At 34.3% G+C, this 51,326-nt stretch carries 44 protein-coding genes and 1 pseudogene (1 of these 45 cut by a window edge); 29 read left to right on the top strand and 16 right to left on the bottom strand.

Annotation, left to right across the window (positions count from 1 at the left end):
- The 15 genes from tnpC to ACECE_RS0212890 form a co-directional block, all read left to right on the top strand.
- The coding region (gene tnpC / locus ACECE_RS27500) for an IS66 family transposase (RefSeq protein ID WP_010247756.1) at positions 1 to 931 on the top strand (931 nt) is incomplete at its 5' end.
- Positions 876 to 1,142, top strand: a complete 267-nt coding sequence (locus ACECE_RS32335) for a DUF4268 domain-containing protein (protein ID WP_117385820.1) — start codon at positions 876 to 878, stop codon at positions 1,140 to 1,142. The genes tnpC and ACECE_RS32335, both read left to right, overlap by 56 nt.
- A gap of 16 nt (positions 1,143 to 1,158) precedes the next feature.
- Positions 1,159 to 2,199 (top strand): hypothetical protein, encoded by a 1,041-nt coding sequence (locus tag ACECE_RS31485; protein WP_010247753.1) that lies wholly within the window; start codon positions 1,159 to 1,161, stop codon positions 2,197 to 2,199.
- Positions 2,196 to 3,437, top strand: coding sequence for a DUF429 domain-containing protein (locus ACECE_RS32170; protein ID WP_010247751.1), 1,242 nt, complete (start codon positions 2,196 to 2,198; stop codon positions 3,435 to 3,437). The genes ACECE_RS31485 and ACECE_RS32170 overlap by 4 nt, the downstream gene beginning before the upstream one ends.
- A gap of 208 nt (positions 3,438 to 3,645) precedes the next feature.
- Positions 3,646 to 3,888 carry a TIGR04540 family protein gene (locus ACECE_RS0212940; protein WP_010247748.1) on the top strand — a complete coding sequence of 81 codons (243 nt, stop codon included), beginning with the start codon at positions 3,646 to 3,648 and terminating at the stop codon, positions 3,886 to 3,888.
- A gap of 13 nt (positions 3,889 to 3,901) precedes the next feature.
- A complete protein-coding gene (locus tag ACECE_RS0212935; RefSeq protein WP_010247745.1) occupies positions 3,902 to 4,498 on the top strand; it encodes a DUF1819 family protein in 597 nt (198 codons plus the stop codon).
- A gap of 8 nt (positions 4,499 to 4,506) precedes the next feature.
- Complete coding sequence (locus ACECE_RS0212930) at positions 4,507 to 5,079, top strand: DUF1788 domain-containing protein (protein WP_010247742.1); 573 nt, start codon at positions 4,507 to 4,509, stop codon at positions 5,077 to 5,079.
- Positions 5,080 to 5,094: 15 nt separating this feature from the next.
- Complete coding sequence (gene brxC / locus ACECE_RS0212925; RefSeq protein WP_010247739.1) at positions 5,095 to 8,646, top strand: BREX system P-loop protein BrxC; 3,552 nt, start codon at positions 5,095 to 5,097, stop codon at positions 8,644 to 8,646.
- Between the two features lie 89 nt (positions 8,647 to 8,735).
- Entirely contained in the window at positions 8,736 to 12,362 is a 3,627-nt protein-coding gene (pglX, locus tag ACECE_RS0212920) for a BREX-1 system adenine-specific DNA-methyltransferase PglX (RefSeq protein ID WP_010247736.1), read from the top strand.
- 17 nt (positions 12,363 to 12,379) lie between these two features.
- A complete protein-coding gene (locus ACECE_RS0212915; RefSeq protein ID WP_010247733.1) occupies positions 12,380 to 13,396 on the top strand; it encodes an AAA family ATPase in 1,017 nt (338 codons plus the stop codon).
- A 1-nt stretch (position 13,397) separates the two neighbouring features.
- Positions 13,398 to 13,919, top strand: coding sequence for a hypothetical protein (locus tag ACECE_RS0212910; protein ID WP_010247731.1), 522 nt, complete (start codon positions 13,398 to 13,400; stop codon positions 13,917 to 13,919).
- A 28-nt stretch (positions 13,920 to 13,947) separates the two neighbouring features.
- Positions 13,948 to 16,509 (top strand): BREX-1 system phosphatase PglZ type A, encoded by a 2,562-nt coding sequence (gene pglZ, locus ACECE_RS0212905; protein WP_010247729.1) that lies wholly within the window; start codon positions 13,948 to 13,950, stop codon positions 16,507 to 16,509.
- Between the two features lie 12 nt (positions 16,510 to 16,521).
- Positions 16,522 to 18,573: a protease Lon-related BREX system protein BrxL gene (brxL, locus tag ACECE_RS0212900; RefSeq protein ID WP_010247727.1), complete on the top strand. Its 2,052-nt coding sequence runs from the start codon at positions 16,522 to 16,524 to the stop codon at positions 18,571 to 18,573.
- A 128-nt stretch (positions 18,574 to 18,701) separates the two neighbouring features.
- Entirely contained in the window at positions 18,702 to 20,366 is a 1,665-nt protein-coding gene (locus ACECE_RS0212895) for a hypothetical protein (RefSeq protein WP_010247726.1), read from the top strand.
- Between the two features lie 2 nt (positions 20,367 to 20,368).
- Entirely contained in the window at positions 20,369 to 20,707 is a 339-nt protein-coding gene (locus ACECE_RS0212890) for a hypothetical protein (RefSeq protein ID WP_010247724.1), read from the top strand.
- Between the two features lie 447 nt (positions 20,708 to 21,154).
- On the opposite strand, the gene ACECE_RS0212885 is transcribed toward ACECE_RS0212890, so the two are convergent.
- The 7 genes from ACECE_RS0212885 to ACECE_RS0212850 all read right to left on the bottom strand — a co-directional run bounded on the left by ACECE_RS0212885 (position 21,155) and on the right by ACECE_RS0212850 (position 26,455).
- Positions 21,155 to 22,027 carry a hypothetical protein gene (locus ACECE_RS0212885; RefSeq protein WP_010247722.1) on the bottom strand — a complete coding sequence of 291 codons (873 nt, stop codon included), beginning with the start codon at positions 22,025 to 22,027 and terminating at the stop codon, positions 21,155 to 21,157.
- Between the two features lie 74 nt (positions 22,028 to 22,101).
- Positions 22,102 to 22,674: a hypothetical protein gene (locus ACECE_RS0212880; protein WP_010247720.1), complete on the bottom strand. Its 573-nt coding sequence runs from the start codon at positions 22,672 to 22,674 to the stop codon at positions 22,102 to 22,104.
- A 38-nt stretch (positions 22,675 to 22,712) separates the two neighbouring features.
- Positions 22,713 to 22,928 (bottom strand): hypothetical protein, encoded by a 216-nt coding sequence (locus tag ACECE_RS0212875; protein ID WP_010247718.1) that lies wholly within the window; start codon positions 22,926 to 22,928, stop codon positions 22,713 to 22,715.
- A gap of 159 nt (positions 22,929 to 23,087) precedes the next feature.
- Entirely contained in the window at positions 23,088 to 23,681 is a 594-nt protein-coding gene (locus ACECE_RS0212870; RefSeq protein ID WP_162862544.1) for a hypothetical protein, read from the bottom strand.
- Positions 23,682 to 24,235: 554 nt separating this feature from the next.
- Positions 24,236 to 24,529, bottom strand: coding sequence for a hypothetical protein (locus ACECE_RS0212860; protein WP_010247713.1), 294 nt, complete (start codon positions 24,527 to 24,529; stop codon positions 24,236 to 24,238).
- A gap of 69 nt (positions 24,530 to 24,598) precedes the next feature.
- Positions 24,599 to 25,063: a DUF6985 domain-containing protein gene (locus ACECE_RS0212855; protein ID WP_010247710.1), complete on the bottom strand. Its 465-nt coding sequence runs from the start codon at positions 25,061 to 25,063 to the stop codon at positions 24,599 to 24,601.
- Between the two features lie 561 nt (positions 25,064 to 25,624).
- Positions 25,625 to 26,455, bottom strand: a complete 831-nt coding sequence (locus tag ACECE_RS0212850) for a MerR family transcriptional regulator (RefSeq protein WP_010247707.1) — start codon at positions 26,453 to 26,455, stop codon at positions 25,625 to 25,627.
- 486 nt (positions 26,456 to 26,941) lie between these two features.
- Here ACECE_RS0212850 and ACECE_RS0212845 point away from each other — a divergent pair, with 486 nt between their 5' ends.
- The 8 genes from ACECE_RS0212845 to ACECE_RS0212800 all read left to right on the top strand — a co-directional run bounded on the left by ACECE_RS0212845 (position 26,942) and on the right by ACECE_RS0212800 (position 37,704).
- On the top strand, positions 26,942 to 28,618 hold the full coding sequence (locus ACECE_RS0212845; RefSeq protein WP_010247705.1) for a glycosyl hydrolase: 1,677 nt from the start codon (positions 26,942 to 26,944) through the stop codon (positions 28,616 to 28,618).
- Positions 28,619 to 28,974: 356 nt separating this feature from the next.
- A complete protein-coding gene (locus ACECE_RS0212840; RefSeq protein WP_010247701.1) occupies positions 28,975 to 29,715 on the top strand; it encodes a LytR/AlgR family response regulator transcription factor in 741 nt (246 codons plus the stop codon).
- Positions 29,712 to 31,001 (top strand): sensor histidine kinase, encoded by a 1,290-nt coding sequence (locus ACECE_RS0212835; RefSeq protein ID WP_010247698.1) that lies wholly within the window; start codon positions 29,712 to 29,714, stop codon positions 30,999 to 31,001. The genes ACECE_RS0212840 and ACECE_RS0212835 overlap by 4 nt, the downstream gene beginning before the upstream one ends.
- A 1,583-nt stretch (positions 31,002 to 32,584) precedes the next feature.
- The gene (locus ACECE_RS32625) at positions 32,585 to 32,776 is read left to right on the top strand and encodes a hypothetical protein (protein WP_162862543.1); all 192 of its coding nucleotides are present in this window, start codon (positions 32,585 to 32,587) and stop codon (positions 32,774 to 32,776) included.
- Between the two features lie 236 nt (positions 32,777 to 33,012).
- A complete protein-coding gene (locus tag ACECE_RS29415) occupies positions 33,013 to 34,074 on the top strand; it encodes a leucine-rich repeat domain-containing protein (RefSeq protein WP_010247690.1) in 1,062 nt (353 codons plus the stop codon).
- Between the two features lie 251 nt (positions 34,075 to 34,325).
- Positions 34,326 to 36,122, top strand: coding sequence for a hypothetical protein (locus ACECE_RS0212810; protein ID WP_010247688.1), 1,797 nt, complete (start codon positions 34,326 to 34,328; stop codon positions 36,120 to 36,122).
- Positions 36,123 to 36,152: 30 nt separating this feature from the next.
- Complete coding sequence (locus ACECE_RS0212805; RefSeq protein WP_010247686.1) at positions 36,153 to 37,103, top strand: alpha/beta hydrolase; 951 nt, start codon at positions 36,153 to 36,155, stop codon at positions 37,101 to 37,103.
- A 100-nt stretch (positions 37,104 to 37,203) separates the two neighbouring features.
- Positions 37,204 to 37,704, top strand: a complete 501-nt coding sequence (locus ACECE_RS0212800; RefSeq protein WP_010247684.1) for a DUF1648 domain-containing protein — start codon at positions 37,204 to 37,206, stop codon at positions 37,702 to 37,704.
- Between the two features lie 189 nt (positions 37,705 to 37,893).
- Here ACECE_RS0212800 and ACECE_RS29410 read toward each other — a convergent pair whose 3' ends face one another.
- Positions 37,894 to 39,234, bottom strand: coding sequence for a sensor histidine kinase (locus ACECE_RS29410; RefSeq protein ID WP_010247682.1), 1,341 nt, complete (start codon positions 39,232 to 39,234; stop codon positions 37,894 to 37,896).
- Positions 39,235 to 39,531: 297 nt separating this feature from the next.
- Between ACECE_RS29410 and ACECE_RS0212790 the strand changes: the two genes are divergently transcribed.
- The 3 genes from ACECE_RS0212790 (at position 39,532) to ACECE_RS27475 (ending at position 41,199) form a co-directional block, all read left to right on the top strand.
- Positions 39,532 to 40,011, top strand: a complete 480-nt coding sequence (locus ACECE_RS0212790; protein ID WP_010247680.1) for a DUF2975 domain-containing protein — start codon at positions 39,532 to 39,534, stop codon at positions 40,009 to 40,011.
- Positions 40,008 to 40,217: a helix-turn-helix domain-containing protein gene (locus ACECE_RS0212785; RefSeq protein WP_010247678.1), complete on the top strand. Its 210-nt coding sequence runs from the start codon at positions 40,008 to 40,010 to the stop codon at positions 40,215 to 40,217. The genes ACECE_RS0212790 and ACECE_RS0212785 overlap by 4 nt, the downstream gene beginning before the upstream one ends.
- Positions 40,218 to 40,536: 319 nt before the next feature.
- Positions 40,537 to 41,199 carry a protein kinase family protein gene (locus ACECE_RS27475; protein WP_010247676.1) on the top strand — a complete coding sequence of 221 codons (663 nt, stop codon included), beginning with the start codon at positions 40,537 to 40,539 and terminating at the stop codon, positions 41,197 to 41,199.
- Positions 41,200 to 41,242: 43 nt separating this feature from the next.
- Here ACECE_RS27475 and ACECE_RS0212775 read toward each other — a convergent pair whose 3' ends face one another.
- Positions 41,243 to 41,980, bottom strand: a complete 738-nt coding sequence (locus tag ACECE_RS0212775) for a dockerin type I domain-containing protein (protein WP_010247673.1) — start codon at positions 41,978 to 41,980, stop codon at positions 41,243 to 41,245.
- A gap of 198 nt (positions 41,981 to 42,178) precedes the next feature.
- On the opposite strand from ACECE_RS0212775, the gene ACECE_RS0212770 reads away from it, so the two are divergent.
- On the top strand, positions 42,179 to 42,778 hold the full coding sequence (locus tag ACECE_RS0212770) for a TetR/AcrR family transcriptional regulator (RefSeq protein ID WP_010247670.1): 600 nt from the start codon (positions 42,179 to 42,181) through the stop codon (positions 42,776 to 42,778).
- Positions 42,779 to 42,788: 10 nt separating this feature from the next.
- On the top strand, positions 42,789 to 43,304 hold the full coding sequence (locus ACECE_RS0212765; protein ID WP_010247667.1) for a hypothetical protein: 516 nt from the start codon (positions 42,789 to 42,791) through the stop codon (positions 43,302 to 43,304).
- Between the two features lie 52 nt (positions 43,305 to 43,356).
- Here the strand turns inward: ACECE_RS0212765 and ACECE_RS29405 are convergent, their stop codons facing one another.
- Entirely contained in the window at positions 43,357 to 43,779 is a 423-nt protein-coding gene (locus ACECE_RS29405; RefSeq protein ID WP_010247665.1) for a hypothetical protein, read from the bottom strand.
- Between the two features lie 402 nt (positions 43,780 to 44,181).
- Between ACECE_RS29405 and ACECE_RS0212755 the strand changes: the two genes are divergently transcribed.
- Positions 44,182 to 46,020, top strand: a complete 1,839-nt coding sequence (locus tag ACECE_RS0212755; RefSeq protein ID WP_010247662.1) for an AMP-dependent synthetase/ligase — start codon at positions 44,182 to 44,184, stop codon at positions 46,018 to 46,020.
- A 275-nt stretch (positions 46,021 to 46,295) separates the two neighbouring features.
- Here the strand turns inward: ACECE_RS0212755 and ACECE_RS0212750 are convergent, their stop codons facing one another.
- The 6 genes and pseudogenes from ACECE_RS0212750 to ACECE_RS29400 all read right to left on the bottom strand — a co-directional run.
- A complete protein-coding gene (locus ACECE_RS0212750) occupies positions 46,296 to 47,249 on the bottom strand; it encodes a hypothetical protein (RefSeq protein WP_010247660.1) in 954 nt (317 codons plus the stop codon).
- An 11-nt stretch (positions 47,250 to 47,260) separates the two neighbouring features.
- Positions 47,261 to 47,896: a Fe-only nitrogenase accessory AnfO family protein gene (locus tag ACECE_RS0212745; RefSeq protein ID WP_010247657.1), complete on the bottom strand. Its 636-nt coding sequence runs from the start codon at positions 47,894 to 47,896 to the stop codon at positions 47,261 to 47,263.
- A 237-nt stretch (positions 47,897 to 48,133) separates the two neighbouring features.
- Positions 48,134 to 48,469, bottom strand: coding sequence for a P-II family nitrogen regulator (locus ACECE_RS31765; RefSeq protein WP_328285608.1), 336 nt, complete (start codon positions 48,467 to 48,469; stop codon positions 48,134 to 48,136).
- A 135-nt stretch (positions 48,470 to 48,604) separates the two neighbouring features.
- Positions 48,605 to 50,098 (bottom strand): annotated as a pseudogene (locus ACECE_RS27465) (ammonium transporter); the annotation flags it as partial.
- A gap of 101 nt (positions 50,099 to 50,199) precedes the next feature.
- On the bottom strand, positions 50,200 to 50,490 hold the full coding sequence (locus ACECE_RS0212735; protein ID WP_010247651.1) for a hypothetical protein: 291 nt from the start codon (positions 50,488 to 50,490) through the stop codon (positions 50,200 to 50,202).
- An 805-nt stretch (positions 50,491 to 51,295) separates the two neighbouring features.
- Positions 51,296 to 51,326, bottom strand: partial view of a stalk domain-containing protein gene (locus ACECE_RS29400; protein ID WP_010247647.1) — the end only. 1,952 nt of this gene lie beyond the right edge of the window; only the last 31 of its 1,983 coding nucleotides appear in the window; its start codon lies beyond the right edge, outside the window — the gene reads right to left on this strand; it ends in the stop codon at positions 51,296 to 51,298.

Here is a 51,326-nt window from a genome sequence, read left to right as displayed (position 1 = left end):
TTGGCTGGTTTTAGCTTCAACCAGATGGCTGTCGATAATATTTGAACGAATGCACCAGCTTCTATTGCAGCGAGACATAATACATGCTGATGAAACTGGATTGCAAGTTTTGCATGAACCCGGAAGAGCTGCAAATTCAGAGTCATATATGTGGCTTTACCGAACAGGCAGGGATGGTCCTGCAATAGTACTATTTGAATATCAAACAACACGTGCCCGAAAGCACCCTCAAAAATTTTTGGAGGGTTTTAAAGGTTACCTTTGTACTGACGGTTACCAGTCTTATGAAGGGCTACAGGATATAATTAATGTAGCATGTCTTGCTCATTTTCGGAGAAAGTGGGACGAGGCTTTAAAGTCATTGCCAAAAGAGGTTAAAGATAAACCGTGTGTTGCAAAAGAAGGACTTCAATTTTGCAACAGACTTTATAGTATTGAGCATGAGCTTGAAGATGCGAGCCCAGACGAAAGATATGAAGGCAGACTCAAAAAAAGCAAGCCTATATTGGATGAGTTTTACAAATGGCTCAAGCAGCAAAGACCTCGAATTACACCTAAGAGTGCCACTGGTAAAGCTGTTAATTATTGTTTGAACCAATGGGATAAGCTTAATAATTACTTACTTGATGGTAGACTTTATTGCGATAATAACATTTCGGAACGGAGTATAAAAGGATTTGTTATATCACGTAAAAACTTCCTGTTTTGCAATACTCCAAGCGGAGCTACCTCAAGTGCAATGATTTACAGTATTATTGAAACTTCCAGAGCAAATAATCTTAAGCCTTTTGAATATCTGACTTATTTGCTGGAAACGCTTCCAAATGTAGATGTCAAAGATCAGAGTGTGCTGGATTCCTTAATGCCTTGGTCGGATGATTTGCCTGAATCCTGCAGACTTAATAATAAGATTTTACAACAGAAGGAGTAGTAATTGTAGACGGGTTGTATTTTACGCTTACATAGAAAGTATATTAGGCTTTCCTCTTGAATGGTATACCAGCCGTGAAAAAAGTGTAGCAAAAAGAATATTATATTCAGTTGAAGCAGATATTCATAACCCAGAATTGTATCAGAAACATTTTGAGTGGCTTGTCCAACATTTTGACAAGTTGAGTAATGTACTTGCTGCAGTAGAGTAAATTGGGGGTGTGATGTGTGGATTTAGAAAATGAAATTGTAATCCATAAGGTTTATGGAGAAGGTAGTGTCCTGAATGTTGATGGGGACAAATTAATAGTCGTATTTACTTCTGGTGAAAAGAAATTTATGTTCCCTGATGCATTCAATGGATTTCTAGTGGCTAAAAATCCGAATATTAATGAGCAAGTACTCGCTTGCATAAAGGAGGTTGAACGTGCGAAACAACAGGAACTCCAAGAAAAACAGAATAAAGTAGTTGCAGAACGGCAGTTTTATGATGAACAAAAAGAGTATAGAAAATCAAAAAAATCTGTTAAAACTATTCAACGTGCCAATATTGCCTTTAAATGCAATTTCTGTGATGGAGGGCAATCTGACAAGCAGATAGGTTTTAATGGGGTGTGCAGTGATGACCTGATTCAAAACAATATTTTAATTGAAAAGCGAACATGGTGTAATTCAGAGGATTGTCCATGCTTAAATTATATTAATGGTGATATTAAGAGGAAAGAACTAGATTCTATGTGCAAAGATGGCGGCTTTGTGTGCTATGAAAGCCAAATGCTTCGGGAGTGGAAGGCAATGGCTGGTATTGTACAACACGGAGAAAATAAGGGGAAACCCATGAAGCTAAATCAGGTTCAGACAAACAGCCTTTGTGTATTAACAACCAGAGATCCGCGTAGCAAAGAAGAGGATAGATATATATTTGCGGTTTTCTTGGTAGATGATACTTATGAAGGAGACGGCCGTGAAGAGGGTTATGTAAGTACGAAATCTGAATATAAAATCAAGCTTACTCCAAATGAGGCCCGTTTTTTATTGTTTTGGAATTACCATGCAAATGATAATCAACCGGAGGTTGCGGTATGGAGTTCAGGACTCCACCGATATTTTGATGATGAGCAAGCAGCTCAAATATTAAGAGATATAGTAAAAGTTAAAAAAGGTACTAAAGACGAAGAATTATCGGAAAGATTTTTGTGGCATTTTTGTAGAATTAATGGCGTTGATAATTCAAATGTTAAGGGACCGTCGGGGGCATTGAAAAAATGAGTTACATAACAACGAATTCAAAAATTCATTTTAAACCGCATAATCCTAATATGGATGATATAGACATTAACGATATTGCTCATGCATTAGCATATATGTGCAGGGCAAATGGTCATTTCAACAGTTTTTATTCTGTGGCACAGCATTCAATAAATTGTTCCTTAGAAGCAAGGGCAAAAGGCTATTCGAAAGACATACAGCTTGCTTGTCTGCTCCATGATGCAAGCGAAGCATACATGAGTGATATCACAAGACCAGTCAAGAAGCTGTTACCACAGTATCTAGATATTGAAGAAAGGCTTCGAAAAGCAATATACGAAAAATTTAATGTTACGGATGCAAGTTCTGAAATGATTGATGAAATTGATGACGCGTTGCTTTACTTTGAATTTATAAATTTGCTTGGAGAGAAAGTGTTTGATGATGAACCTGAGCTTTTAAGCCAACCGGATTTTACACAGAGAGATTTCATTAATGTGAAAAATGAGTTCCTTTATATATTTACTCAGCTTACTTCAAATACTAAAATATATAAATCGGTCGGGATTGATGGTTGCGATAAAGGTTGGATGGTAGCAATGCTCACTGGCAGCATACTATCGATTGAAAGATATAATAGTATTGCAGATGTGCTGTCTGCAAATAAAGCAGCTGACAAATTCATAATAGATATACCAATAGGCCTTGCAGATAGTAGAGAAGAGGCAGTGCATAGACCGGAAAATGCAGCACGAAAAATCCTCAAAGGGAAATCGTTCTCGATTTTTCCAGCTCCATTTAGGAGTGTTGCCAGGGCTAAAACGAAACTAGAGGCATGGGAAATAAGTAAAGCACTTGATGCAAGGGCAAGCCGAATGACTATGGGCATCCGTGAAGCAGTTAACGAAATAGATATCTTCTTACAGGAAAATGAAGGCTGGAAAAATGTTTTGTTAGAAAGCCATCCTGAGGTATGTTTTGCATTGCTAAATGGTGGCAATACAGTTATGGAGAAAAAGAAAAAGGAACAAGGAATTGAAAAGCGATTGGAGATTCTTGAAGAATATGGGATTGACAGAATATCTGTTTCAAGGCATCCTCTTTTTGCGAAATACAGTGATGATGTTGTGGATGCGGTCTGCTTGGCTCTTATAGGAAGATTAGCTAGCGAAGGGAAAAGTACAACAATACCGAGTAATGACGAGATTAAGGCTGATTCTACAGGACTAAAGATGCAAATGATAATTCCTAAATTATAATGATTTGTTATTAGATGTGCTACCTAAGTTGATTCCTTCGGGATATAGTTAATGAAGAAAAATTAAATTTAATATTACGACTTACGACTATATATAAAAACAAAAAAGTCTGAATCTAGAAGTATTTCTGCTTCCGCTCTTGTATTTTCCAAAAAGTAAGAATAAAATAAGAACAGAGTTTATTTAGAGTTTAAATCGAGGTGGATCGATGGAGATAAAAATGTTTTATAAAACTCAAAGAGAATTGGCAGATGTAATAAATAAACTAATTGATTCTTATTGGACTGGGGATATTAAAGAGGAGTTCTTAATAAACCAGATATCAGGATTATATAATAATAATCCCTCAAAATTTATGAAAAACAGTGATTTTACCACTATTATAAAGCAACAATGTGGGAAAAGACGATTAGAGGTAGTCGAAAGAATATTGAAAATTTCACAAAAGTAGAAGGAGGAGGACTGTGGATAATAAAACCTACAGTGCGAATTTAACGGGTGCGTGGTTTTTATTTTATGAAATAAAGCAAATTGCAAAGTTAATAGAGGCTGGTTTGCCTGTTGAGGATATAAAAAAGAAAGTGTTTGAAGAAAATCTATTTCAACACAAAACTAAATCAAGTATTATAAGGGCATATCCATCTGTGTTGAGAAGAGCAAAACTTTTAAGCACAGGGTTAAGAAAGCTTTTAATTGAAAGCTCTGTTGAAGATGGTAAACTGATAAACCTGTATGCTATTTCTGAGGATGACTTATTATTTAATGAGTTTCTTTTGGAAATATTAAAAGATAAGTATGAATCAAATCATCTGCTTTTGGAAAAAAGGGACGTCAATATGTATTTCACGCACAAAGCAGAGCAGAATGAAAAGGTTGCAGCATTTACTGATGCAACAGTGAATAAGTTAAGGCAAGTCTATCTAAGGATATTAACTGAAGTTGGGATTTTAGCAAATCCTAAGAGCGGAGAACTGAATCGGATATTTGTTGAAGCAGGTATAAGAGATGCAATTGTTAAAAATGGTGGTAGCAGCTTTGTAAAAATATTTGAATCAAAGTAGGTGAATAAATGGCTAGTATAAATGCTAGGCTGGATCAAATCATACCAAAAATCAAAGAGCAAAAGTTTATTGATGGCAGAGGTTTGGGGAATGAGATCAGTTTTTATATTTTCGACTATAACCCTGAAGATGAACTCTTAGTAAGGGATTATATAAAACACATAAAAAAGGAATTTGCTATTGAAGGTTCAACAAGAAGTATTGTTGAATTTGATTTATATAAAATGCTGTTAGAACTTGCAAAAGATATGGGGATTTTTGAGGAAATATTCAAAATGGAGCAGCAAGATGGAAAAGATGCGGTGTTGCAGGCATTGACAGAATTTGCTGAGCCTCAAATCTTTCTCGATAAAATGCAATCAGAAATAGGTGGACACAATCTGGTGTTTATAACTGGAATTGGAAAGGTGTTTCCTTTTGTGAGATCGCATAACATTCTCAACAGACTACAAGAGGTTATAGATAAGATTCCTGTAATTCTGTTTTTTCCGGGTGTATATGATGGTCAGTCACTTAGTTTGTTTCGAAAAATAAAAGACGATAATTACTATAGGGCATTTCCATTAATCGACAGAAAATAAGGGGGAGAAGCGATAATGTTTATCAAGCACATGTTTGCCAAAAGCATAGAACGGCCTATAAAAGGAGTTATCAAGGTTGCACAGACAGATGATGAAAATATACATCAGGAACTGGATGAGTATGTTGTCACCCGTGAGATTAATGAGAGACTTTCAAAATTCTACGATAATTATCAAAAAGGGATTGATGGTAAGACTGATAAAATGGGAGTTTGGATTTCTGGATTTTTTGGTTCAGGTAAATCCCACTTTCTAAAGATATTATCTTACTTATTGGATAACAAAGGCATTAAAGGGAAAAAGGCATTAGATTACTTTGATGGTAAGATTCAAGACCCCTTGCTGCTTGGTAACATGAAACGCATTGGAAATGTCGATACGGAAGTAATTCTTTTTAACATAGATTCAAAAAGTTCAATAGATGGAAAATCAAAAGAAGATGGCATCTTAAAGGTATTTACTAAAGTTTTTTATGAGCACAGGGGTTTTTATGGAGAAAATCCGGGCGTGGCGGAAATGGAAAAATACTTATCAAAGGAAGGTAAGTTTGACACCTTTAAAGCTTCATTTAAGAGAATAAAAGGTGATGAATGGGTAAATAGGAGAAGAACCTTCAGGTTTGATACGGATGCTGTTGTAGGTGCATTAACTGAGGCAACTGGAATGTCTCAGGAATCAGCAAGGGAATGGTTCAAAAATGGTGTCAATGATTATGTGATGAGCATTGAAAAGTTTGCTCAGGATGTTAAAGAATATATCGACAGTAAGGGACCGAAGTTCCATCTTGTTTTTCTTGTAGATGAAATTGGTCAGTATATTGGCGGAGAATCAAAACTGATGCTGAACTTGCAGACAATAACTGAGGATTTGGGTACATATTGTCAGGGAAGAGTCTGGATAATGGTTACATCACAGGAGAGCATAGATGATCTGTTCAAGGTAAAAGGCGATGATTTTTCCAAAATTACAGGAAGATTTGATACCAGACTTTCACTATCTTCTATTTCTGTTGATGAGGTAATAAAAAAGCGTATTTTAGAAAAGAACGAAACAGCAACAGATACTTTAAAAGTACTTTATCATGACAAAGCTGCAATACTAAAAAATCTTATAAGCTTTAAAGATGCTGCAACAGATCTTTTGGGCTTTGAATGTGAACGGGATTTTATTGACGTATATCCATTTATTCCATATCAGTTTAAATTGCTCCAGAATGTATTTGAACAGATCAGAAAGCATGGTAGTTCAGGAAAGCATTTATCAGAAGGAGAAAGGTCAATGCTTTCAGCTTTCAAAGAGTCGGCACTTAAATATAAGGAAGCTAAGGATGGTGCCTTAATTCCTTTTTATGCTTTTTATGAGACTATAAAAGAGTTCTTGAACCCTGCAGTTGTTAGGGTTATAGAAGGAGCATATAAAAATCCGGCACTAAAAGACGATGACTTTAACATGGAGCTACTAAAGGTGCTCTTTATGGTTAAACATATAAAAGAGTTGCCTAAGAATGTGGACAATATTGCAACACTGATGATTACACATATTGATGAAGACAAGCTTGCTTTAAGAGAAAAGATTAAAATTTCATTAGGAAAACTAACCCGCGAGACTCTTATTCAGAAAAATGCGGAGGAATATATCTTCCTGACTGACGATGAGCAGGATATAAACCGTGAAATTAAAATAATCAATATTGATGATGACATTATAAAAAAAGAACTTCGTACGTATGTGTTTGAAGAGTTTTATGAGGATAAGAAATTCAGATACTCCAAGCAATATAATTTTTCTTTCAATAAAAAGATGGATGAAAAGGAACACGGTAATCAGACAGCTCATATTGGAATTCATATACTTTCACCAAAGTCAGACCTTTATGATCAAGCTGATACAAACCTTATTATGAGAACCTCAGGTAGTGGAGAAATGATTGTCAAACTTGGTGGGAATGGTGTTTATCTTGAAGAGTTAGAAGAAGCACTAAAAATTAGTGAATACACAAGCAGAAAAAATATAAGCCAGCTACCGGAGAATATTCAAAATATAATTAACAACAAAAAGGCGGAAGAACGGGTACATAGGATAAGAGCAAAAGAATACCTTGAAACTGCGTTGAAGGATGCAACCTTCTTTATAAATGGGCAAAAGGAAGAGATTAAAGGAAGTTCGGTAAAGGAAAAGATCAATGCTGGGCTGAAAATACTTGTAGAAACTGTATATACCAAGCTGTCTTATGTGAAAGTGTTTTGCGAAGACACTCGGGAGCTGCTGAATCTAATCAATGGTGACTTCGAACAGACGAATATTGATGGATTTGAAAAAGTGGATAACAGCTTGGCAACGGGAGAAATTTTTGAATTTATTAAAATTCAGGATGATATCAATAAGCAGGTCAGAGTTAAAATACTTATTGATAGATTTTCTGATAAACCTTATGGCTGGAGAGAATTTGATATTTCGGCACTGATTGCTACTTTATTAAAGGAACAAAGAATCCGTTTGAAATTGAATAGTGAGTACCTGGAAATTGGTGATTCCAATTTAATTAACGGGTTGACAAAAGCTTCCGATATTGACCGTGTTATCGTTACAAAACGTGTTAAGGTAGATGAAGCTTTGATCCGTAGTGCAAAAAACGTTTGCAAGGAACTTTGGAACAGCACTAATATCGCTGATGATGAGGATGGATTGGCTAAAGACATAAAAGCATTGATTAAGTCACAGATGGAAGAAATAAATGCTTTGAAAAATAGGTATGAAGGTAGAAAGTATCCCGGCGAGAGTCTTTTAGACAAGGGCCTTGAATATTTCGAAGCTTTCAGACATCTGGGGGATAATGCAAGCTTGTTCTTCAAGCTTCAGGAGATGGAAGAAGACTTATTGACCTGGGAAGAAGACTTCTCTTACGTCAAGAATTTCTTCGACAACCAAAAGACAATATTTGATAAGGGTTTGGAAGCTGCAAAGAAGTTTGAGGATAACAAACTATATTTAAGTGAGGGCGATGTTAATGAAAATGCAACCAAGCTTAATGATATTCTCAATCACTATTTGCCTTATGGGAGAATAAAGGAAATCCCAGAATATGTGAAGGTAATAAATGAAGGAATTAGCAGGGTTGTAGAACAAAAGAAGGCTGAGGCTACAGATAAGATAAATGCTGATTTTGAAAACATGAAGCTAAAAATAAATCAATATGGCGTTAAGGAAGATACGAAAGAAAGGATTAATAAGTTTTATAATGACTTGCTATCAGGGCTTTCAGGATATAATGATATATATAAGGTAGATGCAACTATTACTCACAGCTCTAATTTTAGAACTAGAAATGAAACTATAATTGAGGACGAAATAAAGCAGTTTAATGATGAACTCCAAAAGGGAGATAATACTGTTACAAAGGAAAAACCTGAAGAAGCAGATTCCGTAGTAGAAGAGATTAAACTCAACAGATATATTTCTATAAGAACTATCAAGACAGAGGCTGAAGTAGATGTGTTTGTAAAAGAACTTTCAGAGAAGCTGAAAGCAGTAATTAGGAATAATAAGCAGATCAAGTTTAGTGAGTAGTGTATAGTACAATGTAAGGCATCGAAATATTTAAAAGCTCTCAGCACTGCTGATAGAATTGAACACACAGAATTAGAGGGGGAATTACTTTGAATAAAACCGCACTCAAGAAATTTGCCATTGAAGCAAGAAATGACTTAAGGGACAAGGTGAAAACAAAGGCTTTTCAGTACGGAATTACTGAAGAAAGCATTAATAATAAAAATACAGTACCCTCCAATGATTTTTTTAAAGACGGAAAGAATGCCTTAACAAGAGAGGAAAAAGACCAAAGGGATAAAGTAAAATCCTTGATGGAAACAAAAGGTTTTAATCAGGTTATAGAAGAAGTCGCCTATACTTGGTTCAACAGATTTACAGCCCTTAGATTTATGGAAATTCACAATTATCTTCCAAGTAAGGTGAGAGTTCTTTCATCAATTAATGAAGGCAGCGTTGAACCAGATATTATTCGGGAGGCATTGAACGTTGATTTGAATGTGGACAAGGAAATAGTATATAACCTGAAAATGAGTACTGAAAATGATGCAACAGATAAATTATACAAGTACCTTATTTTAGCTCAGTGCGATGTTCTTTCAGTAACACTGCCATTTTTGTTTGGAAAGACAGATGATTACACCAAGCTTTTGTTTCCTGATGGATTGTTGGCAGAAGGGTCTTTCTTAAGGAAAATGACTGACACAGAAGCTCTCCCAGAGTCTGATTGGAATCAGGTTGAGATTATTGGTTGGCTTTACCAGTATTACATTGCCGAGAAGAAGGACGAAGTTTTTAAGAACCTCAAAAAAAATGTTAAAATAAGCAAAGAGAATATTCCAGCAGCGACACAGCTTTTTACACCTCATTGGATTGTAAGGTACATGGTTGAAAATTCTCTGGGACGTATTTGGGTTGAAAGTTATCCTGAAACGACTTTAAAAGGTGAATGGAAGTATTATTTAGAAGAAGCTGAACAAGAGGAAGAAGTAAAAAAACAGCTTGAAGAAATAAGATACAAAAATGTAAACCCAGAAGAAATCACATTTCTTGATCCGTGCTGTGGTAGTGGGCATATACTTGTGTATGCTTTCGAGGTCTTTTATGCAATGTATCTAGAAAAAGGATATGTAGAAAGTGAAATACCAAAACTGATATTGGAAAAGAACTTGTACGGATTAGATATAGACGATAGGGCTGCACAGCTAGCATCATTTGCAGTGATGATGAAGGCGAGGGAGAAGTCAAGAAGGGTTTTTAGACAGGAAATAAAGCTGAATATTTGTGCCATTCAGGAAAGTAATTGGTTAACAGATAATGGTAAATGGTTAGTGATGAGTGGAAGGCGTGATACCAATAGTATTGATGCAATAGTAGAATTGTTGATAGATAAAAATGCAATTGAACTTGAGAAGCAACAGCAAAGGGCTACCATAGAATATTTAGCTGAAATATTTATGGATGCCAAGGAATTTGGATCGATTCTAGATGTAAAGCCAGTGGAATTGCACTTTTTAGAGAAACGGCTGAATCAATTGGAGACTGAACCAGGAGATTTATTTGAAATGTTGGCTAAACAAGAGATATTGGAGAAACTTCCGGGGATAATATGTCAGGCTAAGATTATGGGGAAAAAGTATGATGTGGTTTGTACTAATCCACCTTATATGTCTATTAGTGGTATGGGAGTTAGATTAAATAATTTTGTTAAAAAGAATTATCCAGATAGCAAGAGTGATTTGTTTGCAGTATTTATTGAGAAGTCTGTACGGTTGCTAAAGGCAAATGGCTTTCAAACGATGATTACACAACACTCTTGGATGTTTTTGTCAAGCTTTGAAAAGCTTCGTGAAAGGGTTTTTAGATATGAAATTTTAAATATGGCTCATTTGGGATCTAAAGCTTTTGAAGAAATTGGTGGGGAAGTAGTCCAAACAACTGCTTGGGTATTGAGGAATTGTAATATAGAAAAATATGAATCAAGTTACTTTAGACTTGTGGATTTTACAAGTCAAGGAGAAAAAGAGCAGGCATTTCTTACTGGGAGAAACAAATATTTAAGTAAAAAAAATCTTGCATTTAAAATTCCTGGAATGCCAATAGCTTATTGGGCTTCACTGAATTTTATAAGAAGTTTTGAAAAAGAAAAGTTGTCTGATAAATATAAAATATACTTGGGAATGAGAACTGGGAATAATGAAAAATTTCTAAGATATTGGCATGAAATTAATGATTACTTATTTGGAAAAAATTTTAAAAGTGCATTAGACGCAAGGACAAGTGGATTAAAGTGGTTCCCATATAGTAAAGGTGGGAGTTTTAGGAAGTGGTATGGCAACTATGAATATGTTGTTAATTGGAAAGAGAATGGAAAAGAGATCAAAGAAGAGACAAAAATTAAGTATCCATATTTAGGTGACAATCTTGGATGGAAAATAAGTGGTGAAGCATATTATTTTTTAGAAGCTATTACTTGGTCACGTATAGGAACGAATAATTTTGGAACAAGGTATTTACCTCATGGATTCTTATTTGATACTGCAAGTCCTTGCATATTTACCTCAAATAATGACAGGTTATATATATTAGCATTTTTTTGTACTAAGATATTTACCAAATATTTGGAGTTTTTAAACCCGACCATGGCTTTTCAGATTGGTGATATTGGGAATATTCCAATATCTTTCCCTGATAGTAGTGAGCAAAAAATTAGAATTGATGAATTGGTAAAAAACAGTATTTCCATTTCCCGAACTGATTGGGACTCCTTTGAATTATCATGGGACTTCAGTCAGCATCCTTTACTAATACAAAAAGGTGAGAATAAAACAATAGAATCAGCATTTGCGACTTGGTCAGAATTTGCTGAAAAGCAATTCAACCAGCTAAAAGCAAACGAGGACGAGCTAAATCGTATTTTCATAGAAATCTACGGTTTACAGGACGAACTTAGCCCTGAAGTTGACGAAAAGGATGTTACTGTAAGAAAAGTCGATCAAGTTAGAGATATAAAATCATTCATATCCTACTCAGTAGGCTGTATGTTTGGACGATATTCAATCGATGAGGAAGGACTAATCTTTGCAGGTGGTGAATTTGACACATCACGATATAAAACCTTCCCGGCAGATCAGGACAACGTACTTCCAGTAGTTTCAGACACATATTTTGAAGATGATATAGTATCAAGGTTTATTGAATTTGTGGAAGTAACCTTCAGCAAAGAAACTCTGGATGAGAATCTTAAGTTTATCGCTGAAACCCTTAGCAAAAAAGCTGGAGAAACAGACAAGGAAACTATAAGGAGATACTTCCTGAATGACTTCTACAAGGATCATGTTCAAACCTACAAAAAAAGGCCGATATACTGGATGATAACTTCCGGCAAGAGTAAAGCATTTAATGCCTTGATTTATATGCACCGATATGACAAGACAACTCTTTCAAGGGTAAGGACGGATTATCTCCATGTGCTGCAAACTAGGCTGAATGCACAAAGGGAGAAGTTACTGTCAATAATTAATGGTAATGAATCAGAAAAGGAAAAAAGCAAAGCAAAAAAAGAGCTTAAGACCATTGAAAAGCAAATTGAGGAGCTAAAGGACTTTGATGAAGTGCTCCATCATATGGCTGATAAACAGATTGAAATTGACTTGGATGATGGTGTGGCAGTAAATTACATGAAATTTAAAGATCTGTTGTTAGACATTAAGTTGAAGGATTCAGAGGAAGAATAAAAAGGGAGGTGCTGAGTATGTCATTAAAAAAATTAAAGCTATCAAATTTTACTGTATTCTCAAAGCTTGATATGGAGTTTTCGAAAGGTATAAACATATTTGTAGGAGAAAATGGGACAGGAAAAACTCATATTATGAAAACCTTATATGCTGCTTGTCAGGCTTCAAGGAAAACTGTTTCTTTTTCGCAAAAGCTAGTCAAAGTTTTTAGACCTGATGATTTAAACATTAACAGATTGGTTTCAAGAGGAAAAGGCGGGGATACAACACAAATTGAGGTTGTTTCAAATAAGAGTACAATGTCGACTAAATTTACAACAAGAACTAAAAAGTGGGAATCGGAAACTACTGGAGAAGAAAAATGGGAAAATGTTAATGCAGATCTTATAAGTACATTTATTCCTGCAAAGGAGATTCTAGCGAATGCATATCAGTTTGAGTCAGCGTATCATAAAGATGTTATTGATTTTGATGAGACGTATTTAGACATTATAGCTAGTGCAAAAATTGATATAAACCGTGGTCCTAATACTGTTGGTAAAAAGAAGTATTTGGATAGATTAAAGGATATTACTCTTGGTACAGTTACAATTAGTGATGAAAAGTTTTATCTGAAACCGGGAACACAGGCAAAAATAGAGTTTCATTTGGTTGCAGAAGGTTTGCGGAAGCTTGCCCTTTTGTGGCAGCTAATAAAAAATGGTACGCTTGAAAAGGGTACGATTTTATTCTGGGATGAACCAGAAGCAAATTTAAACCCCAAAGCAATACCTGCTCTGGTTGAAATACTCCTTGAGCTTCAAAGGGAAGGTGTACAAATATTTATTTCCACTCATGATTATGTGCTTTCAAAGTATTTTGAGATAAGGTCTACTGAGGCTGATGATATTAGATATTTTTCGCTTTATAAGAATGAGGATGGCTCCGTGTCCTTTGATCAGTGCAGTAATTTCAGGGAACTCAGGAAGAATCCTATAATATCTGCATATGACAAACTGTTAGATGAGGTTCTTGATAAGAATATGGGGGATTAACATGCCGGATAAAATATTTATAGAAGAAAACAAGTTTTTTAAAATTGACTGCAATAAGGCTATGGAAATTGTTGAGTTGCATGACTCATATAATAAGTTTAGTCTTTTGAGTGATGTAGATTTAATTATACTTACTGATAGTAATGTTATATTTATGGAATATAAAAATTCCACTATTCCGAATGCTAATAATCCAAGAGCATTTGAGGAAAAGATTTTTAAAGATGAAGAACATATTAAATATGCAAAAAAATACTACGAGAGTTTAGTTTATGTTAGTAATAAGATTGGAAATTCAAATAAATCAAGAGAATACTATTTTGTTGTAGAGTGTGCAAAAGCAGACACTGTTGTTAGAAAAATGCTTGCTGGGAAAATTAAGAGAAAATTGCCTTTTAGTCTTCAAGAAAACCTCAAAGATCTTTCTCAAAATCTGATTGATCATTTTGAAGTTTTGAATATGGAAGAGTGGAACAATAAATTTCCTGATTACAAATTTGAAGTCTGTGCAACTGAATCGTAAAAGTAGAAAAAGGTCTTGAGGTGAAAGCGTGAATATTGAAGAAATTGTTAAGTCTCTCCAAAATGTATTTAAGGAACCGTTGAAAGATGGACAAGTTCGTAAAATAGTATTTTGGCTGGACAGAGATAAAAAATTTATAAATACAATAGATGAAATAGAACTCGAAGGTGTAAAAAAACATAAGCTTGAAAACAACAACTATTTTTATATAAAGTATCTTCTTGAAGAGGAAGATACTTATTCTGATTTTTTGATTTATACCAATGAAGACCTCAAGGAGGATATCGACAACTGGCTTATTGATTGCTTGTTGTATTCAAAGAGATTTTTTGCTGATAATATTTCATTAATTATGAGGGATATGGGTATTGATCCTTCTCTTAGGGCTGTTGTAAAAGAAAATGAGAAATTTTTTGATAATAAAGAAAGATATAAGAAGTTTAAATCCTTTGCTATTGAGAATTATAATGAGGAAGTTATTGAAATAGCCATCATTAGTGCTTTATGCGGTTTGAAATCACCTGATTTTGAGGAAAGCCTCAGAGTTATTTTAATAGAAGGCTTAAACGATGAAGAAAACAAATACCTTGATCGAATAGATAGCTTTTTTAGCCTTAACAGATTTTGGGGCTATGTAGAGAAAAATTATGGGTATAAACTTGAAGAAAAAACACTTGAAAAGTTAATGATGCACCTTATGATTACAGCACTCAGCCATACCTTGGACGAGAATGATCTGGAAAATGTTAAGGTTTATATTGGAAAGGCTTCCAGATCCAATTGCCTGATTTTTATAGATAGGTGGATGAACCATGTTAAGGATTCTGCTGCCTTTGATGAATATGCCTTGATGATTGAAAAGGAAATTGGAATTGAATTCATCTGTAGTAAGGTAGAGATAACAGATATATTGGAAACTAATGTGTTCCCTTATGTAGATAGAGCAATAATTGTATACATAACCAACGCAATTGAACATAAATTAGAGGATTATGAGCTTTATATAAAGCTGATAGATGCAAGAAAAAGCAAGCATTTTTATAGCAAGTATGAAGCGATTTATGAAGCGTTATATTTTACTGTCAAGATGTTTGAATTCAAGAAGTTATATAATATGGGTATTCCTATGACAGGAGCGGAAGAAATCTATAAAGCTTACTGCAATGAATACTACAAAATGGATTTGTATTATCGCAAGTTTTATGTTGCCTATGATTCAGACAATGACAGTGAAATAATCAAGAAATTAAAAGATCTTGTTGAAAATATTTACACTAACTGGTTTGTCAGTGAGCTTAGCTATGCATGGTCAAAGTCTATAGATGATATGGACTTTGAGGAGGTTCAAATACAATCAGTAAAAAGACAGAGAAGCTTTTATGATCAGGTTATCAGGCATAAAGTAAATTCTGGGGATAGAGTATTTGTAATTGTATCCGACGCCCTAAGATATGAAGTGGCTACTGAAATTCTTGACAGGCTGAATACCGAAACGATGGGAAGTGCGGAAATCACTTCAATGACTGGAGTATTACCTTCTATTTCTAAGTTTGGTATGCCAGCATTACTGCCAAGCACCAGTATAGAACTTAAAGATAGCGGCCTTGTATATGTCGATGGCATTAATTCGAGCTCTTTGGAAGGAAGAAATAAAATATTAAACGAATATGTAAGTGATAGTGTTGCACTTGATGCTAAAGAGCTTTTTGCGATGAATAAGCCAAAAAGGCGTGATTTCTTCAAAGGGAAAAAACTTATATATATATACCACAACAGCATTGATGCATTTGGGGATAAGTATCCTACAGAGATTTATGCCTTTAAGGGTACGGAAGAAGCTATTAATGATATTTGTGATTTAATCAGAATTATCAGGGATGACTTAAGTGGAACCAATATATATGTTACAGCTGATCATGGCTTCATATATCAGAGAGATGCATTAGAGGAAAGTGATAAAATTGAAAAGGAAAAGCTTGATTTTATTGAAAGTGGAAGGAGATATGCACTTTCCACGAAAAAGCGAAGTATAGATGGACTGCTTGGCTTTTCGATGAAGCCTTTGCTTGGAAATGATTCAAATATATCTGTATATATACCGAAGGCAAATATAAGATTTAAAATCCAAGGGCCAGGATTAAACTTTGTACATGGAGGAGCAAGCCTTCAGGAAATTGTATTACCGCTTATAAGCTATAAAAATATACGGCGAGGACAAGTTGGCAGTAAAGATATTGAAAAGGTAGAAGTAAAGCTTACCAATGCAATAAGGAAAATAACAAATAGCATCTTTACACTCAATTTCTTTCAGTCTGAAAAGGTGGAAGGAAAGAGGGTTGAAGCAAGTTATAAAGTTTATATGGTGGATGAAGCCGACCAAATGATTAGTAATGAAGAAATAATTATTGCAAATAAAAAGACTGACACTCCTGAAAGCCGTAATATAAGTGTCAAATTTGTATTGAAATCTATGGATTATGATAAAAATAAAGATTACTATTTGATAATAAATGATGTAGACACTGGAATAACAAAAGAAAAAATACCTTTTAAAATAAGTCTTGGAATCGTAAGCGATTTTGATTTCTAGGGGGTGTCGGGTTTGGAAAACATAAATGAGCAAGCTGTTGATTTGGACAAAAAGCTAAATACTTATTTTGCTGGAAGAGTTGTCAGGAAAGACTTGACAAAGCTTATAAAAGAGGGTGCAAATGTACCTGTATATGTGCTCGAATATCTTTTGGGGATGTACTGTGCTACTGATGACGAGAAGAGCATAGAAGAGGGTGTTGAGCGGGTAAAGAAGATTCTGGCTGAAAATTTTGTAAGACCGGATGAAGCAGAAAAAGTGAAATCGAAGATTAAAGAGATGGGACATTATTCCATAATCGATAAAGTATCTGTGGCGTTGAATGAGAAAAAAGACCAGTACGAAGCTGAGTTTTCAAATCTTGGCTTAAAACGTGTGCCTATTTCAGCAAGCTATGTTAAGGAGTTTGACAAGCTGTTGGTAGGCGGTATATGGTGCATAATGAAAATGGATTACTATTTTGATGAAGAGGCAAAAGGACAAAGCCCCTTTAACATTAGCAGTCTAAAGCCGATACAGATGCCCAATATGGATATCAGTGAGATTTTTGAAGGGAGAAAGAATTTTTCAAAGGATGAATGGATAGATGTTTTAATAAGATCTACCGGTATGGAACCGACACAATTAGAGAACAGGGTTAAATGGCATCTTTTACTAAGGTTGGTGCCTTTAGTTGAGAATAATTATAATACTTGTGAATTAGGTCCAAGAGGAACAGGCAAATCGCATGTTTATAAAGAAATATCGCCAAACAGCATTCTTATTTCCGGAGGGCAGTCTACTGTTGCTAATCTTTTTTATAATATGTCCACAAGAAAAGTTGGTTTGGTTGGTATGTGGGATACCGTTGCATTTGACGAGGTTGCTGGTATCAACTTCAAAGACAAAGATGGTATTCAGATAATGAAGGATTTCATGGCTTCAGGTTCTTTTGCAAGGGGGAAAGAAGAAAAGAATGCTTCTGCCTCTATGGTTTTCGTTGGAAATATCAATCAGAGTCTGGATACTTTGATAAAAACATCACACCTTTTTGCACCATTCCCTGATGAGATGGCGAATGACAGTGCCTTCTTTGACCGAATGCACTATTATATTCCGGGTTGGGAAATTCCAAAAATGAGACCTGAATTTTTTACAGATCGTTACGGGTTTATTGTTGACTACATGGCGGAATTCTTTAGAGAAATGAGGAAAAGATCTTTTGCAGATTCTTTGGACAAGTTCTTTAAGCTTGGCAATAATTTAAATCAAAGGGATGTAATTGCTGTAAGAAAAACAGTTTCAGGTCTTGTAAAACTTCTCTATCCCAATGGAGAATATTCAAGTGAAGATATCGAAGAAATCCTTAAGTATGCACTAGAAGGCCGAAGAAGAGTTAAGGAGCAATTAAAGAAAATAGGAGGAATGGAATTTTATGATGTTCATTTTTCTTATATAAATAAGGAAACCTTAGCTGAAGAATATGTTTCGGTTCCAGAACAAGGTGGAGGTAAGCTCATCCCGGAAGGAATGGGGAAACCAGGCCATGTTTATACTGTTGGCCATGGAGATTCTGGAATGATTGGTGTCTATAAGCTTGAGAATCAAGTGGTCTCTGGTTCTGGCAAATTTGACAAATCAGGTGTAGGATCGCATAGGGGTGCTAAGGAAGCTCTTGACACTGCGTTTAGATATTTCACCGCAAACAGTAAAAGTATAAGTGCTTCGATAAGTACCAAGACAAAGGATTTTTTGATGCATATAAGTGACCTTCAGGGCATTGGATTAACGGAAGAGTTGGCTATTGCAGAATTGATTGGTTTGTGTTCTGGAGCCCTAGAAAGAGCAATACAGGAGAGCACAGTGGTGTTGGGAAATATGACAGTCGGAGGCACTATTTCGAAGGTTGAGGAGTTTGCAAATACATTGCAGGTGTGTGTGGATGCAGGTGCAAAGAAGGTACTGATTCCAGCAGCTTCGGTTGTTGATTTTCAGACTGTTCCTGCTGATCTATTGATTAAGGTTCAGCCAATTTTTTATTCTGATCCCATTGATGCTGTGTTTAAGGCTTTAGGGGCGATGTGAATAAATGGAGTTTACTAACAGATGCTTATTGCTTTGGGTTTCAAGTTGAATTCAGAAAGAGCAGTGCAGTTTCGAATTGATGAGGATAATTCATAAGGTGATAGTTATTGAATTAAGAGGTGGGTTAAATGAAAAACTGGGAATGCTGTGGGTCTGTAAGTGAAAACTTAAGGAAAACTAAGAATAACTATTTTGTATGTTCCGATGAGTGTGAGTTGAAGGTATTGCCGAAGTGTGAGTGCTGTAATAAAACAATGAAAGATTGGATAACTCATAATGGAGGAATGTACTGTTCTCAGCGTTGCATTGATACAGAGAAAAAATGTAGGGAGATTTTTAAAATCAAGGATGGTAAAACCTATAGCGATTCAGCTATAGGTGGAGCTAAAGGGGCAGAAAATGCGGCAGAAACTATGATTTTTAATGCACCTGGAGGTCATGGGTTTGCGGCGGAAAGAGCAAATGATCTTTATGATAAAGCAACAGGAAAAAAATCAAAAATAGTTGGGGACGATTATGCCAAAAATGGGCCTGATAGACTAGTAAATGGAGAATACATACAAACAAAATATTGTAAAACTGGCTCAAGTTGCATAGGAGATTGTTTTAAAGACGGAGAGTTTAGATATTATAATTCGGATGGGAACCCAATGAAAGTTGAAGTGCCGTCAGATTTATATAATGATGCAATTAGGTCAATGGAAAACCGAATTAAAAATGGTCAAGTAAAGGGCGTGACTGATCCTAAGGAAGCGAAAAATATCGTACAAAAAGGTAGATTTACATACGATCAAGCAAAGAATATTGCAAAGTTTGGGAAAATTGAATCTATAACATATGATGCAGTGAATGGTTCTATTATTGCTGCCAGTGCATTTGGAATTTCTGCAGCCATAATATTTGCTGCATGCTTATGGAATGGTGATGGTTTAAAAAAGGCAACTCAGAATGCCTGCTTAGAAGGTTTGAAAGTTGGAGGAATTACTTGGTTATCCACTATAGCAGCTTCACAACTTTCAAGAACAGGTTTGAACTCAGCCCTTAAGGGAACATCGGATGCTATTGTTAAAGTTATGGGGCCTAAAACATCTGCATTAATTACAAATGCAATGAGGGGGGCCGGGAGCAGAGCAATTTATGGTGTGGCTGCAAAAAATAGCTTATCTAAGATTTTAAGAGGAAATCTATTAACAGCATTTGTTACTTCAGCAATATTTATGGCCATAGATATCACTCAATGTGCCAGAGGCCGTCAGTCCAAAAAACAGGTAATTAAGAATTCAATTGTTACTGTTGCAGGAGTAGGAACCGGGACCGCGGGTTGGTTTGCAGGAGCTGCGGCAGGAGCTGTGGCTGGAAGTGTTGTGCCTGTAATAGGAAATGTAGCAGGTGGAATCATTGGTGGCGTAATTGGGGCTGTTAGTATTGGGACAGCAGGTTCAATGCTTTCAAAAAAGGGATTAGATTATATAATAGATGATGATGCAAAAGAAATGTCAGAAATATTGTGTAGAGTATTAAATGAGCTGTGTATTAATTTCCTTATTTCTGAGGATGAATTTAAAGAGATAGAGAAGAAACTAAAGGATATTAAGATGGCAAAAGAATTAGTAAATATGTATGCGTCTGATAATAGGGAATCGTATGCTACAAGCTTATTAAAACCAATAGTATGTGATGTTATTAGTAAGAGAAATAAAATTGCTTTGCCATCGGAAAAACAGATACTCACGGAAACAAAAGATTTCTTTGATAATTTACCAAGTAACATTGTATCAGATGGAGGGTTATAAAATTGAAAGAATTTTTCTTTAAAGCTAATAATAAAAACACGAAAGTAAAAATTGAGGGTGATAAAATTGTAATAGAAAGGGCTGGTATAGATTTTGCTGCCCAAAGAATAAAAGGTATATATGAGTTCAATTATTCTGATATTATTAAAATTAGATTTAAAGAGGCTGGATTGCTATCCTTTGGTTATTTACAACTAATAACTAAAGGTAATGAAAAAATTCAAGAAAAGAACTTGGGTGAAATATGCAGCGGTGATAGGAATTCTATCCTTTTTAAGAAATCTGAAAATAAAGATGCGTATGCGTTAAAAGAGATTATTGAGGAAAGGTTAATAAAATAATATAGGGAAGTACATCCAGCGGTTGTAAAAAAACAATATTTCCATATTTTTGTTGTCCGCACAGAATTCAGAGTGATTAATAATGTAACACTCTACATTGCTCATACGATGTGGACATACGACTTTACAGAGTATACAAAGAGTGAGCTGAGTTCTTGCAATGATTTTTTGGAGGTAGAAAAGCTTTGTAATAAGGAAGCAAGGTCTAGCAGTTGTATATAGTGTATGCCATAGCTTTTGTTCTTATATCATACTGTTTGGCAAACGTTATTTAATGACGGGGTTTTGCTGCTGTAACTGCAGTAGTAAACACTGCAATTATTTTAGCATACAATCTGGTGTTTTTTTGCTTCTCGGCAAAAGCTTATAAGAACTATTAGGAGATATTGGTTATATTGTTGTGGGAGTTATTGGTAATTGGATTGATTTGTAATATATATCACAAATTTATAACAATAGGTTAAATGATGTACCCAAATTATACTTATTGTAAATATTAAGTAATTGAACTGAATCAGGACATTGCGCTATTACTAAGTCAAGTTCTAAATGCTCCTGCGAATCAGTTGAATATTTTGTCAGTACAATATTTCTAAATCCATTCTTTTCAAAACAAGTAGATAAATTTCGATACTCCCCAAAATGTAATTTTTTATCTAACTCTATATAACCCTTTGATTTTAATGAATTAAATAACTCAATTGTTTTTGAACTTATATATTTAGATGCAATTTCTTTTACCAATAAAGAAAAACTTTTTAAATCTTGCTGGTTTGGTGCTTTTATAATAACCGTTTGATCTTCTTCAAAATATCCAATAGATTTTTTTACGACTTGTCTCGAGTTGCGAATGATTTCTCGAATTAGTAACATGTATTTACAATGATCAAATGTCTTTACAAGCCTACCTTTTTCAAAAATCAATTCAAATACATATTCATAACAGTGTGGTCGCCAAAATCCAAATGGGTTATATATCTCATCTACGACATTACGGCCAATAATTATTCCGCCTGAGTAATTAAGTGGTAAGTTCACTTTTTCAAACATCCAATTTGAACTATGTTCTTCAATATTTGTTGCACTGATACCTTGCAAAACTGGAGGATTTTCAGTCTCAAGACCAATATTTAATTGAAAAAGAATTAAATAGTCATTTTCTATTGAATATTTACAAAAATATCCCTTCAAACATGCAGTAGATAAAGGTGTGGGGGAAAAACCGTAGTCTCCTGGTTCAAATATCTCATCCTTCTCACACTTAATAATCGTGTATTGATCATTTAGGTATTCAATTTTATCTTCAATTTGCATTGTCATACCTATCACCTTCAAGTTCTAAGTTTTAAATTCTCAATGAAGTTTACTTATACCTATGGACGGTGGCGCCTTAATTATTTACATTTCAAATCAATTTCCACAAACATTTTTAGTAATTCTCTTGCAAATTTAGTTAAACCAGACCAATTATCTTGATCTTCTTCTCTCCATGTTATACAAAAGTTATTAAACATTTCACCTAAAAGTAATTTATAGTATGTCCCATCCAATATAGCAAACCCTTCTTTAATTTTAGGTTCAGGGTTAGGTTTCAACTCAATAAATTTAAGCTTATTTATAACTTTTTCAACATAACTATTACTTAAAATAATTTGCTTGTTTTGGATAGTTGGGACCAAACTTACTTTGTTATATCTTAACTTTAAATTGAAATTCGGCTCATTCATTTTCTTTTCATCCTGTTTTTTGTCCCAAAGAGTTTTAACTAAATAATACTTAGTGATATTATCATTTTCAAACTTAATAATTCCCCAGTTTATCGACGGCCAAATTGATGTATTCATTATTTGCATTATCATTGAACATGAATCTTGTGTATTTTTATATCCAGCTAGAATTAATTTATGTGCTTCATTCTCAAGATACCTCAAATAAAAATCTTCATCTTTTAAATAATTTAGTTCCATTCGCATCCTCACATTAATCCCAAAATAGCATAACAGTATTATTCAATATAGGTATCAAAATACTCTCTAATATTTTCCAGCCTTGTTATTTCAAAATTTTCGATAACCTGTTTAAGTTCCTTTAATTCATTAATACCAACCTTTTCAACAGAAATCAAATCTCCCTCAATACTTAAAAAACCAACAAATGAGAAAGAAAAATTTCCTAAAGCAACCGCATTAATCTGCCCTAAATAATTCCTTTCATTCCACAAATCTAGAAGATAACTTATTTTAGCTTCCAGGTAACAACTACCACCCTTATACTCAACTTTCTGTAATAATGGATATTCAATGTCTTTTATTTCAGCATAATCGTACTTTAAATCTAAACCATCATGTTGCTAATTCGTCAGTTACTTCAATTATCAAAATTACTTCTTAATTATATTTAAATTATTTTTGTATATTTCGACACCTTCTAGGTCATTGGTTTCTTCACATAGTTTTATCGCAAGATTTGTATAGTCAAGCGCTTTATCCTTGACTCCTATCTGATAATAATTTGTTCCCAATAATCCAAATATTCGCGGTTTCAAATCGTCCACTAAAGTACCTTTAAGCCCCTGTATTTGATCTAGCAATGATCCTAGGATAAGAATTGATTCTTCATATTTTTGTTCATCATACAGTTGCTGTGCTTTTACATAACTATTTTGATAATCTTCTACTATATTCTTATCACTTTTCCTCTGCATAAGCAAATCTAAAAGTCCACTAAACCCGACCTCTTCAAGAGTTTCACCTATATACACCATACTACTAACCCACCAATTAAGCTTTTCCTTATCATTTCTATATTCTTTGGGCACATTATTCCATGTTAAATACTCTTGTTCAATTTGCTTCAAGTTATCTTTACATAAGTTCGAAAAAGAAACCTTATCCATGCTTTGAGCAGCATTAATCAATTTTACTCTTAAATCATTGCAAGTTTTCTTCCCTTTAAAAAAATCGAAAATACTCATAATGTTCCCTTTCACTAAAATCAATTTAATATATCTCCAATTCCCATCTTTCGTAATCCGGATAGCCATAGGTGTGTTTTGCCTTTGAAGTTATTGCAAGCGGTTTCTCTTCTTCCAAACCGGACAGGAACCTTTCGATTCATCCGGCTTTTTAACAAACCAACCTATTTGCCATCCTCGGCTTTCGACTTCCTGCTACCTCACGATAAAATTCTGATCAACTCAAAACTTTTAAACATCTCCCACTTATCAGGTGATGTTAGCGATTTTAACTCTGGGCAGCAAGGGGGATTTCATTGTTCTGTCTTTTCACCACAAAATCCTACAGACTCCCCATATATAATGTTTTCTTCCTCAATCTGTGCTACTAATAATTTAATTTTATCAGTTTTTATATCATCTATCATACCAACCACCGTATATTATTTTTTCTCCAAAGCTAACCCTTATAGCCATAGGTCCGCTTTTCAGCTTACAACAAATCTTTAATACATATCAATTGTTCCAAACATATACTTTAAAACTGCATTGAATCAAATAAGTTCCTAGCTGTTTCACATATCTCTTATCATAGATGATACAAAGATAATTATTAACAATAAACTGAACAGCATTGTTGATATGGATAGCGCTTTGTTTCTATCTCTTTGAAATAGGTCAACAAGTGATAATGTAAAAATTGTAAATATAAATATGATAATCAAATACCCCAATACAATTGGAATGTGCCCCAAAAATGTTGAAATAATATATATCAGCAAAACAGCAATAACTAGAATAAATGCTATTATACTCAGTTTTGAAACTTTTGTATTTTTCATTTTTCTAGTTTTATTATCTTCAGACATTATCAACCCACCTTCAATAACACATTTAATCTTCCTAAAATTTCCGTAGAGCTACAGCTAATTTAGAATTTAAGCATAATTCCAGCTTTCCTTAATTGAGTAATCTCCCCATGGATCTTCACCATTAAATGAACCCACATATAACACTGTATTGTCTCTAATTATCCATTCCATCCCATGTTCCTCTTCCCAATCACAGTTTAATTCTAAATGAATAACCGGCTCATTACCATTCTCTGGCATTGGTACGATTAAGACACTAGGGTAAATTAATTCAAGTACATCACTTGTATTTTTGAATTTTTTAGGTTCTTCGCCAATCATATTAAGGACATCATTACAGTATCTAATTGAAGCTTCACATAAGAAATTAATCACATCACCAGTAATAGAATTCAAATAAGTAGCACACTTTTCTATATACTCAATAGTTACATCTTCGTCATCTGTCGAAAAACTAATATCCTTTTTAAAAAGCTCAAAATATAATTCTCCCTCTAATCCAAATCTTCCAACCCTTACATTTTTCAGCATTAAAAACTCCTCCGTTAAAATATATTATAATAAAATCCTTTCACTAATATGATCCTTTTACTGGTTATCCATTTGAAATTTTTCTTAAATTTGAAAATTTATATATAACAAGTCTATCATAATTTCCAGCAAAACTGAATAAAAGAGACAAGTGAATTCTTCTTCCAATGAAAATTCATAGCAGAATGAAAAAAGATGTAATAAAAAGCCTCAAAGAATTGGTTACAGCATCAACATTGCATAACTTAACTGGCAAGTCAAGAACAATCTATGGATGGGCAACATAAAAATCAGGCTGTTCCTAAAACAGAACACCCTGTATAGATTATTTTTATTTAGAAGAGAATTTGATATCGCTTTTATTGCGGCTAAGTTCTCTGGAGGTAACTCGTTTGAAACCCTATATGCAATATTGGCCCAATTGCTGTCTTTTTCATACATTTCATTAGCTCTTCTGACAATGTTGCCATTTTATTTCATTCCTGAGCATATCAACAAACTTCCCTAATTCAGTTGACATTATAGTAAATATAGGGATAATCTTGGTCTCTGATTTTGTAACTACACCCCATAATACCTTTGAATTGCTTCTGTCAGGTATTTTGAACTACCTTTACCATATTGTGTATCATGAATATCTGCAAATTTTTCATTCTGAAATTCTTTTACAAAATCAAGAAGAAATGCTCTGGGATTATCCAACTTAAGCATATTTTTAAAACTGTTGGCAAGTCTCTCAACTAAGAGATGCTCTGCTTCTACATCTTGAGAATTCATAAGCGTTGTAAATCCTATATAAATCTCATGAAAATCATTTTTTATTTGTTCTGTATTATGTTCAGGCTTACTTGCATTTAAAAAGTTTTCTTTACTTCTATACCACCTTAATATATCTGAAGCAACTTTCTCATCTGTTAATGATTTCAGTAGAAGTTCTTCATATTTTTCTATATCACCGCCGCCATGTTCATTAATAAAAGATTGAAATTGTTCTTCCGATAAATCACTTCTCATGATTTCAATCATTTTTTTAATATCTTGTTCATTAAATGCTTCAAAACTCATTGTATTCACTCCTTCTAACACATCTTTTATCAATTGAATTATTCCATTTAAGCGATTTCGCTTTTGCTCTAACAAAGCTATCTGGGAAAGTAAGGCCTGTTTTTTGTCATAATTGGGATTGTCCATAATTTTTTTTATATCATGCAGTGATATTTCCAATTCTTTATAAAACATGATTTCCTGCAATTTTTCCAGAGCTTTGTTGTCATATAAACGATAGCCGGTATCGCTTAATTTTGAGGGCTTTAATAGTCCAATTTCATCATAATAACGCAATGCACGAATGCTGATTCCAGTTATTTTTGATACTTCATTTACTGTTTTCATGTTCTCCTCCTTCATACCTAATTATAAAGGGTAACGCAACGAGAGAGTCAATACATTTTTCATAATAATATATTATAGTTGGTTAACTTTTTGGAGAAACTGGGTGGTTAGAAATTGAATATGTGTTTAATAGTACTCACAATACAAAAGAATAATGACCATACTAGGAAAAGCAGAGCTAAGATTTATTCATATACAATTCAGATAAAATAACAGATTGAAGATATTCAAATGCGCAAAACTACCCTTGAACGTTGAAAAATGATATAATAATAGATAGGTGATAACAATAAAAAATATAGATTTAGATTCTTTATTAAGGATACATACATTTCCATTAGCGCGTGACCCAGTAAGACAGTATAATCCATCGTTATAATAATGTTCAATATTTGTCCAGACTAAGCTTTTGGATTGATATGGAATTCAAATATTAAACGAGAAAATACGAGCAATTAAAAGTTATTATAAGGAGAAGAGTTAAGTATGTACAAATTAAAAACCAGGAAGCAAATTGTTCTCATACTGGTATTTATGTTAATTGTTAATTTGTTTACAGGTAACAATATACTGTTTGCGGATGATTCGGCAGTTGTTTATGAAGTGGAAAATGGAAGACTGACAGGTACAAATATATTATCTTCCAGGGCTGGTTTCTCAGGAACAGGATATGTCAGCGGTTTTGACAATGATGGAGACTCAGTTGCCATAAATCTGACTATTGGATCAACCGGATTGTATTATCTGTCAATTGGCTATGCATCGGAATTTGGCGACAAGACCAATGACATCTATGTAAACGGCAATAAACAGGCAAGTGTGGAGTTTAAACAGTCAGCAGTATTTACTGAGATTTCAGTAGGGAAAATAATGCTAAACTCCGGTTCCAATGAAATAAAAATAGTAAAAAGCTGGGGATGGTTTGACGTTGATTACTTTAAAGTGGAGAAGGCGCCTGAAGATCCACCGTTATCAGTATCCGATTCCTTGGTAAATCCTAATGCAACAATGGAAGCAAGAAATTTGATGTCTTTTCTTGCTCGTAACTACGGAAAAAGTATAATTGCAGGGCTGCAGGATGTAGATAAAACGCAATGGTTGAGTGAAAATACCGGTAGAGAGCCTGCATTGGGAGGCTTTGATTTCATGGATTATTCGCCTTCAAGAGTGGAATTCGGAACAAAATCCTCTGAAACAGATAAAGCGATAGAATGGTGGAACTCGGGTGGAATTGTAACTTTCTGCTGGCATTGGAATGCTCCCACTGATCTTATAAACCAAACAGGAAAAGAGTGGTGGAGAGGTTTCTACACCGATTCAACCAATTTTGACTTATCTGCAGCAATTTCTAATCCTGATTCAGAAAATTATAAACTTTTAATTAGGGATATTGACGCCATAGCTGTACAGCTAAAAAAGCTCCAGGATGCAGGGGTTCCTGTACTCTGGAGACCTTTACATGAGGCTCAGGGAGGATGGTTCTGGTGGGGAGCTAAAGGACCTGATGTCTGCAAGAAATTATATTTATTAATGTATGACCGCTTGACAAACTATAATAAACTGAACAATTTGATTTGGGTATGGACTTCATCGGATAATCAGGATGCCTTAAAATGGTATCCAGGTGACCAGTATGTAGATATAATAGGTGCTGATATTTATTTAAATGGTGGAGATTACAGTGCAAGTTCGGCTACATTCAGGAATTTGGTGTCATTGTATCAGGGAAAGAAACTTGTTACAATGTCTGAAAATGGAACATTGCCAGATCCTGACAAGTTGATTGCAGAAAAGGCAGGATGGTCCTGGTTTTGCACATGGGTAGATTATATAACCAACAGTACACAAAACGATATGGGCCAAGTTCAAAAGGTTTATAACAGTACATATGTAAAAACAAAGGATGAATTAGACCTATCTGTAAAACCAACGGAAATTCCAAGTGCTACACCTCCTACCCAAACAATAGGAAAAGGCGATTTAAATGGAGATGGTGAATTTAATGCAATTGATTTTGCCTTCCTTAGAAAGTACTTGCTGGGGTATTCTACTTTAACGGATGAACAGCTTAAAGCGGCTGATGTTGATGATAATGGAAAAACCAATTCAATTGATTTTGCTATTATGAAACAAGTTTTACTTGGAATCAAGTCAGGTTTTTAATGCATTAGATTTTAATACCTAAGTTTTAATACATTAGTTATAAAGTACAGTTATTGTACCAATTAAAAGCAGCCAGCTAAATTGATTTTTTGATTTAGCTGGCTGTAAGTTTTTGGCGTTTATATTACAATGGAGAATAAGGCAGCTTTGAAATACGCAGTATCCCTTTTACAAGCCTTTCCATTTTCAGAAAAGTCTAAAATACACTAGCAAGTATGTCGAAATAGTTTATAATATGAAAAGAATTGTTGAACCTAATGGCTACTTAACACCGGAAGAGTGCTATAAAATTTGATATATAAGCTTGGCTACAGATTACACAAAATGTTGAAATCTGAATGATGGTGAGGGGTCTTATGATAAAGATAGCTATTTGTGACGATATGAAAGAGCAGTTAGAAAATCTTTGCAGTTTGACTAGAGAATACTGTACTGAAGTGAAGCTTGAAGCTGAAATTAAGGTCTTTTCACATCCCAATGACCTTTTGAACGCATGTGAAAATGAATTGTTTCATATTTACATACTTGATATTGTCATGCCTATGATTAATGGAATTTTTCTTGGTAAGGAAATCCGTCTGTCAGACAAGGAGGCTCAGATAATTTATACCACAACAGAGCCACAGTTTGCCATTGATTCATTTGCAGCAAATCCAATAAATTACCTATTAAAACCTATCGAAAAACAAAAATTATATGACACATTATCTCTTGCTGTATCCAAGGTTAAAAATTACATAGACAAGAGCCTTTGTATCAGAACTTCAGATTTCTACAGAAATATTGCTTTTTCAGACATTGTTTTCTGCGAATACAATAAGCATATAGTTATATATACTCTTCAAAACGGAGAAACCGTAAAAACTATCTCAAACCGAATCCCATTTTCAGAGCACATTATACCACTGATTAAAGACAAGCGTTTCTTGCAGCCCCACACATCCTTTGTGATAAACATGTACAAGGTTAAACGTATGACTCAGGATGCATTTGAAATGCAAGGGGGATATTTAATTCCAATAGCTCAAAAGCGTAAAAGTCAAGCAAGAGATACTTATTTAGAATACATACTAGGAAAAGGTGGTAACATTATATGACTTATGCCGTTTTTTGGGACATTCTCCGTGGGTTGGTAACTGATGTTATGTATATGACATTGCTTACTAATATGGGGCAATTGAAGTACAACAAAAAGAAAACAGCAATTTTTATAATTATGGTTGTATGCATAGATGTAGCGTTTAATATATGTTTTTATTCAAAAAGAGACTATACAAACTTGGCAAAGTTTGAATTAGTAATAATTATAATGGCATGTATTATAAGCATACCTATTTTCAAGGTTAGATTTATGAGCTGGCTTTTTAATTTTATTACTGTAACAAATGCATATATCATTATAGTGGTGTTAAGCTATACAATATCCAGATATATGCCATATCCTCCATTTTCTCATACATTGCTAAGATTTTTGCTTTTCTTTATTCTTATTATATTATACAGGCGTTATGCTCATTTTATTAATCAAAAGATACAGGAGCAATGGAGGATATTCTTTCTTACGTCGGCAGTTATTTTAGCCAATTTTTCATATTATATATTTCTTAAAGGCAATATTGAAGCAATGATGATAGAAAATATTGTGCCGTTGATGCTTCTTATTGCACTTGCTATAATTACTTATATTGGAGTTTTTATCACATTGAAGACTATGTCTAGTGAATATGAGTTGAAGGAAAAGAACCTTCTGATAAAGGCTAATGAAGAATTGATGATATCGCAGATGAATTATATGCAGAACATGCTGAAAATAATAGATGAAAGCAGTAAGAAGAGCCGTATTGAAAATCATGATCGAAGACATTTTGACAATACAATCATGGAACTTCTCCAAAGCGAAATGACTGAAAAAGCTATTGAACTGCTTAAAGAAAAAAGCAAATATGCTTCTCCGGTGCAAAAGAAATTTTGCAGCAATACAACAGTAAATGCAGCAATCACATATTATGCGTCTGTTGCTGAAAAGAAAAGCATTTCGTTTAATACAAGGTTGGATATTCCTGAGAAGCTGTCGGTAAATGAGTTGGAGCTTTCCATAGTTACTTCGAATTTATTGGAAAATGCTATTGAGGCCTGTGAAAAGATTTCTGATTTTAAAAAAAGATATATAAATTTCACATTTGTTTCTCAACCACAAATAGTATTTGAAATTGAAAATCCATACGTGGGAAATGTGCTTATGGATAATAACGGATATCCGGTTTCTGAAAGTGAAGGACATGGCTTGGGCACTAAAAGCGTCATGATTTTTGTGGATAATTATGATGGACAACTGGTTTATAACATGGAAAATGGAATTTTTCGGGTTAGAGTTATTTTATAGATGAAAAACTTTAAAACTAAATTTAAAGGATGTTTTTCATCTATATTAGATAACGTTTAAGTGCCATGTTGAGTTAACTTTAGTGTTCGTTATCTATATATTCATAGGATTTAAAATTAAACTTTTTAAGTGATAAAAAGGGTCTTTTAAGTGAAAAGTGACCCTTTTTTTGTTTTTTTTAATATTATGTAATTATGCGACAATAAAATCTAAGTTATATTTCTTATATACATTTTATAGTGGTCTAAGAAAACTCGAAAAAGTTTTGCAATAAGATAATAAACCTGACGTAATAAAATAACAATAAACGGATGGTCGGTTATCTATAAAAAGCGAACATTCACTCCTGAATTCAAAACAAAAATTGCATTAGAAGTGCTCAAGGGCGAAAAGAAATTAAATGTAATTGCTCAGAAAATATGAAGAATTGGCAAATGCATACACGTCTATAACTTTGTAAAGCTCCATTCCAGCCTGGAATTAAACACACTTTTTTCTGAGATGATATTTAACTCATTCATTGTATAGAACATCCATATGTAAAAGTATATTCCTATTGTAACCCATATAAAAGGTATACTGCTAAGGGTTTTCTTGTTTTCATTGTGTTTGCCTCCTTCCCAATATTTTGACTCAGCGTTGACGAAACAGTTTGGTACAATTTCTATATCAAATTGCCCTCATGATTTATTACTGTTTGATACACGGGGGTTATAGCTTAACAAGGCGTACCTACGTACGGTAGGTACTCAAAATCCAACAATGTCATATAATACAAATACTTAAAACTTAACCATTCTCCTTTTTTAAGAATGCTAAATCAAAAAATGATACACCTAAAGCCAAACCTAAAGGGGTAACCAAAGCTTTCCCAAAATCTATCTGGGATTGTTTTAAAAAATATTGAAAAACAAAATTTATGCCGCTACATAAAACAAACAAAGAAAAAAATTTAAGTAACCTTTTCCTTATTTCAACCCATTTTAATTTTTTAACTCCTACAATGGTATTTATAATAAGATAGAAAAAAAGAGAAAAAGAAAAATTACATACCCAATTATGACACTTATATCAAATGGATACTCAAGTTGCTTATAAACTGTAAACAACATAACTGTAGTCCAAACTATAAAAAGTATATACATGATGTAAGTAAAGTTCATTGATAATCGCTTTCTCATTTCTTTCCTCCTAAGTTCTAGGCCATTTACTGAATTAACATAAAATTAATAAAGCCTACAAAAAACTGCCAAAAAATCGCCCCATGGATGGGGTGTCCGTACAAGAAATTTCAACTAACGTCTCAGGTATCCCGCTTAGCCAGAGCTACAACAGGGATGTTGTGTTTAGTATAATAAAAGTACATAGTTTTGCAGCATAAAAATACATAGCATAATTGCAAATATAATTTTTTAAAAAGGCACTTGTCAGCATCCCATAGATCCCATATCGTTGTTTATGACCAGTAAATAACGAGGGGGTAATGAAAGGATGTTGAAAATGCCACAACAACAGTATATCAAATATTTACGAGAAATAGAAGGGTTAACCATTAATGAAATTGCTGATATACTAAAAATTGATTGGAGAACAGCAAAAAGTATGCGGACAAGGATGACTGGAATCTAAAAGTTAGCCCAAGGTACAGAAAAAGCCTGGTAATGGAGCCGTATAAAGAAATCGTTGATACCTGGCTTATTGAGGACAGCCATGTACCTAGAAAGCAAAGGCACACAGCCTCACAGGTATATGCTTGTCAGGTAACATTCGTTTAATGGAAGTTTACGGACCGTCTGTGAGTATGTAAGAAGGAAAAGACGGGATATGGAACTTGAAAGAGCCAAATCATTTGAGAGGCTTGAATGGAATGGTAATGTCCTATTAACAAAATGTTTAGATTGTGATATTATTTTGGTGAATGTTGAATATGTTGCACTTTAACTAAAAGAGAAGCAAGTATTATTCTAAAGGCATTCGAACAATGCCTTTTTAATTTAGGTGCAGGTTTAGGATGAAAAGGATTACTCCTTTGTTGCGTTTTTTTTGTATTACTATAGGAATTTTACTATTCCAGCAACCTATCAATAATACATCTGCTTATGATGTGACAGAACAAAAAACACCTTCAGCACAATACAGTTCTTTAGTAGACTCAGCATACAAAGAAAAAGAGGTTGATAGTATTATAGTCTTTGAAGATAAAGATTTGGAAACAGCTGTACGTAATGTAATAAATAAACCTGAGGGTAATATTCTCAAAAGTGATGTGTGTAATATTAAAAGTTTGGTGCTAAATGGTAAAGAAATAGAAGATATAACACCACTTAGTAATTTCACTGAATTGACTGACTTAGATTTAAGTGTTAATCATATAAGCGACCTAACACCACTGGGTGATCTGACTAATTTGACAAGTCTAAAATTGTGTGTTAATGAAATAAGCGATTTAACACCACTTAGGAATCTTACTAACTTAAATAAGCTATGGTTGCATTGGAATTCAATAAGCGACCTAACACCACTTAGTAAACTTATCAACTTGACTGAATTGGATTTAGCTGTTAATGAAATAAGCAACTTAACGCCACTTAGTGACCTTACTAACTTGACAACGCTATATTTATCTTATAATCATCAAATTAAAGACCTGACACCACTTAGTAATCTTACCAACTTGAAGGATTTAGAGTTAGCTGATAATCGAATAAATGATATAGCCCCACTTAGTAATCTCCGAAGTTTGGATTATTTATATATAGATGATAACCCATTATACAATTCATCAACTCCTAATGCTATACACAAATCAGAACTGGATTTTGCAGTAAGTGGAATGAAATATGAAGTGTGGATTATAGAAGTTGCACTAGGTGATGTTAATGATGATGGTAAGGTAAATTCAATTGATTTTGGGTATATGAGAAAGTATTTACTTGGACTAATTTCTGAGTTCCCCGCAGGTGAAAAGGGGTTAGAAGCGGCAGATGTTGATAGAAGTACCAGTATCAATTCAATCGACTTTGGACATATAAGGAGTTACTTGCTAGGTAAAGGGACATTACCACCATCATGATGAAATCATTTTTATAGCAGGCGATTAAGCCTATATCTTTGGCTATGGCAGTTGATTATTCCCTTGATAGTAAAGGATATTACAGGGTTAATTAATAAGAGAATCTTTAGATTCCGTTGAATCTGAAATCATTGATGAACCAAGCTCTTTTAACGTAGGCGATGTTCTTATTGTTACAGCATCTACTAGATAGAAACACTTGATTTATATGAATTAATGGTTAATATAGTATATGAAAGATGGTGGTCAATATGGATAACACAAATAACCAAGAGATAGTGTCAGATATAAAGAAAAAAGAAACTCATTTTTGGGGATTCTGGAATAAATTTTTTAGAGGAGAAGAAACCGAAGAGAGTCTAGCTGATAGGGTGACACAACCATTTTGGCAGAGTACACAGATATCAAAAAAGAGGCTGGATCAAAAAGGCCTTTTATTGGATGTAAACATTTATGAAGATGGAATGCTAAGGATGGTTGATACTGGTGTTGTTGATGCTCAAACAGATGGTAGTAATATTGTTCAAAGCAATAGTAGAGATGTAATAGCAGAACGAAAGATATATCGTGGTGAGAAATTAATTTATAAGCAAAAGAATAAAGAAATATCTCATGTACACTTGCTGAAATCAAAAGTAATTGGAGATTCGGCTGAATGTCCAAATTGTGGTCATCTTGGGAAGATAGCTGCCTTTATTGATGGATGCGATTACTGTGGTGCAAAATATGTAGTAAATGATTTTGAAACTAAAGTATCTGGATTTTCACTGGAGGAAAACACCTATAAGAAGTCAAGAAGTACCTTTTTTAAAGGACTCCTTGCATTAGGTATAATAACAGTTCTGATTGTAGCTTTAGGGATATTTTCATTTATCGTACTGATTTCACTGCTCCAAGCCGGAAATAATGGGAAAGAGGCTATTGCATCACTTCTTCCTGGACTGTTTGCAATAACATATGTCCCGGCACTGTTAAAAAGCCTTATGCTCATGTTATTTCTATTTGCAATTTTGGGTGTTTTTTTATATTTATTTTATCAGAAAAATATTTTGGGAGAAGAAAAAGTAAAGGCTGTAATTCCGAATTTTTCTGCGTATGATTTTTATCAGAACCTGGAATATAAGCTTCGAAGTATTCATATGGCAGATGATGCTCATAAGGTATCTTCCTTTGCAACATTTGATCTTGGAAACTTAGTGGCAAATTATAAGAATGTAGTTGACTGTAGTATGACAAGGCTGGTTTTTCAAAGTGCTGGAAAAAATGGAAGTCAATATGAAATAGAGGCAGTAGTAACTTTACGACTGTTTTGGTATGATGGCAAAAGGATAAAAAATTGTTATGAAAAGGTGAAATGCAGACTGTCGGGAACAGATGCAATTTTGAAAAATAACTATTTTGCCATACAGGAATATAAATGTCCGGACTGTGGCGGAAATATCAACATTCTGGACGGGGGTAACTGTGAATATTGTAAAACCAAATTGGATTATAGCAAAATCGGATGGATGCTTTCAGATTATCAGATAATAAAGAAGAATAGTAATATATATAGAAATATCAAAGTTGTAATGATTCTTCTTTATATAGCCGTGTTGGTATTCCAGTTTGGGGCAGCAACAAAGAAGGATGGTACTTTTAATCAGTTATTTCAGTTCAATCAACACACAGATGAGATTATGGACATTGTGTTTCATATGGTTCCACTTCCGGAACAAATGGAGCCTTCTTTGAAGCAGATTTCATATACAGATCAATATAGGAAACGACTGTATTTATATGATGCATCCTGGGAAAACTGCACAGATTATCGTGACTATCTGTTACAGCATGGTTGCAAGCTTGTATCCGAAGAGGAAGAGAGCAGCATTATTCTAAATAAGATAATAACGGCAGAAGATTTGGAACAACAGGCTTTAAAAGAAACAAAATCCGATGCCTTGACAGATCTGATTCGAACCTACGTAGAAGAGGATGGAGTAATGCAGATAGAGATTCGATTTGCAGAAGGAGAGACGCAGATAATATTTTCGGTAGATGAATTATAACCAAGAGTGTCCCAAACAGGAGGTTACGGTATGCACAAAAAATTATATTCTGCATTCTATAAAAATGCGGAAATAAAACTTCATTACTACGAAATAAAAAATGACCTGCAACCCATTGTAATGATTCATGCACAGGGCGTTGACAGCACAAGCTATGCCAATGTATTTAAGGCATTGTCAAAGAAATACCATGTCTACGCTGTGGATTGTTACGGACACGGAAAGAGCCTACACGATGCTGAAAAATATAACATTAAGGACATCTCGGAAGCGATATCCCAATTTATTCGAGAAGTGGTAAAGGATAAGGTCGTTTTGGTGGGTCACTCATCAGGAGGGCTAATTGCGGCCTATATTGCGGCCACTACAGAGTTGTGTTCGAAACTGTATTTGGAAGATCCTCCGTTTTTTGCTTCTCAAGGAGAACGAAGATTCCAGACTTTCAACTATGTGGATTTGTCCACAATCTGTCATCGATTCAACAACCAACTTGATGAAAAAGATTTTGTGCTATATTACTTTTCCAATCAGTATGCCTGGAATTTCTTCCCCGAAAAGTCTAGAGAAAAAATAAAAGAGAAGCTGACTGCTGCCGCAAAACGTTATCGCGAAAAGCACCCAGATAAAAATTTGAAAGTTCCGTTTTGGCCCAAAGCAGCACTTAGCGGTTTCTGTGGGATGAATGATTACGATCCGTTATTTGGAGAAGCTTTTTATTGTGACAGTTTCCATTCCGATATTCCTCATAAGGAGATTCTAAGAAATATTCAATGCGAAACTGTTTTTATGAAAGCCAAAACCAATAAAAACGATGACGGTCTACTTTTGGCGGCTCTTGATGAAGAAGATTTGGAACAAGTCTTACAATTGAACCCTAATTGTAGCAGTGTACGTTTTGACTGCGGACATGGTATTCATATCGAAAAAGAAAAGGAATTTCTTCGAGTTTTGATACTTCAGAAAAGTTTGCAGAGGAAGTAACCAGTACCATTTTTGAAAAAATTCGTGATTAATCATTTCAAAAAGAATATAATAATATGTAAGAAGTTTGAAAAGTAGACTAAAGAAATGGGGGTTGCTTATGGAGAATAAACGTCCGAAAATTAAAATTTCGTTGACTATGCTAGACATTTATCTGGAGGTTATGGCGGTAATTGGTGTTATTATTTATGTTGCAATATTAATTTATGGTTGGGTCAAACTACCTGATATAATTCCAAAACATTTTAACGTTTCAGGGCAGATAGACAGTTATGGCAGTAAAAGTACGCTGTTTATTTTATTGCCAGTTATTATATTCTTATACACACTATTAACTGTTATGTCAAGGTTTCCGCATATTTATAGTTATCCAGTTGAAATAACACAAGATAATGCAGAAATTCAATACACAAAAGCAGCTCGGTTGATGAGAATTTTAAAGCTGGTAATAGTGGTCATTTTTACTTATATTCAGTATGCCATTATGAATTCAGCGCTGCATCAGAAATCAGAGCTTGGAATTCTTTTTCTTCCAATTACTTTGATTTTGGTATTTGTTCCTTTGGGATATTTTATATACCAATCAGTTAAGAACAAATAGGAAATGTAGCAAATAACAGTGGTGAGAGTAAGTGGATGACGTTATTTTAGCACTCCCAACAAAGCAACCTTAACAAATGGCAAATCAATTAGAAGAAGAATTTTTCAAGAACAATGAAAAACTAATAATTAAGTTTCAATACAATGTAAAGTCCTTGATTTCAGGGGCTTTTGTTGTTGTTACGCACACTTACTTTTTCATTGGCAATAAAATATTAAAGCATGTCCCTTTGCCTTCCACGAAATCAAACCATAAATCTCCTCCATATTGTTTGATTGTAGAAAATGATAAATAAAGGCCCAAACCTGTACCTTCAGTACCTTTAGTTGTAACCATTTCTTTAAACAGCTTATCTTGAATATCCTTACTGATACCTCCAGCAAAATCTATTACAGATATCATAACAGTATCCTCTGTTTTTCTGATTTCGAGATTAATAATGCCTTTTTGACCTTTATATGCTTCTACTGAATTAATAATTAAATTGTTCAGAACTTGTATTAAAGCATTCATATCGCCGGATATAACCAAATCATCTTCGATATAATTGTTAACTTTTAACTCACAGCCTTTACTTTTGACCACATTAATCAATAATATTTTGATGTTCATAAGAAATTGTTTATATTTGAAATCACTTTCCTTGAAGTTGTTCAGGTTCAAGGTTTGGCCACTAACTGCAGATATTATATCATTCATGTATTTGCATTGAGGTTTTACTTTTTGTATCCATTCATTCATTTCAGCAGCAATTTCGTTATGGTCATCTTTTGTAACTGTTTCATTAAAAATAGAATCCTGATATTCTTTTACAAGGTCTTCCAACTTTATTGCTACTCCGGACAAAACCATTATTGGTGTCTTTAAATTATGTGAAATACCTCCGATCATTTGCCCTAAGCCTGCGAGTTTATTGGAATGAATTAACTTATCCTGAGTCAGTTTGAGTTCTTTCATGTTTGCTTCAAGTTTATCATGCAGCATTTTTAATTCCTTATTTTGCTCTTCATAGTTCACAATTAATTTTACACCGAAGGAAAGTATAATTCCATTAATAAACAAGAAACCTATAAAAGCAATAAATTGATCAAAACTTAATGCTGAAAAAAAGGCATCTGGAGACACTATATACATTAATATATTTAGGAGTACTGCTATAGATGTAACAAATAATAGATATATATAATCAGCACATATCATGGCAGAAACTAAAATTGTAAATGATACAAATGTATTATCTATAGAACCGTTCTGAAAATATGTTGTAACAGGTAAAGACAGATATGCAAATATAGCGTATAAATACTTTTTTTTATAAGACGGTATAAGTTTTGAGTAATATACAAATATTGTGATGCTTATATCAAGTAGCATCAAAGCAGAGCTAACCATTTTGCCTTTTGGCCCGATTTCTGCAAACAGCGTTATTATCAATGAAAATACAAACGAACCAATAACTAACAAAAACAAGTAATAGTTACCTTTCTTTTGTACTGAATCGAGAAATTGTTTGGAATTAATATTTTTCATATGCAACTAACCCCTATTATATAGATTTTTAGCTATTTACAACCCATGCTATATATATCATCCAGATAATATTAATAAATTATGTGTTTGCTAATATAAAAAGAGTAGAATTTTTGCTTACCATAGCAGATGAACAGAAATTGAAAAAATAGAACGGCGTTGAAATAAAGGCATACGTTCATCTTGTTACCTTGACGAAATAATTATTTATTGTTTTACAATAAAAAATTATTGTGGTTTGTTTATGTATGTGATATGATATGCTTAATAGAAGTCAAGTTAGGGAGGAGTTTTTATATGTCGTCAAGAACCTTGGGAAGCCTGATGCGCATTTCAGTAATGGCCACCGCTATATGCGGTTTGTTCCTCTGCATCTATGTCATACCATCTTGGGGCGGGAGTATTATCAATGCAAATCCTGAATTTAGTGGATGGTTTTGGCCGTGGTTAATATTTGCATGGTTGGTCTCACTGCCGTGTTTTGCCGTACTCGTTTTTGTATGGAAAGTGTCGGGTGCAGTAACGCAAGAAACTGTGTTTACCGTCTTAACAGCGAAATGGGTCAAGATGGGGTCGGTATTGCTTTTGTCCGACGCAGCATTTCTGTTCATCGGCAATGTTGTGTTACATTTGCTTGATATGAATCATCCCGGCATCCTTCTCTTGTCCATTATTGGGGATATTTTTGCTGTCGCTCTCGCCCTCTTAGCAGCTGTTCTTTCTCGCTATCTAACGAAAGCAGCCGTCCTGCAAGAGGAAAGCGAGGGAACTCTATGATAATAATAAACGTGGACGTTATGCTGGCGAAGCGCAAAATGAGTGTCACTGAACTTGCTGAGCGCGTCGGTTTTACAATGGCAAACGTGTCAATGATAAAGACAGGCAAAGTTAAGGCACTCAAAATGTCTACGCTCGAGAAATTGTGTGAGGCTCTCGATTGCCAACCTGGGGATATTTTGGAGTACAGGAAAGAGGTAAAATAAAACGGTTAGGGGTTACTTAGTGAAGACTGGAGTAAGTATAACAGCAAGACGGTAGTGGCGTTTCAACCGAAGAATATGACCTCGGCCGAGCTATTTGGTGGCTACTTACACTTCCGGCGAAATTTCTTTTCACTCGGTTCGTTTATGAAAAGGATGAGAGTCTCCAAGACCAATATTGCAGTAAATTTTATAATAAACTTCGGATACTGGCTTGGCATTCGCAGAAGTTAATGTTTGTTTCGTGAATATTTGAATTATAATGAATCCATAGCTTGATTGAATTGCTATTAGAAGCACATATAGGAGATGTTTTAATACTATGAATAAAAGTTTTGAAAAGATAATTCTTAAGTCTACCCATTCAAGGGAACTATATGAAATTGAAGAGGTACAGGACCTTTGGGGAGGGTATGGGAAAATATTGCGTTATGGACTAATTGGTTCAGATATAAAAAATGTGGTAGTAAAAAATGTATGCTTGCCTAAACGGTCAGTACAATCCAAATGTGTGGATAACTCATTTCAGAGGAAGCTAAAATCCTATAAAGTAGAAATGGCTTTTTATGAGAATTGGAGCAGCAAATGTGGGAACGAATGCAGAGTTCCAGGGTGGTATGCTTTTGAATGGCAGAACGATGAGTTTTTACTGGTTTTTGAAGACCTTGACACGGCTGGTTTTAAAAAGAGAAGGCAAAGTATAGCTTGGAATGAAATGCAGTTATGTTTGAAATGGCTGGCTTATTTTCATGCAACCTTTATGGGTGAAAAACCGGAAAAATTATGGGCACAGGGTACTTATTGGCATTTGGATACCCGCCCTGACGAATTAAGAGCTTTAAAAGATACAGTATTAAAAGGTGCGGCCAGAGCAATAGATAGAAAACTTGGCAACTGCACATTTAAAACCTTTGTTTATCAAATCAAAGCGTGTACAGGAAAAGAATGCTTTTTAGGTATTTTAAAGGGAATTACTATTTTGTAGCAATTCCCTTTATATTCTGATTATTTTACTAAAATATCAGTATTTACCTTGGTGTCTGTGATGGTGTGGGTGATGGTGTCGGTGTATTTGGCGAAGTTGTCCTCTGTGGTCCTCCATTATTTGAGATTATTGCTTTTGCAATATATTCAACCGCACTATATTCTTCATCTCCATCAAAGTATATACCTATATCAACCTCATAGGTACGAAACGGCACTTGATCTGTATGTGCTTGGTAAAATGTAAAAGTTGCACAACCGTTTTCATCAGTTTCAGTAGGGTTTTCTACATTATAAAATTCACCAGGTTCATCACATCGTACTGTTTTTCCTGCTAGTGGGTTTCCAGCTTCATCACGTAGCATAACAGAAAATTCCAATACAGCAAATGGAGAGTTTGCTACTAAATATAACGGTTCCTTTTGTATTGTTGTTATAACTGTATTTACCACTTTGTTAACTTTTGGGAATTGCTTTCCTTCTAAAAGCCACAGTCTAAAATATGCAAAATCTAAGGAATTAATCATACCATCTCCATTAACATCCGCTTCCCATAGACGTTGTCCAATATCACTAAATCCCTCCATGCCGAGCAGATATGCCCTCATATATCCACAATCCAACGAGTTAACCTTTCCATCCCGGTTTATGTCTCCTATATCATACACCCTATTTTCATTAGCTATAGCAGTTGATGGCGAAATTATAACTCCCATAAGTACTAAAACCATAATCCAGATAAAGTACTTCTGTTTGGATGAAACTAGCATTAGATTTCTCATAACTATACCCCCAAAAAAAATTAAACTGTGAACCCAGTATATCCTAGATTATCTAAAATGATTCTATCACAGAGCAATATTATCAACAAGTATTTTATGTTAATTAATAACAAATATATGTCTTATATTGACAAGTTAACAGTTGTTAACTATAATAAAAGTTAACAACTGTTAACTTGCTTCTTAAAGGAGAATGATATGACGACAAAAGACAAAATTATGTTTGAAGCACTATCTCTTTTTTCAGTTCATGGCTATAGTAGTGTATCTGTCAGAGATATTACAAAAGCCATTGGAATAAGAGAAAGTGCAATATATAAGCATTACAAAAATAAACAAGCGATATTTGATACCATTATTCAGGTATCAACTGAACGGGTAAATCAATTGCAACAGGAACTGATTCATTCATTTGGACATGAAGAGCAGGATGATTCTAATTTTTCAGTAGACATTCAGAAAATTTACTGCAGGCTTTTTGAATTCTATCTGACTGATGATATTTTGTCAAAATTTCGAAAGATGATGATTATTGAACAATACAAAAGCGTGGAACTAAACGCTGTTTTTATCGAGACTTTTATGGAAAAAACATTGCGCTATCAAACAAAAGTTTTTCAGCAGTTAATTAGTGAAGGAAGAATAGATGGTGCCGACCCTGAGATAATGGCATTGCAGTTTTATTCGCCTGTCATGGTTCTTCTTTTACGTTATGATGCGAAGACAGAAAAAATAGATGAGGCACTAAATTTAATTGCCAAGCATGTACAAGAATTTTTTAGATTATACCTAAAATAAGGAGATTTTCATGAAAAATAGAATGTTAAAATCAATAAAACAATGGGCAGGCATTCTTACAGCAATTATAAGTTATTATATTGTCCACGAAGGAACTCATCTATTGTTAGCACTATTGTTTGGTGTTTTCGAGAGAGTCCGGTTTGTAGGAATTTGGGGAATCCAGATTGTTATAAATGACAGAGGACTAGAAGGTATTAGTATGGCTTTATTTAGTGGGCTAAGTAGTATCGTAACAATATTAATAGGGTACATTTTAGCGTTTTCACCATATGTCTGTAAATTGAAAAGCAGATCGATATTGATTTCTCTTTATTATATTACATTATGTTTTATGATACTTGATCCCATTTATATATCTGTATTATCTCTGTTTGTAGGAGGGGGAGGAGATCTCAATGGAATAACGTTTGGTCTTCAAACCTCAGATATTCCTTTTAGAATTATATTTGGAAGCATAGCTATTTTAAACATTATTCTATTTTATAAGAGAGTTTCAAAACAATACAAAATCATATTTAACTGACCTTTAATATCATACTTAATCCCGCAACTAAGAATAGGATAGATAAATAGTACTAATGGCGAGAAACAAAAAACACTATTATAGACATTATAATAAGCATAATGCCAATAATCGTAAACTTACGGCAACTAAGATAATCAGCTGAACTGCTTTTTGTACTATATTTATTTGGATTGGATACTGCTTCAATTCTTGTACTGCGGGGGATATAACCTGGTTTGTCATATACAGTTATTTCTAACCATCCCTTAATATCTCCATGATCTACAACTCTCATTACAGTAATCTCTCTTCCTTTATTAAGTGTTGTAAAAAAGTCAGAACTACTTATCCTAGGTATTTTATATACATCTACTGTGTCTTCAGCAATATATGCCTTATATGGTTTAAACTCATTTGGTTGAATATGAGCATTGCCTTGGATATACCCACTTATGCCGAATTGGTCGTATATCTTAAGCCACACCTGTCCCATTTTATCCAACTTTTCTACAAGATAGATTTCTTCGTCTCGTTTTAATTTTATGGCAATTTCTGAATTCTTGTCTGGCTTTTCATAACATAATAGAATATCCTGGGTGACATAATAGTATTTTTCTGGGTTTAATAATGTAGCATTACCGTTTATATAACCCTTAAAGAATAAATCCTCATAAACCTCAATCCATTTAACTATAGTGCTTGTTATCTATATTTTTCAGCTGGGGTTTATATATTTATTGAATTATGATACCTTGATATAGCAAATAATAAAAATATATCAGAGTTGAATGAATAATAAGAATATAAACGACTTTAGTAAATTTATGATTTTATTGCGTATAGGATATATTGATTAAAGAATTTATAAGACGCTTAATATGGGGAGATGAAAAGGTTGAAAAAATGTGTAGATATTTTCTCAGAAGACGGGAGACTGATTGTAAGAGGAAGAGGATGTTATGAGACCAGAAAGGTAAACGACCTTAAAGAACTCATACAAAAAAGTGCCCAAAATTATGGTGATGCACCTGCTTTTAAATTTAAGGATAAGAATGGAAAGATAGTTAGTAGAAGTTATATTGACTTTGAAAGAGATATAAATAATCTTGGTACTGCTCTTATTTCCATAGGATTAAAGGGTAAAAGGATTGCAATAATAGGAGAAAACAGGTATGAGTGGGGAGTTGCTTATTATTCCATAGTAAATGGTACTGGTATAGCAGTTCCCATGGATAAATATCTTCCACCGGTTGAAATTGAGAATTTGATTGAACGGGGTAAGGTTGAGGCCATTTTTTATAGTCCAACCTACCATGAAATAATGTGCGGTATCTCAAAAAACAATACCAGAATAAATCATTTTATTTGTATGGAAGATATCAGTCAGGAAGATGATAAATTTTTAAGTCTTCCTCATCTTATTAAAATGGGAGAACAACATATAAGCAATAAAGATATGAGTTTTATTGAATCTCGCATCGATAGGGAAGCAATGTCTATACTGCTTTTTACATCGGGTACAACAAGCCTTGCCAAAGGTGTTATGCTTTCTCATACTAACATAGCGGCAAATGTTACAAGCATTACAGGTGCCATAAAAGTTTATCCAGGAGATGTTTACCTTTCACTTTTACCATTACATCACACTTTTGAAAATACAATAGGTTTGGCATTCATGGTTCATAGCGGTATATGTGTTGCCTTTAGTGATGGTATAAAATATGTTGCACAAAATTTACAGGAATATGGAGTGTCAGTACTTGTTGCAGTTCCAGCCATTTTAGAAGCAATGTATAGAAAACTGCAGAGTGGAATAGAAAAGTCCGGAAAAGCAAAAACCTTAAATCTGCTTATAAAGGTCTCGGAAATATTGAGATCAATGGGAATTGATTTAAGAAGGAAATTTTTCAAAAGTGTTTTCAATAAGTTGGGTCCAAGATTGAGGCTTGTTATTTCTGGAGCAGCACCGCTTGACCCTGAAGTAATTAAGGGGTTTGATAAATTGGGCTTGAAACTATTGCAAGGTTATGGACTCACAGAAACATCCCCGGTAGTGTCCACAAATAATGACTTTGTAAACAAACCCGGTACTATTGGCCCACCACTTTGTGATATTGAAGTTGCAATAGACAATCCTGACGAAAACGGTATGGGAGAAATAATTGTCAGGGGCAAAAACGTAATGTTGGGTTATTATGAGGATATAGACACAACAAGGGAAGTCCTTGATGAAAAGGGATGGTTCAGAACAGGAGACCTTGGCAGCATAGATGGAGATGGAATTATTAAAATTTCCGGACGCGCCAAGTCAATGATCGTCTTTACAAATGGTAAAAAAGCATTTCCTGAAGAATATGAAGTTTTATTAAATGACCATCCTTACGTTAAAGATTCTTTTGCATGGGGAAATAGAACCCCGGACGGAGATATACAAGCGTGTGCAGAACTGGTAGTTGATATGGATGCGATTAGGTCGGACAAAAAAAATACCCCTTCCGATGAAGAATTGGCATCAATGTTTGGAGAGGCAATAAAAAGCATCAATAATATGCTTCCTAAATACAAAATTATTAGGTATTTTGTATTAACGAATGAGGATTTAGTTAAAACTACTACTCTTAAAATCAAAAGACCTGTAGAACTGGAGAAAATTAATTCTGCTCTAGGCAAAGCTGGTATTGATATGAGAAAAGCAAACGGGAAATTTATCGAAAAATTAAATTCTGCTAAATAGGATTACTATATTTAGATGAAGAAGTCACAGGCGAGGCTATAGCACAGCTGTTTATCACTATCAAAAGGAAGGTTAACTGTAAAAGATTAAAATATGTGATATCTTTCAATGAACGAGTAAAGAATTTGAGTGTTGGCTGTTAATGAGGTATTTGTAGTGCTGGTAAGGGATGGGGGAACAAGGGCTTTCAGGATCACACCCCTGAAAGCTTTATTACGACTCTTTCGAACGAAGTGAAAGATGCAAAAACTGAGGAGATTGTGTATTTATAAAACCTAATGACAACCACTACAAGTGCTGCAATTTTTGCCGCAACTTACAAGCTCGTCAATAAGCGTGCTTTCTGTTACTTCAAAAACGCAATTTGAAATCTTGTATTTATATTTATTATTAAATAAAACTCTATTTTTGTTAAACTCAATAATCAATGGAACAAGTTCCGACTTTCCTAAAATTAAAGGATTTGGCTTTAACTTTGGCCCAAAACATAGCTTTTTACCTTTGGAGGTTGTTCCTATAATTTTATTGGTAGACGTCATAAGTGACTCAATGGTACCGTCTTTATTTATGTTTACAGAGTTTAAATCACCATTTATGCCTGAAGCTAAAGTATTGTAGGCTATAATTCTGCCTATTTTGGTATTGAGGCTTGTCGGAACACTTGGTTCAAAGGAACTAACTGTTCCATCCTCATAGAAGGTTATGCCAATTCTTACACTAACTTCTCCAAAGGGCAAAGGAACTGTCAAAGAGTCTTTGGACCATAGTGTAAGGCCTTTTATATTGCCGGATTCATAAAAATAAATAGATATAACCTTGGTTTTAATTTTTCCAAATCCCAAATTCAAATCCAGTAGAGGAGATATATTATATTCGTCATTTTCATCCCAATAGCCAGTTATTTTTCCGTTTAAGGGAAACAACCTTTTGATTGAGCCACTTTCGTAAAAAGTCAGCAATTCTGCTGGGAAAGTTCCTGTTGAAGTTTTAATATATGTTTGATTATTTAATGAAATACTTTTTAAAGCACCGCTTTTATAATAAGAAATGGAATTGGTAAATTTCTTGCGGTCTTTACTATCATCAAATTGAGGAGTCAAGACACCATAATTTGTTTTTATCTGGTTAAACGTGTTTAAAGTACACTCCTTTATAATATTGTCTTCATAGTATTCACAATATGATACACCGCTAATAATTCCATATCTGGTTTGTAGATTACAAATCATTTTAGTCACCTCTATTCACAGTTGCAAGTCTTTTTGTATATCTTCACAATATACTCGTTTTCTGATATTTTTGTTGTCTCTTTACAAAGAGCTAATTTATCAAGCTCAAAATCAAACCATGGTGGAGCATGGCTGCATAAAACCTCCAATACATGGAATGGCGTTTCTTTTAAGAAAGGAAGCAAGGCTTGTTTTGAAGTCAGCGAAGTTTTTTTAGCAAGAAGCTTCTTTAGATCCAAGAAATAATTACCTGCAATTTCACCTTCAACAGGTGTTGTATCAATGTAAGCATCAGGACTTTCGCAGCATATATCATTATTACTTTTTGCTTCGAGTATTTTATCCAAAAGTCCTATTGAGAATTCTTCATTTTCGCAAATATCAAAGCCCTCCTGTTCGAAAACTTTATAGGGTATGCCTGAAACTTCGGCAGCAAGAATTACAGTAGCATCTTTTATAAGGGAAACGAAATCTAAAAGGTCTTTTCTGAAGTTTACAATTCCTTTTTTCATATCCAAAAATACTTGAATTTCTCTGTCAGTGACCCATTCATTATTAAACTTTTCTATAACTTTAACAGTACTAGGCTTAAAAACTGATGAGGGTTTATTATCTTCATCAAAAAAAACAGCTATCTTAGTTGACATGTTATCATCTCCAATATATTTATCACAAAGTTGTCACATAAACATTTGTGGGGTTAAGGAATAACTGAAAATAACTTCGGATTTTTCACATGTATGATTGTTCGGCTAACGTTGCATGGTTCGCCAATGCAACAGAGGCCTCTGTGGACAAATAAGGGGAGGGTGAAAATTTAGCCGAAGTTATATTTTCAGTATGCCTTAAAATGTTGAATTATTTAATGTATTAACCTATAGCTTTTAGATATTATCCTGCAAAGCGTCATAGCCTTCTTCGCCTGTACGTACCCTTACAACGTTTTCAACATCATATATAAATATCTTACCGTCACCAATATTTCCGGTATAAAGGACTTTTTTAGCGGTTTCTATCACTTGTCTTACAGGGACTTTGGAAACTATAATATCAATCTGAACCTTTGGAAGCAAATTCATTTCTACTTCGACACCTCTATAGAATTCAGTTTTACCCTTTTGAATACCGCAGCCTAATACTTGAGTGACGGTTATACCAGCAATACCTATTTCATTCAAAGCAGCTTTTAGGGCTTCAAATTTATTCTGCCGTGTAATTATTGTAACTTTGCTTATCTTGATGTCTGATCCTACAGCAGGTCCGCTTGTAGAAATAACTTGGACGGGAACTGCTTTATCAATACTAACTTTTTTAGCAACAGGTGCAGTGGCATCTGGTTTTTTTGGCAGTTTACTTTTCTTAAATCTGGCAAGCTGCTTGATATCTGCATTGTCGGTTGAATCATAGTCAAGATCGCTTCTTATAAGCTGACTGTCTGGATATGCTAGAACTCCCATCTCAGGTATATCAAGACCTTCAAGCTCATCTTCGGGTGATACCCTGAGTCCCCATACTTTATCAAGAACTTTGAAGAAAATAAAGGATACTCCAAAACCCCATATAAATAGTACAGCTACTGCAATAAGCTGTGCGATAAGCTGTGAACCATTACCAAAGAACAAACCTGTTACTCCACCAGCTACGCCATTGAGTCCATCACCATATTTACCGTCAGCGAATAGTCCAACAGCTATTACACCCCAGAGACCGTTGACGCAGTGAACTGAAATTGCACCGACCGGATCATCAATTTTTAATTTGTTTTCTACAAATGGTACGGAAATACAAACCAGGATAGCAGCTACAAGACCGATTATGAATGATGAAATAGCATTTACAAATGCACAAGGTGCTGTGATGGCAACCAGTGCAGCAAGTGCTCCGTTGGCTGTCATTGATGGGTCGGGTTTGCCGTATTTTGCCCACATGTAAAACATTGCTGTGAGACCACCGATAGCACCCGCTATCATAGTGTTTGTTGCAACCACCGAAAGCCTGAAGTCGGATGCACTGAGTGTTGAGCCTGCATTGAATGAAAACCAACAGAAGAACAAAATGATAGTACCGATAATTGCCATTGGAATATCATGACCAGGAAAGGCTCTTGCTGTTCCGTCTTTTTTGAATTTTCCGATCCTTGGACCAATAACTATAGCGCCTGACAATGCAATCATACCTCCCATTGAGTGAACAACAGCAGAACCTGCAAAATCCACAACACCATGACCTAATCCAAAGTTAGAGCCAAGAGTAGCAAGCCATCCTCCGCCCCATACCCAGTTGCCGAAAAACGGATAAAGGAACATGGATATAAAGAAAGCTGTTATTACCATCGATGAGTATTTTATTCTTTCAGCCATAGATCCTGTAGGAATGGTAACGGTTGTGTCCATAAATACCATTTGGAAGAAGAACAGTGCATATATGCCTGCATCATATGTTCCGCTCAACGCAAAACCTTTGTATCCAATTATCCCACCTAGTCCCGGGATTGAAAGCATTGCATTAAGCACTGAGCCACCGGTGCCAAGGTTGGCTGAGCCGCCTGACCCGCCAAACTGCAAAGCAAAGCCTACGAGAAAATAACCGATTGCCCCAACCAAAAATACCATAAAGTTCATTGTCATGGTATGGGCAGCATTCTTTCGTCGGCAGAAGCCTGTTTCAACCATGGCAAAACCGCATTGGAAAAAGAACACCATAAAGCCGCAAATCATTACCCAAACATAGTTTGCACCCAAAAGCGCCTTGTTAGCTGTGGTTGCAACATCGTTCAGAGTTTCCTTGCCTGTAGTTGCAATGTACGAGGAACCGGTAGGATCAGCCCAGACCCCGACAGCAAGTATCATTGTGAAAAAACATACTGTAAAAATAAAGAAGAAAAGTTTTTTTAGATTTTTCATAAATATCACCCCTTAGTTTAATAATCATTACATTTTTGAACTTTAAATTACGTGTTGCTTTTTTTGAAATTACTCCAGGAAAAGTGTGTTTCTTCCTTAAAAACTTCAACTTTTAGTTTCTTGACTGCTAAGAAATACCTTGCTCCAAGAAATGTTATTGCCAGACCGAAAACAAAGCCAGGAATTTGGGAGCTAAGTACGGTGAAACTAATATTGTTGATCAGGCTAAAAATGCTTAGTGCAAACCCTAGTAAAGTTATTGAGGTTGCTAATATAAAAAGTCCAGCCATAACAAATATTTTCTTTTGTTTAGAAGTCTGAATAGTATACTGATCCATCAAAAGACACCCCTTTCATTTTAGTTAGATACAAACAGAGGTGCTATGGTTATTATAAAAAACGACGTGATCAAATGGCAGAAAGCATTTCATAGCTTTAACCATTTTGACAACGTCGTCCATTTGTCGACCGTAGCACATATGTTTTTTAGATTTGCGATTCATACATCAAAAAGAGTATAAAAAAGGTGCTACAGTTTTTGCTGTAAGCACCCTCGCATTTATTAATTTAATATTACTAGCATATTATAATATTGTCAATATGTTATTTGATAAAAATGCAAGTTGCAAAAAAATAAAATTCACAAATGTGTAGTTTCGGTGGATTTAGGATAATGCCGTACAACCTGAGATATTTGCGGCTCTAAGAATGATTTTGTAGCATTTTGAGGCGAGTTGCATTAAAATGATTTTAGAAGACGGTGAACTTTCAAAAATTAAGGCTGAATTATTATGCAAGTTATTGAGAAAATAGTCCGAAAATATTTTTCAGGTAGAGGTGAACGCCTTGAATTTGATGAAACAGTTTGGTGCAATTTCTATACTAGCCTAATTGGATAAATAAAAGAAATTAGGACTATTGACTAGGGATGTTCCTGATACAGTAACTGATATGAAGGTATGGTAAAAGAAAGAATTACCAGGATCATATTAGTGTTATAGGCCTATACCTTTTTACATATAGTCTTATGTAGTGGTGTGAAATTTGTGGCTTAAAATTGTTGGAAGATCAAGTAGATGGGCTTATAAAATACGAAGTTCTACAAGCCCATTTACATGGTGAAGCGATCTGGAAATAGTATAACTACTTCATTTTACTTGTAACCTCTGGAGCC

It is taken from the genome of Acetivibrio cellulolyticus CD2 (genome assembly GCF_000179595.2).
GTDB lineage: Bacteria > Bacillota > Clostridia > Acetivibrionales > Acetivibrionaceae > Acetivibrio > Acetivibrio cellulolyticus.
This window is presented reverse-complemented; position numbering and strand designations above follow the sequence as displayed.

Bases quoted from the DNA above. Each gene is read 5' to 3' on its own strand.
- ACECE_RS32335 (WP_117385820.1), top strand. From the start codon at position 876: ATGATTTGCCTGAATCCTGCAGACTTAATAATAAGATTTTACAACAGA.
- ACECE_RS0212770 (WP_010247670.1), top strand. From the start codon at position 42,179: ATGACGACAAAAGACAAAATTATGTTTGAAGCACTATCTCTTTTTTCA.
- ACECE_RS27475 (WP_010247676.1), top strand. From the start codon at position 40,537: ATGAATAAAAGTTTTGAAAAGATAATTCTTAAGTCTACCCATTCAAGG.
- ACECE_RS0212845 (WP_010247705.1), top strand. From the start codon at position 26,942: ATGTACAAATTAAAAACCAGGAAGCAAATTGTTCTCATACTGGTATTT.
- brxC (WP_010247739.1), top strand. From the start codon at position 5,095: ATGTTTATCAAGCACATGTTTGCCAAAAGCATAGAACGGCCTATAAAA.
- ACECE_RS29410 (WP_010247682.1), bottom strand. From the start codon at position 39,234: ATGAAAAATATTAATTCCAAACAATTTCTCGATTCAGTACAAAAGAAA.
- ACECE_RS0212860 (WP_010247713.1), bottom strand. From the start codon at position 24,529: ATGTCTGAAGATAATAAAACTAGAAAAATGAAAAATACAAAAGTTTCA.
- ACECE_RS0212855 (WP_010247710.1), bottom strand. From the start codon at position 25,063: ATGCTGAAAAATGTAAGGGTTGGAAGATTTGGATTAGAGGGAGAATTA.
- ACECE_RS0212805 (WP_010247686.1), top strand. From the start codon at position 36,153: ATGCACAAAAAATTATATTCTGCATTCTATAAAAATGCGGAAATAAAA.
- ACECE_RS0212940 (WP_010247748.1), top strand. From the start codon at position 3,646: ATGGAGATAAAAATGTTTTATAAAACTCAAAGAGAATTGGCAGATGTA.
- ACECE_RS0212870 (WP_162862544.1), bottom strand. From the start codon at position 23,681: ATGAGTATTTTCGATTTTTTTAAAGGGAAGAAAACTTGCAATGATTTA.
- ACECE_RS0212785 (WP_010247678.1), top strand. From the start codon at position 40,008: ATGATAATAATAAACGTGGACGTTATGCTGGCGAAGCGCAAAATGAGT.
- ACECE_RS0212880 (WP_010247720.1), bottom strand. From the start codon at position 22,674: ATGGAACTAAATTATTTAAAAGATGAAGATTTTTATTTGAGGTATCTT.
- ACECE_RS0212915 (WP_010247733.1), top strand. From the start codon at position 12,380: ATGTCATTAAAAAAATTAAAGCTATCAAATTTTACTGTATTCTCAAAG.
- ACECE_RS0212835 (WP_010247698.1), top strand. From the start codon at position 29,712: ATGACTTATGCCGTTTTTTGGGACATTCTCCGTGGGTTGGTAACTGAT.
- ACECE_RS0212790 (WP_010247680.1), top strand. From the start codon at position 39,532: ATGTCGTCAAGAACCTTGGGAAGCCTGATGCGCATTTCAGTAATGGCC.
- ACECE_RS0212745 (WP_010247657.1), bottom strand. From the start codon at position 47,896: ATGTCAACTAAGATAGCTGTTTTTTTTGATGAAGATAATAAACCCTCA.
- ACECE_RS29405 (WP_010247665.1), bottom strand. From the start codon at position 43,779: ATGGGACAGGTGTGGCTTAAGATATACGACCAATTCGGCATAAGTGGG.
- ACECE_RS0212775 (WP_010247673.1), bottom strand. From the start codon at position 41,980: ATGAGAAATCTAATGCTAGTTTCATCCAAACAGAAGTACTTTATCTGG.
- ACECE_RS29415 (WP_010247690.1), top strand. From the start codon at position 33,013: ATGAAAAGGATTACTCCTTTGTTGCGTTTTTTTTGTATTACTATAGGA.
- ACECE_RS0212840 (WP_010247701.1), top strand. From the start codon at position 28,975: ATGATAAAGATAGCTATTTGTGACGATATGAAAGAGCAGTTAGAAAAT.
- ACECE_RS0212810 (WP_010247688.1), top strand. From the start codon at position 34,326: ATGGATAACACAAATAACCAAGAGATAGTGTCAGATATAAAGAAAAAA.
- ACECE_RS32170 (WP_010247751.1), top strand. From the start codon at position 2,196: ATGAGTTACATAACAACGAATTCAAAAATTCATTTTAAACCGCATAAT.
- ACECE_RS0212850 (WP_010247707.1), bottom strand. From the start codon at position 26,455: ATGAAAACAGTAAATGAAGTATCAAAAATAACTGGAATCAGCATTCGT.
- ACECE_RS0212800 (WP_010247684.1), top strand. From the start codon at position 37,204: ATGGAGAATAAACGTCCGAAAATTAAAATTTCGTTGACTATGCTAGAC.
- ACECE_RS0212910 (WP_010247731.1), top strand. From the start codon at position 13,398: ATGCCGGATAAAATATTTATAGAAGAAAACAAGTTTTTTAAAATTGAC.
- ACECE_RS0212750 (WP_010247660.1), bottom strand. From the start codon at position 47,249: ATGATTTGTAATCTACAAACCAGATATGGAATTATTAGCGGTGTATCA.
- ACECE_RS0212895 (WP_010247726.1), top strand. From the start codon at position 18,702: ATGAAAAACTGGGAATGCTGTGGGTCTGTAAGTGAAAACTTAAGGAAA.
- ACECE_RS0212930 (WP_010247742.1), top strand. From the start codon at position 4,507: ATGGCTAGTATAAATGCTAGGCTGGATCAAATCATACCAAAAATCAAA.
- ACECE_RS0212765 (WP_010247667.1), top strand. From the start codon at position 42,789: ATGAAAAATAGAATGTTAAAATCAATAAAACAATGGGCAGGCATTCTT.
- ACECE_RS0212735 (WP_010247651.1), bottom strand. From the start codon at position 50,490: ATGGATCAGTATACTATTCAGACTTCTAAACAAAAGAAAATATTTGTT.
- ACECE_RS0212885 (WP_010247722.1), bottom strand. From the start codon at position 22,027: ATGACAATGCAAATTGAAGATAAAATTGAATACCTAAATGATCAATAC.